The sequence below is a fragment of the Flavobacterium sp. LHD-85 genome (assembly GCF_030929595.1).
In the GTDB taxonomy this organism is placed as follows: Bacteria; Bacteroidota; Bacteroidia; order Flavobacteriales; family Flavobacteriaceae; genus Flavobacterium.
The window spans coordinates 1-57,671 of record NZ_JAVFVR010000012.1 but is presented as its reverse complement, the minus strand read 5'-3'; the positions used below and the strand labels follow the sequence as shown (position 1 = coordinate 57,671).

Annotated in this window: 56 protein-coding genes and 3 pseudogenes; 28 read left to right on the top strand and 31 right to left on the bottom strand. The window is 31.9% G+C overall.

The features are described from left to right. Nucleotides 1-2 precede the first annotated feature (2 nt). The 4 genes from RB618_RS18655 to RB618_RS18640 form a co-directional block, all read right to left on the bottom strand. A complete protein-coding gene (locus tag RB618_RS18655; RefSeq protein ID WP_308070145.1) occupies nucleotides 3-344 on the bottom strand; it encodes a hypothetical protein in 342 nt (113 codons plus the stop codon). Between the two features lie 21 nt (nucleotides 345-365). Continuing rightward, nucleotides 366-1,637, bottom strand: a complete 1,272-nt coding sequence (locus RB618_RS18650) for an MFS transporter (RefSeq protein WP_111377773.1) — start codon at nucleotides 1,635-1,637, stop codon at nucleotides 366-368. Beyond that, nucleotides 1,624-3,195: a family 10 glycosylhydrolase gene (locus tag RB618_RS18645; protein ID WP_308070144.1), complete on the bottom strand. Its 1,572-nt coding sequence runs from the start codon at nucleotides 3,193-3,195 to the stop codon at nucleotides 1,624-1,626. The genes RB618_RS18650 and RB618_RS18645 overlap by 14 nt, the downstream gene beginning before the upstream one ends. 177 nt (nucleotides 3,196-3,372) lie before the next feature. Further along, nucleotides 3,373-4,581, bottom strand: coding sequence for an anhydro-N-acetylmuramic acid kinase (locus RB618_RS18640; RefSeq protein WP_308070143.1), 1,209 nt, complete (start codon nucleotides 4,579-4,581; stop codon nucleotides 3,373-3,375). Nucleotides 4,582-4,838: 257 nt separating this feature from the next. Here RB618_RS18640 and RB618_RS18635 point away from each other — a divergent pair, with 257 nt between their 5' ends. From RB618_RS18635 to RB618_RS18625, 3 genes are all read left to right on the top strand, one after another. Continuing rightward, nucleotides 4,839-5,093 (top strand): hypothetical protein, encoded by a 255-nt coding sequence (locus tag RB618_RS18635; RefSeq protein ID WP_308070142.1) that lies wholly within the window; start codon nucleotides 4,839-4,841, stop codon nucleotides 5,091-5,093. Nucleotides 5,094-5,480: 387 nt separating this feature from the next. Next, nucleotides 5,481-8,276 carry a P-loop NTPase fold protein gene (locus tag RB618_RS18630; protein WP_308070141.1) on the top strand — a complete coding sequence of 932 codons (2,796 nt, stop codon included), beginning with the start codon at nucleotides 5,481-5,483 and terminating at the stop codon, nucleotides 8,274-8,276. Nucleotides 8,277-8,605: 329 nt separating this feature from the next. After that, nucleotides 8,606-9,037, top strand: coding sequence for a hypothetical protein (locus tag RB618_RS18625; RefSeq protein ID WP_308070140.1), 432 nt, complete (start codon nucleotides 8,606-8,608; stop codon nucleotides 9,035-9,037). A 113-nt stretch (nucleotides 9,038-9,150) separates the two neighbouring features. On the opposite strand, the gene RB618_RS18620 is transcribed toward RB618_RS18625, so the two are convergent. Further along, a complete protein-coding gene (locus RB618_RS18620) occupies nucleotides 9,151-9,807 on the bottom strand; it encodes a hypothetical protein (RefSeq protein WP_308070139.1) in 657 nt (218 codons plus the stop codon). A 470-nt stretch (nucleotides 9,808-10,277) separates the two neighbouring features. Between RB618_RS18620 and RB618_RS18615 the strand changes: the two genes are divergently transcribed. The 3 genes from RB618_RS18615 to RB618_RS18605 all read left to right on the top strand — a co-directional run bounded on the left by RB618_RS18615 (nucleotide 10,278) and on the right by RB618_RS18605 (nucleotide 17,215). Next, complete coding sequence (locus RB618_RS18615; RefSeq protein WP_308070138.1) at nucleotides 10,278-13,184, top strand: FAD-linked oxidase C-terminal domain-containing protein; 2,907 nt, start codon at nucleotides 10,278-10,280, stop codon at nucleotides 13,182-13,184. Between the two features lie 479 nt (nucleotides 13,185-13,663). Then, complete coding sequence (locus RB618_RS18610; RefSeq protein ID WP_308070137.1) at nucleotides 13,664-15,589, top strand: amino acid permease; 1,926 nt, start codon at nucleotides 13,664-13,666, stop codon at nucleotides 15,587-15,589. 531 nt (nucleotides 15,590-16,120) lie between these two features. After that, nucleotides 16,121-17,215 carry a DUF695 domain-containing protein gene (locus RB618_RS18605; protein ID WP_308070136.1) on the top strand — a complete coding sequence of 365 codons (1,095 nt, stop codon included), beginning with the start codon at nucleotides 16,121-16,123 and terminating at the stop codon, nucleotides 17,213-17,215. Between the two features lie 115 nt (nucleotides 17,216-17,330). Here RB618_RS18605 and RB618_RS18600 read toward each other — a convergent pair whose 3' ends face one another. After that, entirely contained in the window at nucleotides 17,331-18,554 is a 1,224-nt protein-coding gene (locus RB618_RS18600) for an aminotransferase class I/II-fold pyridoxal phosphate-dependent enzyme (RefSeq protein WP_308070135.1), read from the bottom strand. Nucleotides 18,555-18,980: 426 nt separating this feature from the next. Between RB618_RS18600 and RB618_RS18595 the strand changes: the two genes are divergently transcribed. The 5 genes from RB618_RS18595 (at nucleotide 18,981) to RB618_RS18575 (ending at nucleotide 22,730) form a co-directional block, all read left to right on the top strand. Then, nucleotides 18,981-19,439: an Lrp/AsnC family transcriptional regulator gene (locus RB618_RS18595; protein ID WP_012024199.1), complete on the top strand. Its 459-nt coding sequence runs from the start codon at nucleotides 18,981-18,983 to the stop codon at nucleotides 19,437-19,439. 282 nt (nucleotides 19,440-19,721) lie between these two features. Continuing rightward, complete coding sequence (locus RB618_RS18590; protein WP_308070134.1) at nucleotides 19,722-19,967, top strand: hypothetical protein; 246 nt, start codon at nucleotides 19,722-19,724, stop codon at nucleotides 19,965-19,967. Then, nucleotides 19,957-20,247: a type II toxin-antitoxin system RelE/ParE family toxin gene (locus tag RB618_RS18585; protein ID WP_308070133.1), complete on the top strand. Its 291-nt coding sequence runs from the start codon at nucleotides 19,957-19,959 to the stop codon at nucleotides 20,245-20,247. Before RB618_RS18590 ends, RB618_RS18585 begins: the two co-directional genes overlap by 11 nt. 392 nt (nucleotides 20,248-20,639) lie before the next feature. Continuing rightward, on the top strand, nucleotides 20,640-22,043 hold the full coding sequence (gene lpdA / locus RB618_RS18580) for a dihydrolipoyl dehydrogenase (protein WP_308070132.1): 1,404 nt from the start codon (nucleotides 20,640-20,642) through the stop codon (nucleotides 22,041-22,043). A 144-nt stretch (nucleotides 22,044-22,187) separates the two neighbouring features. Beyond that, nucleotides 22,188-22,730, top strand: coding sequence for a lipocalin family protein (locus tag RB618_RS18575; RefSeq protein ID WP_308070131.1), 543 nt, complete (start codon nucleotides 22,188-22,190; stop codon nucleotides 22,728-22,730). Between the two features lie 60 nt (nucleotides 22,731-22,790). On the opposite strand, the gene RB618_RS18570 is transcribed toward RB618_RS18575, so the two are convergent. Continuing rightward, nucleotides 22,791-23,165 (bottom strand): DoxX family membrane protein, encoded by a 375-nt coding sequence (locus tag RB618_RS18570; protein ID WP_111377787.1) that lies wholly within the window; start codon nucleotides 23,163-23,165, stop codon nucleotides 22,791-22,793. Nucleotides 23,166-23,465: 300 nt separating this feature from the next. On the opposite strand from RB618_RS18570, the gene RB618_RS18565 reads away from it, so the two are divergent. The 3 genes from RB618_RS18565 to RB618_RS18555 all read left to right on the top strand — a co-directional run bounded on the left by RB618_RS18565 (nucleotide 23,466) and on the right by RB618_RS18555 (nucleotide 28,376). Beyond that, nucleotides 23,466-24,752, top strand: a complete 1,287-nt coding sequence (locus RB618_RS18565) for an anthranilate synthase component I family protein (protein ID WP_308070130.1) — start codon at nucleotides 23,466-23,468, stop codon at nucleotides 24,750-24,752. A gap of 229 nt (nucleotides 24,753-24,981) precedes the next feature. Next, complete coding sequence (tilS, locus tag RB618_RS18560) at nucleotides 24,982-26,292, top strand: tRNA lysidine(34) synthetase TilS (protein ID WP_308070129.1); 1,311 nt, start codon at nucleotides 24,982-24,984, stop codon at nucleotides 26,290-26,292. Further along, nucleotides 26,292-28,376: a cytochrome c biogenesis protein CcdA gene (locus RB618_RS18555; protein WP_308070128.1), complete on the top strand. Its 2,085-nt coding sequence runs from the start codon at nucleotides 26,292-26,294 to the stop codon at nucleotides 28,374-28,376. Before tilS ends, RB618_RS18555 begins: the two co-directional genes overlap by 1 nt. 160 nt (nucleotides 28,377-28,536) lie before the next feature. Here RB618_RS18555 and RB618_RS18550 read toward each other — a convergent pair whose 3' ends face one another. Then, the gene (locus RB618_RS18550; protein WP_111377790.1) at nucleotides 28,537-29,853 is read right to left on the bottom strand and encodes an ammonium transporter; all 1,317 of its coding nucleotides are present in this window, start codon (nucleotides 29,851-29,853) and stop codon (nucleotides 28,537-28,539) included. Nucleotides 29,854-30,168: 315 nt separating this feature from the next. On the opposite strand from RB618_RS18550, the gene RB618_RS18545 reads away from it, so the two are divergent. From RB618_RS18545 to RB618_RS18535, 3 genes and pseudogenes are all read left to right on the top strand, one after another. Beyond that, nucleotides 30,169-31,143 carry a Gfo/Idh/MocA family oxidoreductase gene (locus tag RB618_RS18545; protein ID WP_308070127.1) on the top strand — a complete coding sequence of 325 codons (975 nt, stop codon included), beginning with the start codon at nucleotides 30,169-30,171 and terminating at the stop codon, nucleotides 31,141-31,143. Between the two features lie 81 nt (nucleotides 31,144-31,224). Next, nucleotides 31,225-31,884 (top strand): annotated as a pseudogene (locus RB618_RS18540) (magnesium chelatase domain-containing protein); the annotation flags it as partial. 37 nt (nucleotides 31,885-31,921) lie between these two features. Beyond that, complete coding sequence (locus RB618_RS18535; RefSeq protein ID WP_308070126.1) at nucleotides 31,922-33,694, top strand: recombinase family protein; 1,773 nt, start codon at nucleotides 31,922-31,924, stop codon at nucleotides 33,692-33,694. A 205-nt stretch (nucleotides 33,695-33,899) separates the two neighbouring features. On the opposite strand, the gene RB618_RS18530 is transcribed toward RB618_RS18535, so the two are convergent. Both RB618_RS18530 and RB618_RS18525 read right to left on the bottom strand, forming a co-directional pair. Continuing rightward, on the bottom strand, nucleotides 33,900-34,508 hold the full coding sequence (locus RB618_RS18530; RefSeq protein WP_308070125.1) for a hypothetical protein: 609 nt from the start codon (nucleotides 34,506-34,508) through the stop codon (nucleotides 33,900-33,902). 52 nt (nucleotides 34,509-34,560) lie between these two features. Beyond that, on the bottom strand, nucleotides 34,561-35,058 hold the full coding sequence (locus RB618_RS18525; protein ID WP_308070124.1) for a hypothetical protein: 498 nt from the start codon (nucleotides 35,056-35,058) through the stop codon (nucleotides 34,561-34,563). A gap of 108 nt (nucleotides 35,059-35,166) precedes the next feature. Here RB618_RS18525 and RB618_RS23730 point away from each other — a divergent pair, with 108 nt between their 5' ends. The 3 genes from RB618_RS23730 to RB618_RS18515 all read left to right on the top strand — a co-directional run bounded on the left by RB618_RS23730 (nucleotide 35,167) and on the right by RB618_RS18515 (nucleotide 37,453). Then, on the top strand, nucleotides 35,167-35,388 hold the full coding sequence (locus RB618_RS23730) for a helix-turn-helix domain-containing protein (protein ID WP_374121144.1): 222 nt from the start codon (nucleotides 35,167-35,169) through the stop codon (nucleotides 35,386-35,388). Between the two features lie 455 nt (nucleotides 35,389-35,843). After that, nucleotides 35,844-36,488, top strand: a complete 645-nt coding sequence (locus RB618_RS18520) for a hypothetical protein (RefSeq protein ID WP_308070123.1) — start codon at nucleotides 35,844-35,846, stop codon at nucleotides 36,486-36,488. Between the two features lie 287 nt (nucleotides 36,489-36,775). After that, nucleotides 36,776-37,453, top strand: coding sequence for a recombinase family protein (locus tag RB618_RS18515; RefSeq protein ID WP_308070122.1), 678 nt, complete (start codon nucleotides 36,776-36,778; stop codon nucleotides 37,451-37,453). On the opposite strand, the gene RB618_RS18510 is transcribed toward RB618_RS18515, so the two are convergent. Next, nucleotides 37,450-38,121, bottom strand: coding sequence for a hypothetical protein (locus tag RB618_RS18510; RefSeq protein WP_308070121.1), 672 nt, complete (start codon nucleotides 38,119-38,121; stop codon nucleotides 37,450-37,452). The two genes, RB618_RS18515 and RB618_RS18510, sit on opposite strands and share 4 nt — an antisense overlap. A 163-nt stretch (nucleotides 38,122-38,284) precedes the next feature. Between RB618_RS18510 and RB618_RS18505 the strand changes: the two genes are divergently transcribed. The 4 genes from RB618_RS18505 (at nucleotide 38,285) to RB618_RS18490 (ending at nucleotide 40,113) form a co-directional block, all read left to right on the top strand. Next, on the top strand, nucleotides 38,285-38,569 hold the full coding sequence (locus RB618_RS18505; protein ID WP_219071431.1) for a hypothetical protein: 285 nt from the start codon (nucleotides 38,285-38,287) through the stop codon (nucleotides 38,567-38,569). Nucleotides 38,570-38,668: 99 nt separating this feature from the next. Further along, nucleotides 38,669-39,538, top strand: a complete 870-nt coding sequence (locus tag RB618_RS18500; RefSeq protein ID WP_308070120.1) for a hypothetical protein — start codon at nucleotides 38,669-38,671, stop codon at nucleotides 39,536-39,538. A 1-nt stretch (nucleotide 39,539) separates the two neighbouring features. Continuing rightward, nucleotides 39,540-39,890 (top strand): hypothetical protein, encoded by a 351-nt coding sequence (locus RB618_RS18495; RefSeq protein WP_308070119.1) that lies wholly within the window; start codon nucleotides 39,540-39,542, stop codon nucleotides 39,888-39,890. Further along, nucleotides 39,868-40,113, top strand: coding sequence for a hypothetical protein (locus tag RB618_RS18490; RefSeq protein ID WP_219071434.1), 246 nt, complete (start codon nucleotides 39,868-39,870; stop codon nucleotides 40,111-40,113). Before RB618_RS18495 ends, RB618_RS18490 begins: the two co-directional genes overlap by 23 nt. 72 nt (nucleotides 40,114-40,185) lie before the next feature. Here the strand turns inward: RB618_RS18490 and RB618_RS18485 are convergent, their stop codons facing one another. After that, on the bottom strand, nucleotides 40,186-40,392 hold the full coding sequence (locus RB618_RS18485) for a hypothetical protein (RefSeq protein ID WP_219071435.1): 207 nt from the start codon (nucleotides 40,390-40,392) through the stop codon (nucleotides 40,186-40,188). A gap of 48 nt (nucleotides 40,393-40,440) precedes the next feature. After that, the gene (locus tag RB618_RS18480; RefSeq protein ID WP_308070118.1) at nucleotides 40,441-40,671 is read right to left on the bottom strand and encodes a hypothetical protein; all 231 of its coding nucleotides are present in this window, start codon (nucleotides 40,669-40,671) and stop codon (nucleotides 40,441-40,443) included. Nucleotides 40,672-40,823: 152 nt separating this feature from the next. Here RB618_RS18480 and RB618_RS18475 point away from each other — a divergent pair, with 152 nt between their 5' ends. Both RB618_RS18475 and RB618_RS18470 read left to right on the top strand, forming a co-directional pair. Then, entirely contained in the window at nucleotides 40,824-41,921 is a 1,098-nt protein-coding gene (locus RB618_RS18475) for an IS3 family transposase (RefSeq protein WP_308070117.1), read from the top strand. A 16-nt stretch (nucleotides 41,922-41,937) separates the two neighbouring features. Next, a complete protein-coding gene (locus RB618_RS18470; RefSeq protein WP_308070116.1) occupies nucleotides 41,938-43,101 on the top strand; it encodes an IS3 family transposase in 1,164 nt (387 codons plus the stop codon). 12 nt (nucleotides 43,102-43,113) lie between these two features. Here RB618_RS18470 and RB618_RS18465 read toward each other — a convergent pair whose 3' ends face one another. Further along, the gene (locus RB618_RS18465; protein WP_308070115.1) at nucleotides 43,114-43,407 is read right to left on the bottom strand and encodes a hypothetical protein; all 294 of its coding nucleotides are present in this window, start codon (nucleotides 43,405-43,407) and stop codon (nucleotides 43,114-43,116) included. A 204-nt stretch (nucleotides 43,408-43,611) separates the two neighbouring features. Between RB618_RS18465 and RB618_RS18460 the strand changes: the two genes are divergently transcribed. Beyond that, a complete protein-coding gene (locus tag RB618_RS18460) occupies nucleotides 43,612-44,790 on the top strand; it encodes a Swt1 family HEPN domain-containing protein (protein ID WP_308070114.1) in 1,179 nt (392 codons plus the stop codon). Between the two features lie 91 nt (nucleotides 44,791-44,881). Continuing rightward, nucleotides 44,882-45,766, top strand: a pseudogene (locus RB618_RS18455) (YifB family Mg chelatase-like AAA ATPase); the annotation flags it as partial. Nucleotides 45,767-45,834: 68 nt separating this feature from the next. Here the strand turns inward: RB618_RS18455 and RB618_RS18450 are convergent. The 17 genes and pseudogenes from RB618_RS18450 to RB618_RS18370 form a co-directional block, all read right to left on the bottom strand. Further along, a complete protein-coding gene (locus RB618_RS18450; RefSeq protein ID WP_308070113.1) occupies nucleotides 45,835-47,061 on the bottom strand; it encodes an outer membrane beta-barrel protein in 1,227 nt (408 codons plus the stop codon). A gap of 343 nt (nucleotides 47,062-47,404) precedes the next feature. Beyond that, nucleotides 47,405-48,274: an alpha/beta hydrolase-fold protein gene (locus tag RB618_RS18445; RefSeq protein WP_308070112.1), complete on the bottom strand. Its 870-nt coding sequence runs from the start codon at nucleotides 48,272-48,274 to the stop codon at nucleotides 47,405-47,407. 77 nt (nucleotides 48,275-48,351) lie between these two features. Next, nucleotides 48,352-48,789 (bottom strand): hypothetical protein, encoded by a 438-nt coding sequence (locus RB618_RS18440; protein WP_308070111.1) that lies wholly within the window; start codon nucleotides 48,787-48,789, stop codon nucleotides 48,352-48,354. Then, on the bottom strand, nucleotides 48,789-49,175 hold the full coding sequence (locus RB618_RS18435) for a hypothetical protein (protein WP_308070110.1): 387 nt from the start codon (nucleotides 49,173-49,175) through the stop codon (nucleotides 48,789-48,791). The genes RB618_RS18440 and RB618_RS18435 overlap by 1 nt, the downstream gene beginning before the upstream one ends. Nucleotides 49,176-49,277: 102 nt before the next feature. Beyond that, nucleotides 49,278-49,784: an SRPBCC domain-containing protein gene (locus RB618_RS18430; RefSeq protein WP_308070109.1), complete on the bottom strand. Its 507-nt coding sequence runs from the start codon at nucleotides 49,782-49,784 to the stop codon at nucleotides 49,278-49,280. Nucleotides 49,785-50,011: 227 nt separating this feature from the next. Next, nucleotides 50,012-50,509, bottom strand: coding sequence for an SRPBCC domain-containing protein (locus RB618_RS18425; protein ID WP_308070108.1), 498 nt, complete (start codon nucleotides 50,507-50,509; stop codon nucleotides 50,012-50,014). Further along, nucleotides 50,499-50,825, bottom strand: a complete 327-nt coding sequence (locus RB618_RS18420; protein WP_308070107.1) for a metalloregulator ArsR/SmtB family transcription factor — start codon at nucleotides 50,823-50,825, stop codon at nucleotides 50,499-50,501. Before RB618_RS18420 ends, RB618_RS18425 begins: the two co-directional genes overlap by 11 nt. 156 nt (nucleotides 50,826-50,981) lie before the next feature. Beyond that, nucleotides 50,982-52,169 (bottom strand): hypothetical protein, encoded by a 1,188-nt coding sequence (locus RB618_RS18415; RefSeq protein ID WP_308070106.1) that lies wholly within the window; start codon nucleotides 52,167-52,169, stop codon nucleotides 50,982-50,984. A 245-nt stretch (nucleotides 52,170-52,414) separates the two neighbouring features. Next, nucleotides 52,415-52,780: a hypothetical protein gene (locus tag RB618_RS18410; protein WP_308070105.1), complete on the bottom strand. Its 366-nt coding sequence runs from the start codon at nucleotides 52,778-52,780 to the stop codon at nucleotides 52,415-52,417. A gap of 94 nt (nucleotides 52,781-52,874) precedes the next feature. Continuing rightward, complete coding sequence (locus tag RB618_RS18405) at nucleotides 52,875-53,432, bottom strand: hypothetical protein (RefSeq protein ID WP_308070104.1); 558 nt, start codon at nucleotides 53,430-53,432, stop codon at nucleotides 52,875-52,877. A 234-nt stretch (nucleotides 53,433-53,666) separates the two neighbouring features. Beyond that, entirely contained in the window at nucleotides 53,667-54,032 is a 366-nt protein-coding gene (locus tag RB618_RS18400; protein WP_274255776.1) for a hypothetical protein, read from the bottom strand. 106 nt (nucleotides 54,033-54,138) lie between these two features. Then, nucleotides 54,139-54,606, bottom strand: a complete 468-nt coding sequence (locus tag RB618_RS18395) for a DinB family protein (RefSeq protein ID WP_308070103.1) — start codon at nucleotides 54,604-54,606, stop codon at nucleotides 54,139-54,141. A gap of 26 nt (nucleotides 54,607-54,632) precedes the next feature. Next, nucleotides 54,633-55,085: a hypothetical protein gene (locus RB618_RS18390; RefSeq protein WP_308070102.1), complete on the bottom strand. Its 453-nt coding sequence runs from the start codon at nucleotides 55,083-55,085 to the stop codon at nucleotides 54,633-54,635. Nucleotides 55,086-55,591: 506 nt separating this feature from the next. Continuing rightward, a pseudogene (locus RB618_RS18385) lies at nucleotides 55,592-55,991 on the bottom strand (helix-turn-helix domain-containing protein). A gap of 121 nt (nucleotides 55,992-56,112) precedes the next feature. Continuing rightward, nucleotides 56,113-56,742 (bottom strand): hypothetical protein, encoded by a 630-nt coding sequence (locus tag RB618_RS18380; protein ID WP_308070101.1) that lies wholly within the window; start codon nucleotides 56,740-56,742, stop codon nucleotides 56,113-56,115. 31 nt (nucleotides 56,743-56,773) lie between these two features. After that, a complete protein-coding gene (locus RB618_RS18375) occupies nucleotides 56,774-56,980 on the bottom strand; it encodes a hypothetical protein (RefSeq protein ID WP_308070100.1) in 207 nt (68 codons plus the stop codon). Nucleotides 56,981-57,012: 32 nt separating this feature from the next. After that, nucleotides 57,013-57,381 (bottom strand): hypothetical protein, encoded by a 369-nt coding sequence (locus tag RB618_RS18370; protein WP_308070099.1) that lies wholly within the window; start codon nucleotides 57,379-57,381, stop codon nucleotides 57,013-57,015. Nucleotides 57,382-57,671 lie beyond the last annotated feature (290 nt).

The following is a 57,671-nucleotide window of genomic DNA, read 5'->3' as shown; positions in this document are numbered from 1 at the left end:
TTTTATTTCAACTTTGCTTTCTTTTGTTTCGCCAATTGTTTTTTGGTTTCAAGAGCTTTTTCCAATCGGTTTTTAAAACGGAAAAGTTTTGGCAATCCTTCCAATCGGTCTTCGATTGTGATGATTTCATAAACCACAATTGCTTTTTCTAAAACCCGAATTTCATTTTCGAGGTCATTTTCGTTTTTGTAGATCGTTGCTAATCGATCGTACGGGTGATTTCCTTTAAAGCCTTCTGCAACATTTTCTTCATACAACTCAATCGCTTTGTCAAGATTTCCATTTTTTTCGAAGTCTGATCCTTTCAGATTTCGTTCGTTCTGCAAATTCTCATTGATTTCCATAGGTAAAGTTTGATTTGGGGTTTAAACTTCTTCTGATTTCTTCCCAAAATCTTTTGGGAAAGTTAAAAAACGTGATAAAATAAGACCTGGAATTGTAGCTATTAGAACCCAAATAAAGAAGTTTCCATAGCCTAAATATTGTTGAATGTAGCCACTTAACATTCCTGGCAGCATCATTCCCATTGCCATAAATCCTGTTGCCAATGCATAATGTGCAGTTTTTGATTCTCCTTCGGCAACATGAATTAAATACATCATAAATGCCGTAAAACCAAAACCATAGCCAAATTGTTCTAAAATAACGACGATATAAATGTAATAAATTGAGGTTGGGTGAAAAAATGCTAATAGAATAAAGCCAATAATTGGTAAATGCATGGCTAAAAACATTGGAAACATCCATTTGGTAAGGCCATGTCGTGAAATGGCAATTCCTCCCAGAATTCCTCCTAAAGTTAATGCGGCAACGCCAAATGTTCCGTAAATAATTCCAACGGCTTCGGTGTCTAATCCCATTCCTCCAAGTTCTTTAGAATCTAGTAAAAAAGGACTTAACATTTTTAGCAATTGCGATTCTCCTAATCTGAAAACTAAAACAAAGGCAAGAATTAATCCGATTTGTTTTTTCTTGAAGAAACTGATAAATATCGTTCCAAAGTTTTGATGTGATGTTTCTTTATTGCTCTCTACAACATTGATTTCATTTTTTGGTGTGAAAATGAAATTGTAAGCAGTAATAAACATCATCAATAAACCTACACAAATCATGGTATACGACCAAGCTTTGGTGTTGTCTCCAAATTTATGTTCCAAATATCCGGCAAAAAGTACTACCAAACCGTTTCCTGCAAGCATAGAAAGTCTGTAAAAAGTACTTCTGATACCGATAAAAAAAGATTGTTTGTCTTCTGGTAAAACCAATAAATAAAAGCCATCAGTTGCAATATCATTGGAAGCCGAAGCAAAAGCGGCAACCCAGAAAATGGATAAGGTCATGATGAAAAATCCGTTGAGTGGAATCGTGAAACCAACTAGCAGAAAAGCAATCGAAATGATTAATTGCATTAGCAGAAACCATTTTCTTTTGGTTCCGATCAATTCAATTAGCGGACTCCAAAGCGGTTTAATAACCCACGGCAGATAGAGCAAACTGGTGTAGACACCGATATCTTCGTTAGAAATTCCTAGATTTTTGTACATAATTACCGAAACCGAAATAATTATGGCATACGGTAATCCTGAAGCGAAGTTTAGAAGCGGAATCCAAAACCAAGGTTTGTTATCTGTTTTCATTAGGTTGATTTGGTGTATAGTTTTTAAATGGTTTTTTTAAGTCTATAGCAGTTGGTGTGCTTTCGTTAGCATAATAATCAATAAACGTTACAGCGCAGGCTTTGTAAAGATTTAGTTTTCCGGCCGCTATTGCGAAAGTAATTTTTCCGTCAACTTCTTTTACCGTTACTTTTTCGATAATTTTTGTAGCATCATTAATATCGATTTTCGAAATATGTTCGCCTCCATAAACCACCATATAACGAACCTTTGTATTTAGCGGACTTTGGAATGTGAAGTTATATTTTATGCTGTCTTTATTATATTCCAAAACTTTTGGAGTATCGATAATGACGTGTTTTAAATTTGGAACTGCCGCAGGAAGTGCAGGATATTTATATTGGTTTTCTTCTAAATGACGAACTACATCAAAGTTTTTCCCCATAAACCATTTTGAACTGAAATAGGCACTTCCAGAAACATTTTTAAAAGTTCGAAGAAGATCAATCTGATTTGGAATTTCGGTCATATAATTCCAGTTTTTATCACCATCAGCTCTAATTTTGTATGTAGCGTGACCGATATAAATAGCTGTATTATTGGAGTTTTCCGACCACCATTTTACCAATTTAGAATACGAAGCTCTTGTATTGTTCATACTCCAATACAATTGAGGCAGAATATAATCGATCCATTTTTGATCCATCCAAAGCATTGGATCTGCATACAAATCATCGTAATTTGATGTCGATGAAGTTTCAGAACCTCTTGGATCTTGATATTTGTTTCGCCAAACTCCAAACGGACTAATTCCGAATTGTACCCAAGGTTTACTTTCTTTTATTGTGTTTGAAATAGCGTGAACAAAATTGCTCACATTGGCACGGCGCCAATCTGCACGACTTAAACCTGCGCCATATTTTTGATAGGAAGCGTTATCATTAAAGACTTTTCCTGGAACAGCGTAAGGATAAAAATAATCGTCAAAATGAATTGCGTCAACATCATATTTATCAACCACTTCTTTAACGACTTTGGTTAAATGCGCCTGAACTTCTGGAAGCGCAGGATCATAATAGTATTTTCCGCCATATTCGATCATCCATTCCGGATGTTTAAAAAGATCGTGGTTTGGACTTAAAAGATTTTTATTCAAATCGAAAGTAGCACGATATGGATTTAGCCAAGCATGAAATTCAAATCCGCGGTTATGCGCCTGTTCAATCATCCAAGCCAAAGTATCGTAATACGGGTTTGGAGCCAAACCTTCTTTTCCCGTTAAAAATCGTGACCAAGGCGCAAATTCTGAAGGATAAATAGCATCGCCAACGCTTCTAATCTGAACAATTACCGCATTGTAATTCAGTTTTTTGTAAGCTTCTAAAATTTCAAGATAATCAGCTTTTTCTTTTTCTACGTTGTCTGTCGCTTTTTGTGGCCAGTCAATGTTTACGACTGTTGCAATCCAGACACCTCTAAATTCATTTTTAGGATGCAGTATTTTTTCCTGAGAAAAAGAATTCCATCCAAAGAAAAATAAAAATAGGAGAGTGTGTAGTAAGTGCTGATTTTTATGCATTTCAATCTTTTATTAACAAAAACCAAAAATAGTTTCTTTTGCCACGAATTCAATGAATTCTACTAATTTTTTATTTTAAATGTTTTTTTGCCACGAATTTCACAAATTACACTAATTTTTTATTCTTAAAGTATTAAAAAATAATTCGTGAAAATTCGTGTAATTAGTAGCGAACTTTTAATCAGGGAAAGAAATTTTCCCCATTGTTACTGATGGAATTCCTTTTTGTGAACCAAAATTGTAATTTCCGCCTGCAACCGTTTCATTAGCCAAAACGGCAAATAAAACCGCTTCTTTTGCATCGCCTGAAATTCCGAGAATGTCGCTTTTTTCAAATTTACAAGGTAATAATTCCTGTAACCAGCTTACCATTAACGGATTTCGAGCGCCACCTCCAGACATATAAACTGTAAACTCTTCGATTGGCGTTTTAGTATTTTCTACAACAAACAAAACCGCTTCGGCAATTGTTTCTGCGCTCAAACGTGTTAAAGTGGCCAGCAAATCTGGTGCCGAAATGTTCTCTAAATCTAATTTTACCAAAGCCGAATTCACAAAATCATGATTGAATAATTCCTGACCAATTGTTTTTGGGAAGCTTTGTTTAAAGAAAGGATCACTTTTTAATTCGCTTAAAAGCTCTTGATTTACAGTTCCCTTTTTAGCGATTTCGGCGTTTTTGTCGAAACTTTTTTCTGGGAAAAATTGTTTGGTGAAAATATCGATTAAAGTATTTGCAGTTCCCGTATCGGTTACAAAGACTTCCTCGGCATTTTGTGAAGCAGGCAAATAAGTGAAATTGGCGATTCCACCCATGTTGAGCATAATTCGGTTTTCACCTTTTTTGCTGAATAACAAATAATCGCCATAAACTGCCAAAGGCGCACCTTCGCCACCTGCAGCAACGTGTTTTTGTCTGAAATCTGAAAGTGTAATAATTCCTGTTTTTACCGCAATATGATCACCATCGCCAATTTGTAAAGTCGCATTTGGAAATTTTTCCTGCTGATGTAAAAACTTTGGTGCATGCAAAACCGTTTGTCCGTGCGAAGCAATCAGATCGACTTCACTTGCGGGAATATTCCATTTTGAAAGACAATCGTTTATCATTCCTGCGTGTAGGTTTGCAATCCATTCGTTTAATAAAACCAAATGCTGAAAATCTATTGTTTTTTGAGCAAATACTTTTCTGATTTCGGTTTTAATGTCTTCAGAATAAGAAATGGTTTCAAATTCTAGGATTTTCACATTCGTATTTTCGCCAGAACCTGAAACAGCGCATAAAGCAATATCAAGTCCGTCGAGAGAAGTTCCAGACATTAAACCCAATATTTTTCTAGTTTCTTTTTGAGCTATAGTATAGAGTGCGATTATATTTTTATTCATTTAAAATGAGGGTTTATAGTAGTCAGTTTATTGATAATGCTAAAATGGGATTATTTCGGGTATAAATGTAGAAAAAAAAGAAATTTTTGTTTTCAAACTACGGTTTTCCATAAAATAATAAAGTTTATAAAATTAATATTTGTCTTCGGTGTGGAATTGAATACCTAAAAAGTATTTTTATTTAAAATAGAAGAAATTTGAAACTTCAATCGCCAAGATTTTTCACTTGGATTGTTGAAATATTAAAACCAAAAAACATGAATCAAGTACTTTATTTCTTAAGTTATGATCTTATAAAAACTAAGGATTACCAAAAAATTTATGATGAGCTTACTAAGGTTAGAGCTAAAAGAGTTTTAGAATCTGTTTGGTGCTTTAAATATGAAGCTGGTAAATCTGGAGATTTAAGAGATCATTTTATCAAATTTATTGATGGGGATGACAGATTATTGGTAATCCAATCAAATGGTTGGGGGTCATGGAATTTATTATTTAATCCTAATAATCTTTAAAATTAGATTATTAAGCCAAGTATCTACTTGGCTTTTTTGTTGTATATAGTGAAAAAGAATAATGTTAAAAGTGTATCACCGCTAGCGCGAGCGTCCCGCTCGTGAACGTAAGCATCTCTCTTCCTAAAAAAATATAAGTATAATACTTTTTAGAAATTGCTTCTCTTGTTTTGTGCACGAGCGGGACGCTCGCGCCAGCAATGGGAAAAGTTGAAGATTTTTTGTTTGTAGTAAAAAAACGGAGATATCTACATGATGATTTTAATTGATATTTTGATTTTAGTATATTAGAATAGTTTTCAAATAGTAAGTAAAATTCTAAAAAAATAGTGCAGATTTGCAATTCTAATCTTTTAATGATTGGAAATTTAACTTCAAAGACATCACATGAGGATAATATTAAAACTTAAAACGTTCTTAGAAAACAAAATATCATTTCTTTTTTTATTAATAATGAATCTATTTGGTAAAATCTTATTCTTTCTAAAAAGCAATTTTAAGTTCTTTTTTTCTTGGTTAGTTTTGTTTACAATAGTTTTGATTTTTCAAAATAAAGTTGCAACTTTTTTAGGAGAAAATTCTATTATAGAACATGTTGATGTTAAAAAACAAAGTTTCAAATTAGCATTTGTAATATTAGTACTGATATTCTTGATTCGTTTTTTTTGGTTTATAATAAAAAACTATAGAATTTCTCAAAAACAGAACTATTTTATCTTTTTATTTAGTTCGATTTACTTCTTTCTTAGGAATGATGAAAATGACTCTTTGTATTTTTCATATTTAAGTAGAAAACATGATTTATATTATTCTGATATAATATTACTAATTGCAATTCTATCAATTTTGTTATTAGTTAGAAATATATTTTTAAAAAATTGGAAATTATATGATGATATAGTTATTTGGTTTGATAAATTGATTGAAAAAGATGAATATAGAAATACCTCTTTTTTAATAGAAGATACCCCTTTAAATAAAACAGATATTAATGATAACGAAAAAGTAATTGATGAGGTTGTAAATGCAGTAATAAATTTAAAACCATCAAATTCATTTATAATTGGAATAAACTCAATATGGGGAATTGGTAAAACAAGTTTTTTGAAACGACTTGAATATAAACTTACAATTCATAAGATAGAGAATGAAGGTAAACCAATTACTTTTTGGTTTAATGCATGGCAACATCAGGATGAAAAATCAATAATTAACAACTTTTTTAATCAATTGAAGAAAGAGCTATCAATCTTCTCTGGAAATTCAAAAAATTCTATTGATAATTATTTAATTGAAATGTTTGCTTTAGTAGACAATAAATATTTAAATTTCTTCAAATCAATAACAAATAATATCTTTTCTGAAGGTGATACAATAAAAGATTCCTACGATGAAATAAATAATATTATTGAAGAAATAAATAGAAGGATAATTGTATTTGTTGATGATATAGATCGATTGAATAAAACTGAAATTTTAGAAACATTAAGAATTTTAAGAAATATTGCAGATTTTAAAAACATAATATTTGTTTGTGGCTTTGATAGGGAATATGTCGTGAAGCAATCTCAAATAGATAATCATTATTTAGATAAAATTTTCAATTTAGAAATTAATTTAACTACACAAAACGAGAGAGGATTTATCTCTTTTCTTAATGAATTAATTAATGAACATTTTGGTAACATTAGCAATGAGGAAAAAACGTTGTTGATCGAATCTATTAATAAAATATTTTATGATCATAAAATTGAAGAAATTGATTTAGAGAAAATTATAAATTTATCATCAAATAAAAATGAAGAAGTAAAAAATACGATAGGAGAACAACTAGTTGCAATACCTTTAAGTCCTTCTTTTTTCTTTGAATCAAGGAGAGATGTTAAAAAGTTTTATAATGAATTATATATAAATATTCAGACTCTTAAGAGTATTTCAGATATTGATCTCGAACAATATGTTTTATTGAAATTATTGTTGTTCAAATATAAATGGATGCATAAGAACTTTGCATCTAAAAGAATATATTCTTGGCTTGGGAATACTCCTGTTTTAAAATTTGAGGATTTGAATTTAAATAAACTTCTACAATATGAAGGATTGGAATATCAAGATAAATTTATAATTTTTTCTACTTTAGTTAAGTTGTTTCCTGCAAACGGACTACATAACAATTCTCAAAAAATTAATCAGAAAAGATATTTTCCTATTTATTTTAGTAACAATGTGTTTAATGAATGTCTCTCTTACACCCAGTTATTAAATGCACTTAAAGACAATGAAGTTGAAGAGTTAATTAATAATATTATAAAAGATAGAGATAACGAAAAGTTGATAAAATATGATATTAAAACATTCTTATTAAAAGAAGAGAATATTTTCAGTACAATAGAATTCATGCAAGTGGTAGACTTAATTAAAAAAGGATATTTTGATTTGCTTGATGAATTAGAAATAAATAATTTTTTATATATAGGGTTTTTAAATTCTAAAGAAGATTATGTAAAAAATTTAGATTCAATTTTTACAAATTTTCACGATTCTTTTGGACTCTATTTGATTAATTTACATGAATATTATATAAAGATTCCTTCTACTTACGTAGATAGAAAAGATATAGAAAAATTTGAAATGTTAGATTTAGATAATGTTAAGAAGATTTCGTTAAGAATTTTTAGTAAAGAAATAGAAAATAAAGAAAATGACGTAGATAAGATACTTTCATTTCATAAAAACTTTTATGAAGTATACTTTACTGAGTTTAAGCGTGGCTTTTTTTACGAAGATTTTAAGATCATTCTTAAAAAAATCATTACAGATAATTTTGAAGCTATTTTCTTTAGATTCGATTCAGAGAAAACTTTTATGGATTTAGATGTCAACTTATTATATTCACTTTTCGAAGATGTAAAAGATAGAAATAAATTTATTGAAATATTAAATTATGAAATATCTGGAACATCATATAATGAGGCTGAAAGAGGAATTGCACATACTTATGAAGACAATGGATTTGATAATTTTATTGAATATTATGAAAAAATGATTACTTCCGTAAGTACCGAAAATTTAGATGCCTATAAAGATTTTCTAGATTGGTTGCATACATATAAAGATGGTCTTTATGTAAGAAAACCTAAGAAGGAAGAGGTTGAGAAATTTAAGAATAAAACCTCGACTTAAAAATCGAGGTTTTTTCATTTAAAAATCTCACACCACCTCCAAATAAGGATTCAAAGTCTCAGCCACTTCATTGAGCTACTAAAAGCTGTCTCTTAATTTGGTGATTTCGCTTTGAAATGTTTTATATTCGCTTAAAACACATAAAGCGAGAGTAAGATTTCCAGTCGGTTTGTCATTTCGACCGAAGGGAGAAATCGCACTCGTAACCACAAAGATTGTCGATTATGTTTGCGGAATTTCTAGTGTGATTTCTCCCTTCGGTCGAAATGACAAGATTGGGGAATCTCTTTGGGAAATAACATTTTTAGATTTAGATTTGACTACAAATTATGATCGAAAAAATCTTAACCGACTACATCACATTTATCAGAAGCTTTGAAGCTTTATTAAAAGATAAATACAAACAAGAAATAAATCCATGTTCATTTTCTAGTGACTTTTTTGAAAGAAAAGGAACAATTAATGGAATTGAATATTGGTTTCACGGAAGTGGTTGTACAGCTAAGAAAGACGGAGTTATTTATGAATATGATATCACAATAAACGAAATTAATTTTTCGCAATGGAAATTCTCAGAGTTTATTAGAACTCATCCAGAATATCAGAAACTAAATTATAGCGAAGATTATATCGAGTATGAACTTTATAAACTTATAAATAAAGGAATTTTAGAATGGTTGATTTTCGAAAGAATTGAAGGAAAAGCTTTTGGATGTGTTTTTAAATGTTATAGAGTTGTTCAGGAATCGTTTTTTCTTTAATAAACATTCTTATGAAACCAAGTGCCCTAGCCCTGATGGAAGCGGCATCCTTTTGTGGTGGGGTTCACCACAAAAGATATAGCGGACAGCAGGAATAGCTTCTGAAAAATATCTTATTTGATTGGCCAGCCAAATTTTAAAATATGTTGTATAAAGTCTTCAGCTTCTTTGTTGGTTTCGATTACATAATCATACAAAGAAAAATCAACACTGGGTTCTTTTGTAACGGTTGCAAATTTGATGTTTTCATTTGAAAATTCGATTGCTAATTTATGTTCGAAATTTTCTGGAAAACAATCAATTTCATAAATCTGAAATTCGTTGAAGGCTTCGTAAAAGGTTATTTGTGAGCCAAATATATTTTTTAAGTAATCCTTGAAGTTTTCTACATTTATTTCTCCTGTATTAGAACGATCTTTTGATGCATTTTCTTGTTTTTTGTCAAATACAAAATCAGAGAAAAGTAATGCCGATAAGATAATATTTAGACACCAGACAGAACAGATAAATGAAAATCCATAATAATAAAGGTCATAGTCTTTTTTTATATAGGTTATGCTAAAACCTGCGATGAAAATTAAAATGGTTATAAAACTTATGCTAGCAGTAGGTTTTAGATTAAAGCATAGTCTTAAAGTGATTAGCTGAATGGATAGATAGATAAGTAAAACTGCAAGAAAAGCAAAGACCTCAATTCCGAAACTGAATATGAGCAATGCGAAATAAAAGAGACAAAATGCTAATCCTATGAAAAAGAATATAATAGTCATAGCTAGAAAATTGCGAATGAATTTTCTATAAAAACAACAATGAAAAATGCCTAAAAAAACGCAATAAATTACATATGAATTAATAAATGACCTATTTGTTATTTTGTTCTCAAGATAAGAGGTTCCAAAAAATAAGAGCAGGTTTAGTAGAATTCCAAACAAAATAAAAAAAGAAATTCTTTTGAATAATTTGTCTGTTTGAATGTCGAAAAAATGATCTCCCATTTAGATGTTTTTGAATTTGAAGATAATATTACGAATAAAATAAATAAGTAAAAAAAACTTTGACATTCTAAATCTTTGAATATCTATTTCGACACAAATCCGCGCTATCGTTACTAGTGTCAATTGAATGTAAATCGAAAATTCCAACTCCAAAAACAATGACAAAAAAACCTTAGAACCTTAGCATCTTAGAACCACAGAACCTAAAAAAAATAAGTATTTTTGTGAAATCATATTCAGAAAAAATGTTACTACTTAAGGATTTAGAGCAATTAGCCAGCGAACTCGAAGGCACACTTTTATACGATGATCTTCATAAAACACTTTATTCGACAGATGCATCGGTGTATCGGATTCGGCCAAATGCGGTGGCTTTGCCTAAATCTACGGCGGATATTAGCAAGTTAATTCGCTTTGCAGCAGAATATAATATTTCTATTACGCCAAGAACGGCTGGAACTTCACTTGCAGGGCAAGCCGTTGGCGACGGACTTGTAGTTGATGTTTCGAAGCATTTTACCAAAATATTAGGTTATAACGCAGAGAAAAAAACGGTTACAGTTCAGCCAGGAGTAATTCGCGATGAATTGAATTTATTTTTAAAACCTCACGGCGTATTTTTTGCTCCAATTACATCAACTTCAAACCGCGCCATGATTGGCGGAATGGTGGGAAATAACTCCTCCGGAACCACTTCGATTCGTTATGGTGTTACGCGCGATAAAATTGCTGAGGTAAAAGCGATTTTGAGTGACGGAACTGAAGTGGCTTTTGGCGAATTGACATCAGCAGAATTTATAGAGAAAACCAAAGGCGATTCTTTAGAAAATAAAATCTACAAAAGCGTTTACGACGAACTTTCGGTAAAAGAAAATCAGGAAGAAATTATAAAGGAATTTCCAAAACCAGAAATTCACAGACGAAATACAGGTTACGCGGTTGATATTTTGCTAAAATCTGAATTATTTGGCGGAACTGAACCAACTATAAATCTTGGAAAACTGCTTTGCGGAAGCGAAGGAACCTTAGCTTTTACAACCGAAATCACTTTAAAAGTCGATGATTTACCACCACCTCACAGTATTATGGTGGTAGCGCATTATCACACGATTCAGGAATCGTTAGAATCTGTTGTCGTGGCGATGAAACATCATTTGTATACGTGCGAAATGATTGACGATACGATTTTGGATTGTACGAAAACGAATCGTGAACATATTAAAAACCGTTTCTTTTTGGTTGGGGAACCAAAAGCGATTATGCTTTTTGAAGTGGCTTCACATAATCTTGAAGATGCCGAAAATCAAGCAAACGCTTTAATTGCCGATTTAGAGAAACACAATTTTGGATATGCTAGCGTTAAGTTATTTGGAGCTGATATTGATAAAGCCAACGAACTTAGAAAAGCTGGTCTCGGACTTTTAGGAAGTATTGTAGGCGACGACAAAGCAGCAGATTCTATTGAAGATACAGCGGTAGAATTAAGCGATTTGCCAGCGTATATTGCAGAGTTTTCGGCAATGATGTTACGTCACGGACAAGAGGCGATTTATTATGCGCATGCGGGTGCAGGAGAACTGCATTTACGTCCGGTTTTGAATTTGAAGAAAACGGAAGATCTAAAATTATTTAGAACCATTGCGACCGAAGTAGCGCATTTGGTAAAAAAATATAGAGGTTCGCTAAGTGGTGAACACGGAGACGGAATTGTGCGCGGAGAGTTTATTCCGTTTATGATTGGTGATAAAAATTACGAGTTGCTGAAAAGAATCAAATTAGCATTTGATCCGAATTCGGTTTTAAATATCGGGAAGATTGTCAATGCCTTGAAAATGGACGAGAATCATCGTGTAGTTTCAGGAAGAGTTGAACCAGATATTAAAACGTTTCAAGATTTTTCAGATAGTTTGGGAATTTTGCGTGCAGCTGAAAAATGCAACGGTTCAGGCGATTGCCGAAAAATGCCATCGGCAGGCGGAGCGATGTGTCCAAGTTATCGTGCTACTAGAAACGAGAAAGAAACAACTCGTGCGAGAGCGAATGCTTTACGAGAATATTTAACGTATTCTGAAAAAGAGAATAAATTTGACCAGAAAGAATTATACGAAGTTTTTGAGTTGTGCGTAAGCTGTAAAGCGTGCGCAAGCGAATGTCCGAGTAATGTTGACGTTGCAACTCTTAAAGCAGAATTTTTATACCAATATCAAAAAGCAAACGGATTTTCGACTAGAAATAAGATTTTTGCCAACAACGCCAAATTGAATAAAATGGGAAGCAAATTCCCTGCGATTACGAATTTTATTTCGAATCAGTCTTTGGTGAAAAAAACAATGGGAATTGCGCCAGAAAGACAAGTTCCCTTATTAGCGAAAAAGACTTTTAGAAAATGGTATCAAAATCATAAACCTGCAACATCAGATTTTCCAAACGGAAGATTGTATTTGTTTGTCGATGAATTCACGAATTATTATGATGTAAATATCGGAATCGATGCTTTTGAATTATTGACGAAATTAGGCTATCAGGTTTTGGTTGTGGATCATGAAGAAAGTGGAAGAACCTATCTTTCAAAAGGATTTTTGGAAGAAGCGAAGAAAATTGCCAATCATAATGTCAGTGTTTTTAAAGATTTGGTTTTAGGAAATGCACCTTTAATAGGAATTGAACCTTCGGCGATTTTGACTTTTAGAGATGAATATCTTCGTTTGGCCGATGATAAAGAAGCTGCGGAGAAATTATCCAGAAATGCTTTTACAATTGAAGAATTCTTCAAAAAAGAAATCATAGACGGAAAAATAACTTCAGATTCATTTTCGGAAGAAACTAAAGAAATTAAAATCCACGGACATTGTCATCAGAAATCTTTAAGCTCTGTTGAAGCGACTTTTGCAATGCTAAATCTTCCTAAAAATAATACAGTTACGATTTACAATTCTGGCTGTTGCGGAATGGCGGGGTCTTTTGGTTATGAAAAAGAACATTATCAAGTGAGTATGCAAATGGGGGAGGATACGCTTTTCCCAAAAGTGCGAAACACGGCTGAAAACGTAAAAATCGCCGCCGCAGGAACGAGCTGTCGCCATCAAATTTATGACGGAACAAAACGCGAGGCGCAACACCCAGTTAGTATTTTGAGAAACTGTTTGCGTTGAGAAACGGCACGCTGATGAAACGGATTCACTTCGTGAAAACGCGGATTAATACTGATTTTTTATTTTAAGTTTGGCCAAAGATTATTAAGATTGGAATGATTTTATTTCACGCAGATTTTACAGATTTAAGCAGATGTGTAAAGATTATTTTTAAGAGAAATCTAATTAGATCTGCTCTAATCTGTAAAATCTGCATGAAATAAATATTTTAAAGAATCTGGGCTAATCTTTTATCCCGATAGCTATCAGGAGTGGCAAAAAAAATAATTCGAGAAAATTCGTGAATTGCGTCGCCAGTTCGTTATCGCTCGAGTCGTGGCGGAAAAAAAACTTTGCGACTTAGTGTCTTCGTGGCAGAAAAAAAACACCTGTAAAAACAAAATCGTTTTATATATTTGAAATCAAGATAATTTTTGCATTATTTGCAAAATAAAACAAAAAGAACTGAATTAAATTAATTTATAACAGCAAAACATTATATGGCATTTTCAAGTTTATTCCGAAAGAAAACAGTACAGGATATTCTGAAGCAGGTTGCACAGAACGAAACAGATGGTCATAATGCCTTGGGAAAACATTTGACAACTAGGGATTTAACGGCTTTTGGAATAGCGGCTATTGTTGGAGCGGGAATTTTTAGTACCATCGGAAAAGCCAGTGCAGATGGTGGTCCAGCTGTAATTTTCTTATTCTTGTTTACAGCTTTGGCGTGTAGTTTTGCTGCTTTTGCTTACGCTGAATTTGCTTCTATGGTTCCAGTTTCTGGAAGTGCTTACACGTATTCGTATGTAGCTTTTGGAGAATTAATTGCCTGGATAATTGGTTGGGCTTTAATCATGGAATATGCCGTTGGAAATATAACTGTAGCCATATCGTGGAGTGACTATTTTACGGGACTTCTCCAGAGTGGCGGAATTCATTTGCCGCAATGGATTCAGATGGATTACTTAACTGCTTCAAACGGATTTAAAGATGCTGAGGCCTTAATGAGAGGCGGAAAATCATTCGAAAACTTAAGTGTTGCTTTACAACAAGCGCATACGGCTTGGACAACAGCACCAACAATAGGATCTTTCCATTTTGTGACCGATATACCTGCTTTATTCATTATTATTTTGATTACGGCTTTGGTTTACAGAGGAATGAAAGAATCTCGAAACGCAAGTAATTTAATGGTTGTTGTAAAACTTTGCGTGGTTCTTTTAGTAATTGCAGTTGGTGTTTTCTATGTAGACACAGCCAATTGGGATCCGTTTGCGCCAAATGGTGTTAGCGGGGTTTTAAAAGGAGTTTCTGCCGTTTTCTTTGCTTACATTGGTTTTGATGCGATTTCGACAACTGCCGAAGAGTGTAAAAATCCACAAAGAGATTTACCACGTGGAATGATGTGGGCGATTATTATTTGTACAATTCTTTATATTGCTATCGCCTTGGTTTTAACGGGAATGGTAAAATATCACGAATTAAATGTTGGAGATCCTCTTGCATTTGTATTCGATAAATTAGACTTAAAATGGATGTCAGGAATTATTGCCGTTAGTGCAGTAGTGGCAATGGCGAGCGTTTTATTGGTTTTCCAAATGGGACAGCCTCGTATCTGGATGAGTATGAGCCGTGACGGTTTACTTCCAAAGAAATTTTCTACGGTTCACCCAAAATTTAAAACACCATCTTTCGCTACAATCGTAACAGGATTTGTAGTAGCAATTCCAGCGTTATTCTTAAACCTTACAATGGTAACCGATTTATGCAGTATCGGAACTTTATTTGCCTTTGTATTAGTTTGTGCAGGAGTTTTAGTTTTACAAAATAAACCTGAAATTCCGAGAGGAAAATTCAAAACGCCTTATATCAATTCAAAATTCATTATGCCAATATTAATGATTGCGGGCTTGTATTATGCTTTTGCTTTCAACAATAAAGCGACAATGGCGTTTATTAATAATGATCCACAGATTTACGATGCAACTTCAATTGTTACTTCTTTAGATAAATCAGAATCAGAACAGGTTTTTAAATACCTAGAAAGTATCGAAGTAAACAATAAAACTGCCGAAACCTCAGATTTAGAACATTTATTAGGACAATATCAAGAAGACGAAGTAAAATATGCTGAGGTAGTAAAAGGTCTTCCAATTGCAGATTCTGCGAAATATGAATCAGGATTTAGTTTATTCAAACACAAAATCCCAATGTGGATCTTCTTATTCGTTTTAGTTGGATTAGCGGTTTGGGCATTCAGAAAAAATCTATCGTTAATTCCGCTTTTAGGATTAATTTGCTGTCTGTATATGATGGCCGAATTAAGTGTTTGGAACTGGATTTATTTCACCATCTGGTTAATTATTGGATTGTTGATTTACTTTACATACAGTAGAAAAAACAGTAAGCTGAATACTATTTAGAGTTTTTTTTAAAGACTTAGACATTTATTTCTACACTTAATATTAAAATCATTTGAAAAATATCTCGAATAAAAAACTATTCTCAATATTTGTCGTCCTGTTAATATTAGATATAATTGGATTGATTTTCCAAACACAAAAAACTGGAGCTTATAATTTAAATGGTAGTTATAGTGAAGCTAATAGTGTTGGATTAATTGTAAGTGTTTTGTTCGGAATTGTAATTTCTTTTCCTTTACTTTTTGCTTTTATAGCTGCTGTAATTGCACTTTTTATGAATAAAGTGCTTTCATACAAAAAAAGATTTATTAGAATATTCTTGTTTATTTTAGTTATTTTCTATGCACTCTTTTTGGTTCGAATTTTGTTAAATTTTATTTGAGAAAAGTTGAAAATTATATATAAAAGCCGTTCTGAGTACTTCAGAACGGCTTTTTGCATTCTTGATATTTTATAGAAATATTCCTATGTTTTAAAAGCGCTTTTCCTTAAGTTTGTTTCTAGTGAAATTTTAAATTTAATTAGTAATACATGAGTTTTCTAGATAAAATATTGGGCAAAAAAGAAGCTCCAATACAATCTTATAATGATTTCTGGAATTGGTTTTCAGCAAATGAAAAAGCGTTTATTAAAACTGTTCAAAGCGGAGAAAATATACACCAAGATTTTTTTGATAAACTTGCCCCAAAACTGGATGAAGTGCACGAAGGAATTTATTTCCTTACGGGAATGTTTGACGATCAGACAGCCGAATTAGTTTTAACGCCAGACGGGGCAATTAGAAATATTTATGCAATTGAAGAATTAGTTGCTAATGCTCCTAAAATTGACGGTTGGAAATTTACAGCCCTAAAGCCGGCTTCAGATATCAACAATATAGGTATTACTTATCAGGATTTTGAGTTCAGTAAAGAAAATCTGAAATTTTATCCTCGCATTCATGAAAGTTATCCTGACGAAATAGATCTGGTAATTGTTTATGATCATTTTGTTGAAGAGAAAAAATCTAATATAGCCAACGGAGTCTATATTTTTCTGGATAATTATTTAGGCGAATTGCATTCTGTAACTTTAATTGATAATTTGGTTGTTACAGGTCCAGAAAATGTTTCTGAAGAATTAATTCCGATAGAAAAATTAAAGGACTATTTAATTTGGAGAGAAAAAGAGTTTGTTGAGAAATACGAAGGAACCAGACATAATACAGAGAATGACAGTTATGCCAATTTTGAAGGTAAAAAGCAAGATGGTTCAATCGTTTTGGCTCTAATTAATACCACAATTATTGAGTGGGATCAAAAAGCATCTCATCCTTGGGTTTTTATACTAGGAATTCCTTTTGATGATTGCGATAATGGTGGATTACCTGATGAGAAAACATACAAGCTGTTAGAGGAAATTGAGGAAGAAATTATCTATAGTCTTCCAGATTCTGAAGGTTATTTAAATATCGGAAGAGAAACAGCCAACAATAAAAGAGAAATCTTTTTTACTTGCAAAGACTTTCGAAAACCTGCCAAAATTGCTGACGAGTTAATTAAAAAATACAGCGGTGTTTTTGAAATAAGCTACGAACTCTATAAAGATAAATACTGGCAGTCATTTAGACATTTCGAGCCAAGATAAATTGCAAAAAGCCGTTCTGGATTATTCAGAACGGCTTTTTAACTTCCAAAAAAAATCCGCTTTGAGAAAGATCTCCAGCGGATTCAAAACAATCTAAAAAAAATGTGCAAATTTATTAATAGAGTAATGTTTCCTTTTTTAAGATTCCAAGCTCTTTCATACAAGCTTTCATCATTTCGTAAGTACGTTGAATGTCGTTGTCCAAACCAATAGAAAAACGAATCAAACCATCTGTTAATCCCATTTCTTTTTGTTCTTCTAACGGAATCTCACTTGAAGTTGAAGTTCCAGGCGCGCTGAATAATGTTTTATAAAAACCTAAACTTACTGCCAGATATCCAAGATTTCGTTCTTGCATTAACTCCATTAATTCATTGGCTTTTTCCAGAGAACCTACGTCAATTGTCAGCATTCCGCCAAAACCATATTCCGGATTAATCATCGTTTTATACAATTCATGACTCGGGTGGCTTTTTAATCCCGGATAAACCGTTTTTAAGCCGTCTTTTTCAAATTGATCAGCTAAGTAATGCGCATTATGGCTGTGCTGTTTGATTCTGATATGAAGTGTGCGAAGGTTTTTCATCACACTTGCCGAACGCAAGCTGTCCATTGTTGGTCCTAAAAGCATGCTCGCACCTGAATTTACATTCTTCAATGAATTAATAAATTCCTTAGAAGCGCAAGTCACACCTCCAACCGTATCACTGCTTCCGTTAATATATTTTGTCAAACTATGAATCACAATATCAGCACCCAATTTTGCAGGAGAAACAGATAATGGAGAAAAAGTATTATCGACAACCAATTTTAAATTGTGCTTTTTGGCAATTTCAGCCAAGCCAGCAATATTGGCAACTTCCAAAAGAGGATTACTAACCGTTTCGCAATACAGAACTTTAGTTTTAGGAGTAATCGCAGCTTCAACAACATTCAATTTTGTAATATCAACAAAGCTTGTTTCAATTCCGAATCTTGGTGTAAAGTTTTTCAAGAAAGCATAAGTTCCACCATAAATAGTTCGGCTCGAAACGATATGATCGCCGGCACCGCACAATTGCAATAGAGTAGGCGTGATCGCTCCCATTCCCGAAGCCGAAACATTTGCAGTTTCCGTTCCTTCCATAGCTGCCAAAGCCTGATCCAGATATAAATTACTTGGCGATGAATGGCGCGAATATAAATAACAGCCTTCCATGTTGCCTTCAAAAGTATCAAACATGGTTTTAGCTGAAAGAAAAGTATAAGTCGAAGAATCAGAAATCGACGGATTCACACCGCCAAATTCACCAAAATATTGCAAATCCTGAATTTTATCTGCTGGGTTGAAGTTTTTCATTATAGTTAGTTTCAAGTTTTTATTTGTTCCAAGTTGCTAAAATTGCAATTGTCATCCTGAGCGAAGTCGAAGGATAAGGAGCTATTTCCTGCTTTCCGTTTCAAGTCCTCATAAAAAATGCAAAGTTTCTAATGTTCTAAAAAGAGCTTCCGTTGGTCGCTTTTTTAGAACAAGAAACTTATGCCTTTTTTACTCCGGGCTTTCCACTTCAATCAGGGCTAGGACACTCGTTTTCAAAAGAAATTCTATCCAAAATAAGGTTTAATAAGAAAAATAATCAACTATAAAATATAAAATTAGATTTTAAAACTATTAAAATGTATTTGTTGTGATTTTTAATCTAAATTTGATTTAAAAAACACAGTTGAATAGATTTTCTTTCTTTTTAATAACCATCAACAATCAACCAAAAACAATCAACTAAAAATGACTTTAGACGCTACAGATAAAAAACTGCTGGTTTTACTTCAAACCGATAGTAAAAAAACAACCAAAGAATTATCCTTAAAACTTGATCTTTCGGTTACAGCAGTTTACGAACGAATTAAAAAGTTAGAACGCGAAGGCATAATAAAAAACTATGTAGCCTTAGTCGATAAATCTAAAATTGAAAAAGGATTTGTGGTTTTTTGCCATTTAAAACTGATTCAACACACAAAAGAATTTCTAACCAAATTTGAAAGCGAAGTCATAAAACTCAATGAAGTTCTAGAATGTCATCACGTAAGTGGCGATTATGATTATATTCTGAAAGTTTTGGTAAAAGATATGGAAGCGTATAGAGAGTTTTTAGTCACAAAATTGACTTCACTACAGCATATTGGAAGCACCCAAAGTATGTTTATGATTAGTGAAGTGAAGAATTCTACGGTGATTTCTTTCTAAGATGCGAAGGTTTTAAGGTTCTGAGATTCTAAGTTTTTTTTTTAATATCGCAAAGCAAAGACGCGGAGTCGCAAAGTTTTAATTGAATTGCCTCCAGTTTTAGCTGGAGGAATTAGGTTTTAGTCGCAAATGGGCTTTAGCCAAATCTTTGTCAGTTTGGCTAAAGGTTTTTCTGTAGAGACGCACTGCAGTGTGTCTAACATTACGTTAAATACATAAACGGAAAACATTAACAAAATTCAAAGCTAAAAAAACTTAAATTTGAGTTTAAATACAAACAAAATGGAAACGAAAGAATTAAGACGTAAGCTTATAAAAGATTTTGGCAAATTCATTGACGATGATTCTAAATTAGAAATTTTAGAAAGTGTTTTTGATGCCATCAAGCAGGACGAAAAAGGGTCAATCGTTCCAGATTCGCATTACAATAAAGTCGCTGAAGAAAGAGAAAAATATTTGTCAGGAGAAATTGAGGTAAGTACTTGGGAAGAAGCTGAACAACGACTGAATGCTAAATATGGTTTTTAAAATCAAAATTTTACCATTAGCGGAAAAAGAAATTGATGAATCTATTGAATTCTACGAAAGTAGAAACAAAGGTTTAGGAAAGCAATTTCTAACTTATTTAAAATCTTATCTTAAGGTTTTGAAGACAAATCCAGAATTATATGAAATTAAAAAACAGCCAGGTTATAGAGAAATGACTTTGGTTAAATTTCCTTTTGTTATCATTTATGAGATTATTGGCTCTGAAATAATTATTTACTCTGTATTTCATACTTCGAGAAATCCTGATAGAAAACCTTAAGGAAGCTGCTTAGGTTCTAAGTTTTTTAATCTCGCAAAGACGCGGAGTCGCAAAGTATTTAATTGAATTGCCTCCAGCTTTAGCTGGAGGTATTAGATGAAATTAAAAGGAGGCTTTAGCCAAATCTACTACAGTTTGGCTAAAGCCCTTTTAGTGTTGACAATATTTACCATCCAGCTAAAGCTGGACGCTATTCATTCAATATTGTTTGTAAAAAAAAACTTTGCGACTCTGCGTCTTTGCGAGATCAAAAAACAAAAAAACTTTGTGTCTTAGAGCCTTCGTGGCAGAAAACCTTCCTCCAAAATTTCACACAAAAAACATTGAAAATTAAACCTCAAACAGAACTTTATTGCTTAATTTTGTAACCGCTAAAATAAAAACAAAATACTATGAGTTCATTTGACGTAGTCATTATAGGTTCAGGTCCTGGAGGATATGTATCAGCAATTCGTTGCGCACAATTAGGTTTCAAAACTGCAATTGTAGAAAAATATAATTCATTAGGCGGAACTTGCCTTAACGTAGGTTGTATTCCTTCAAAAGCATTATTATCTTCTTCTCATCATTATTCAGAAATCGCTCATTTTGCAGATCACGGAATTGAAGTTTCTGGAGATGTAAAAATCAATTTAGAGAAAATGATCGCGCGCAAACAAGCTGTTGTAGATCAAACTGTAGGTGGAATTAACTACCTAATGGATAAAAATAAAATTACTGTTTTCAATGGTTTAGGTTCTTTCGTAGACGCAACTCACATTGCTGTTGCAAAAGCTGACGGAACTTCTGAAACTATCGAAGCAAAATATACTGTAATTGCTACAGGATCAAAACCATCTTCTTTACCATTCATCAAAATTGATAAAGAAAGAATCATCACTTCTACTGAAGCTTTGGCTTTAAAAGAAGTTCCAAAACACTTAGTAATTATTGGTGGTGGAGTTATCGGAATCGAGCTTGGACAAGTTTACCTTCGTTTAGGAGCTCAGGTTTCTGTAGTGGAATTCATGGACAGAATTATTCCAGGAATGGATGGTTCTCTTTCTAAAGAATTGACTAAAGTATTGAAAAAACAAGGAATGAAATTCTATGTTTCTCACAAAGTAAAATCAGTTGAAAGAAACGGTGACGCTGTTGTAGTTCAGGCTGAAAATGCAAAAGGAGAAACAATCACTCTTGAAGGAGATTATTCATTAGTTTCTGTTGGGCGTCGTCCTTACACAGACGGATTAAATGCTGACAAAGCTGGAGTAAAAATTTCAGATAGAGGACAGGTTGAAGTAAACGATCATTTGCAAACTAGTACTCCAAATATCTATGCAATTGGTGACGTTGTTCGTGGAGCAATGTTAGCGCACAAAGCGGAAGAAGAAGGAGTAATGGTTGCTGAAATCTTAGCTGGGCAAAAACCACATATCGATTATAATTTAATTCCTGGTGTAGTATACACTTGGCCAGAAGTTGCTGCAGTTGGTCAAACTGAAGAGCAATTGAAAGCTGCTGGAGTAAAATACAAATCTGGAAGTTTCCCATTCAAAGCGTTAGGACGTGCAAGAGCAAGTGCTGACTTAGACGGATTCGTAAAAATCTTAGCTGATGAGAAAACAGATGAGGTTTTAGGAGTTCACATGATTGGTGCTCGTACAGCAGATTTAATTGCTGAAGCAGTTACTGCAATGGAATTCAAAGCTTCTGCTGAAGATATTTCAAGAATGAGCCATGCGCATCCAACTTTCGCGGAAGCGGTAAAAGAAGCGGCATTAGCAGCGACAGAAAATAGAGCTTTACACGTATAATTTTTACGTTAAATCATATATACAAACCGTCAGAGCGATCTGACGGTTTTTTTATGCTTTGTATAATATAATAATCAAAAATAATTTTGTAAATTAGATGTGTATTTCAGGTGCTATCTTTATGATAATTAAAAAGATAGGATTATGAAAACGAAATATGTAGTACCGGTTTTGATCGGAGCAGGAATTGGACTCGCATTATATTCTTGCGGAGGCGGAATTCCCAAAAATGCAAAAGCTGTAACAAACTTTGACAGCGCAAAATATCTCGGAAAATGGTATGAAATTGCCAGATTAGATTACAAATGGGAAAGAGATCTGAACAATGTAACTGCCGAGTATTCTTTAAATGAAGATAAAACAATAAAAGTCAATAATAAGGGCTATAATGTCAAAAAAGACAAATGGGAACAAAGTGTCGGGAAAGCTAGATTTGTCAAAAAAGACAATATTGGTATGCTGAAAGTCTCATTTTTTGGTCCTTTTTATTCTGGTTACAATGTCGTTGCAATCGATCCTGATTACAAATACGCACTTGTGGCTGGAGAAAGCGTAAAATATATGTGGATACTTTCTAGAGAAAAAACAATTCCAGAAAGTGTAAAAGCAGATTTTCTTATCAAAGCTCAGGAAATTGGATATAAAGTAACCGATTTGGTTTGGGTAAAACACGATAAGGCAAATTAAAAATAAAAAGTCCGTCAGATATAATATTGACGGACTTTTTTATTTCGATTTGAAAAATGCTTATGCAGTAAAAACACTTTTATAGTTATCCCAGTATCTGTAAATCAAGAATAGGTTTCCTAGAAAAAGAAGAGCTGCAATTGGCAGACCATCTGGAGTAAGGAAATAATTGATGAACAAAATATTTACCGTAATCGGTAAGATCAAAATGTTTGCTAAAGTTACATAACGCCCAGATACAAATGCAATACCACACAATAACTCGATAGATTTTGCCATTGGCATTAAATACGTCGAAGCCATTAAACCTACATTAAATGCTTTAAAATTTCCTGTAGTTTCAGGCTCAGGCATTAGGTGGAAAAAATAACTGATAGAGGCGAACAGTAGCAAAAGGCCAATTAAAACGCGGACAATAATTGTGGCAATTTTCATAATACTTAGGATTTTTTAAGGTTAAAAAAATTAATTAAGTTATTGGAAGAAATGCAATCTAAAAGCCTAAAAAAGAATCATAAATTAATTTTTTTTGAGGTTCTTTTTTAAGGATTCTATAATCAAATCAATACTGTTTTTAGATTAATCTAATTGTATATCAAATATAACGAATTTTTTCTTATAAAATGAATGTCTTTTTAACAGTTTTGCGATGTAATTCAAATCATTTTGATTATTTTTTTGTTTTCTTCTAATGAAATAATTTTGTCGTAATTTTGACCTTTAAAATTACCATTTTTGAGAGTTTCCATCCGTAAAAATATTGCCAATCCTAAACTGTTTAAAGAACAGCTTTTAAGTTGGGCGCAGCAATTTCGCGAAGTCGTTTTTCTAGACAGTAATTCTTATCCGCAGCAGTATTCAAGTTTTGACTGCATATTGGCAGTAGATGCTTTTACCTCTTTAAAAACAGACTATTACAATGCTTTTGAAGATTTAAAACAATATCAGCAAAACACAAAAGACTGGCTTTTTGGATATCTTTCTTATGATTTAAAGAACGATATCGAGAACCTTCAATCCAATAATTTTGATGGTTTAAATTTTCCCGATTTGTTTTTCTTTCAGCCTAAAAAAGTTTTTATACTAAAAGGAAATGAACTCGAAATTCAGTATTTAATGCTTTGCGATGATGAGCTTCAAGAAGACTATGAAGAAATCGTAAAAGTTCAAACTGAAACATTTGTCACACTGAGCGGAGTCGAAGTGCAGCAGCGCATTTCGAAAGAATTATATGTTGAAAAAGTGAATCAAATGCTTCATCATATTCATATTGGTGATATGTACGAAGCGAATTTCTGTATGGAATTTTATGCTGAAAATGCCGTTATAAACCCGTTAGAAAAATTTCAGAAACTGAATGAAATTTCGCAAGCGCCTTTTTCGGTTTTCTTTAAAAATTACAAACACTATCTGCTTTCTGCTTCACCAGAACGCTATTTGAAAAAAGTAGGAGATAAGATTATTTCGCAGCCAATCAAAGGAACTTCTAAGCGTTTTACAGATCCGATTGAAGATGAAAAATCAAAAAATATTTTAGCCTCTGATGCCAAAGAACGCGCTGAAAATATCATGATAACCGATTTAGTTCGAAATGATTTATCGCATACATCGCAAAAAGGCTCGGTTGAGGTTGAAGAACTTTGCGGAATTTATTCGTTTCTCCAAGTGCATCAGATGATTTCGACGATCACTTCAAAATTAGATCCTAAATATTCGGCAGTAGATGTTTTGAAAACAACATTTCCAATGGGGAGCATGACTGGCGCACCAAAAATTTCAGTTATGGAAATCGTCGAAAAAATAGAAGAAACCAAAAGAGGTTTATATAGTGGTGCGGTTGGTTATTTTACTCCAGAAGGCAATTTTGATTTCAATGTCGTAATCAGAAGCATTTTATATAATCAGGAAAATAAATATGTTTCTTTTTCAGTTGGAAGTGCCATAACATCACTTTCAATTCCAGAAAAAGAATACGAAGAATGTTTATTGAAGGCAAAAGCAATGCATGAAGTTTTGCAGTAAAAAATGTTGCCACGAATTGCACGAATTTGCACGAATTTTTTTCCTCAATTCGATAGAAAAAATATAGCCACAGATTAAAGGGATTAAAATGATTAAAAAATCTGTGAGAATCTTTTTAATCTGTGGCAAAAAAATAATTCGTGGAAATTCGTGTAATTCGTGGCAGAAAAAAACAACGCTTAACATTTCGTTTAAAAATAGATCAAATTTAATTTTTTACTTTTATCAGATGTTTTCAAAATTTCAAAATCATATCGTTTCAAGATTTCCCTTTTTAGCCGAAAAAAAACTTTTCCTGGCTGTAAGTGGTGGATTAGACAGTATGGTTTTGCTGCATATAATGAATCAATTGCCTTATGAAATTGCGGTTTTGCATTGCAATTTCCAACTTCGCGGACTAGAAAGTTTTGGAGATCAGGAATTTATTCAGAACTATTGCGATCAGAATAATATCCCGATTTTTACCACTCATTTTGATACAGAAGCTTTTGCTAAAGATTATAAACTCTCTACGCAAGTTGCGGCGAGAGAATTGCGTTACAGTTGGTTCTATGAATTGTTGGAAGAAGAAAACTTCGATTATATTCTAACTGCACATCATGCCGATGATAATCTGGAAACTTTTATCATCAACTTAACTCGCGGAACAGGTCTAGAAGGCTTAACCGGAATTCCTGAGCAAAACGATAAAATTATTCGTCCGTTGCTTCCTTTTTCAAGAGAAGAAATTTTGAAATATGCAGAAGAAAATAAGATAGAATGGAGAGAAGACAGCAGCAATGCTTCGACAAAATATCTCAGAAATAAGATTCGTCATAATTTGGTTCCTGTTTTAAAAGAAATCAACCCGAATTTCTTAGATGTTTTTCAGAAAACGCAATCTTTTCTTCACGAGTCAAAAGAAATGGTTGAAGATGCATCGATTATGGTGTATCAGCAGGTGGCAAAAGAAGAAGGAGATGATATTCATTTCGATTTAAATAAGCTAAAAAAACTGCCAAATTATAAATCTTATTTGTATCAATGGCTGAAAGAATTTGGTTTTTCTGCCTGGAATGATATTTATGATTTGATAGAAAGCCAATCTGGAAAACAAGTTCTTTCAGAGGAATTTAGATTGCTGAAAAATAGAGAAACACTCATTTTAAGTCCGTTTTTTGAAACATCAGAAAAAGACGAATATGAAATTACTGAAAACGATACAGAAGTTAATTTTCCCTTAAAAATGAGTCTTTGTAACGTAGGTCACACAACATTCGGTTCAAATAAAGTTATATTTGTCGATTCTGATAAAATCCGCTATCCTTTGATTTTGCGTAAATGGAAAGAAGGCGATGTTTTTCAGCCTTTTGGAATGCATGGAAAATCGAAAAAAGTAAGCAAACTTTTTAAAGATGAAAAACTATCCTTGATCGAAAAGGAAAAAACTTGGATTTTATGCTCAGGCGATCAAATAGTCTGGGTAGTCGGAATGAGACAGGACGAACGTTTTAAAATAGAAAAGCCCACAAATAAAATACTAAAAATAGAATTACAATAATGAACTTTACTCAAGCCCATCAGTCGATATCTTCGAAAAGTATCTGGAATAAAATAACTGCTTTTTTACTCTTTTTCTTTTTTGCATTAGCAAGTAACGCTCAAATATTAGAACCAGTAAAATGGACTTCTAAAATAGAAAAAAAAGGAGATAAAGTTATTCTAATTTTTGATGGAACGATCGAAAAAGACTGGCATATGTATTCTCAGTTTACGCCAGATGGCGGTCCGCTTGCTTTGGAAATTTCGTTTAAAAACCAAAAAGGAAATTACGAGTTGGTTGGAAAAGCAAAAGAAGGTAAAACAAGAACAGCTTTTAACGATGTTTTTGGTGTAGATGAAACTTTCTTTGAAGGTAAAGCGCATATTGAACAAGAAATAAAAATCATTAACCCAAACTTAAAAACGGTTGATGTAGATTTTGATTTTCAGGTTTGTAAAGAAGTTTGCATCAATTCGAGCAAGAAATTCTCGATTGCTGTTCCTTCAACTTTTAAAATGGATGAAGTTCCAGTTGTAGCAGAGGCAAAATTGGACGAAACAAAAGTTGCTGGTTTGGCGGTTGATACCGTTAAAAAGGAAGAAGCTGTACAGCAAAAAGTAGAGAAAACAGCAGAAACGGCTAAAGAAGAAATCCCGGCGCCAGCTCCTGCAAGAAGTTTGTGGTCAATCTTTTTTATTGCCTTTTTATCAGGATTTGCAGCGTTGTTGACTCCTTGCGTTTTCCCAATGATTCCGATGACGGTAAGTTTCTTTACCAAACAAAGTAAAAGTCGTGCAAAAGGAATTCGAAATGCCATTATTTACGGATTTTCAATCATTGCAATTTATGTGATTTTAGGTCTTATTGTAACTAAGATATTTGGTGCAGATGCGTTAAATGCTTTATCTACAGATGTTTGGTTTAACTTAATTTTCTTTGTTATTCTAATCATTTTTGCTACTTCATTTTTGGGTGCTTTCGAAATCATGCTGCCAAATTCATGGGCCAATAAAGCAGATCAGCAGGCAGATAAAGGCGGTTTAATCGGAATATTGTTCATGGCTTTAGCCTTAGCAATTGTGTCGTTCTCTTGTACAGGGCCAATTGTTGGAACCTTATTGGTTGAAGCAGCTTCAAATGGAGGAATTGCTCCAATTGTTGGAATGTTAGGATTCTCTTTAGCATTAGCGCTTCCGTTTATGTTATTTGCAATGTTCCCAGGATGGTTAAACTCTTTGCCAAAATCTGGAGGATGGCTAAATACGGTGAAAGTAGTTTTAGGATTTTTAGAATTGGCTTTGGCTTTCAAATTCTTGTCAAATGCAGATTTAGTTTTGCAATTGCATTTCTTAGAAAGAGAAGTATTTATCGCTATTTGGATTGCTATTTTCGGAGCTTTGACTTTATATTTATTCGGAAAAATTACATTGCCTCACGATAGTCCGACAAATCATATTTCTGTTGGAAGATTGTATTTGGGATTATTGACATTTGTGTTTACAATGTATTTAATTCCTGGGCTTTGGGGAGCTCCTTTAAAATTAATCAGTGCATTTCCGCCGCCTCCGCAGTATAGCGAAAGTCCGTTTGGAGTAGGAGGAGGTTCAGGAAACGGAGCGGTTTCTGCAGAATCTATAAAAGGTATGCCAGAAGGTGCTGAATTAGGGCCACACGGAATTATGGTTTTCCATGATTACGAAGATGGATTAGCTTATGCAAAAGAAATCAATAAGCCAATTATGCTTGATTTTACTGGTTATGCTTGCGTGAACTGTAGAAAAATGGAAAACAATGTTTGGTCGGATCCTTCAGTTTTGCCAATTCTTAAAAATGATGTGGTTTTGATTTCGCTTTACGTTGATGATAAACGCGAATTACCTAAAGAAGAGCAGTTTACAACTGAAGCAGGAGATAAAATCATTACAGTTGGAGATAAATGGACCGATTTTATGATTTCTAAATATAAAACAAACACGCAGCCTTTGTATGTAATTACAGATTTAGAAGGGAATAATTTGAACAGCACAAAACCAACAATCAGTTACGTGAGTACGGAAGAATATCTGCATTGGCTGAAAGAAGGAATTTCGAATTTTAAATAAGAGAATAGAAGAAAGATTGTAGAAGCAAGATAAGAAAATCTAAAATCTACATTCTAAAATCTAAAATATAAAGGGGATTTAATTCAAAGCAAAAAGCACTCTAAGTCAAATTTAGAGTGCTTTTTTATTTATCAAGTAATGTGAGAAAGGGAATTTATTCTTATAAGAATTCTCCGTGTTGAGAGATGTCTAATCCTAATTCTTCTTTTTCTTCTGTAACTCTTAGCGGAGTAATTTTGTTTACGATGAAGAATAAAGCGTAAGAAGCAACAAAAGCAAAGATTGAAACCACAACAAGAGCAGTCAATTGGTTGATGAATAAAGTTGGAGTTCCGAAGATTAAACCTTGATTATCTCCAACCGCAGGGTTGATTGCTTTTGAAGCGAAAACACCAGTTAAAAGCATACCTACCATACCACCAACACCGTGACAAGCAAATACATCAAGAGCATCATCGATTTTTCCTTTAGGGAATTTGCTCACTACAATGTTACTTACAATTGCAGAGAATAAACCAATAAAGATGGCGTGAGGAATACTTACGAAACCAGCAGCAGGCGTAATAGCAACAAGACCTACAACAGCTCCGATACAAGCTCCAAGAGCAGATAATTTGTGTCCTAATATTTTATCAAGGAAAACCCAAGCCATTGCAGCAGCTGCCGCAGCAACAGTAGTTGTTCCTAAAGCTTGAGTAGCAAGACCATTTGCTCCTAATGCAGATCCAGCATTGAAACCAAACCATCCGAACCAAAGTAAACCAGTTCCTAATAATACATAAGTAATTCTAGCAGGATTCACTTTTTGAACTTTTCTTTTTCCTAAGAAGATAGCTCCAGCCAATGCCGCCCATCCAGCGCTCATGTGAACTACAGTTCCTCCAGCAAAATCAAGAACTCCCATTTTAAAGAAATATCCATCAGGATGCCAAGTCATGTGGCATAATGGAGCATATATAAGGATTATGAATAAAACCATGAATAACAAATAAGCCCAGAAACGAATACGTTCTGCAAAAGCACCTGTAATTAAAGCAGGTGTAATGATGGCAAATTTTGCTTGAAATAATGCGAATAACATAAAAGGAATCGTTGGGGCAAGGCTCCAAGCAGTGCTAGTTCCAACACCTTCAAAGAATAAATTAGAAGAAGGATTTCCAATGATTCCTCCAATTGTAGGACCAAAAGCCAATCCAAAAGCAACAACAACCCATAAAATTGTAACGATTACCATTGCCATAAAACTTTGAAGCATAGTACTAATTACGTTCTTCTTACCTACCATACCTCCGTAGAAAAATCCTAGTCCTGGTGTCATTAACAATACAAAAGCAGTTGCAACGATCATCCAGGCAGTATCTCCCGTATCAAACTTTACCGCTTCTGCAGGAATTGGGTTGTCTGCAATGATAAAGTTCGAAATAAAGGTTAGGACCAAAATCGTGATAAGAATCACACTTAAAATAATTTTTCGCATAGTTATTTAGTTTTAAATTTTTTATAAAAGTATAAAATGATTTAATACCCCATAAAAAAATAGGGTTTGATGTTTAATTTTTGTTAAATTTAAAATTTAACCCCTATGATTTTGCATGAATTTCTTAAAACAAACTTAAAATTTACAATTTGGCAACATTTTTTTTTCACTTAATGTCATTTTTGATAATTTTTGGGGTAATTGATTGCTATTTTTTGTAGGATAATAGATATTTGTTGTTTAAAAAACGTCTCTTGCATGTTGTGATGGAAATTTTTTAATCTTTTTAACAATTTTGATGATTATAATATAAGAATGGGAAATAGAAGTATAAAATGGGGAATAGTAGGATTGGGAAACATTGCATGTCAGTTTGCATCAGATTTATTATTGATTGAAAATGCTGAACTGACAGCAGTTGCCTCAAGAGATCTTGCTAAAGCTGAGGAATTTGGAGGGAAATTTAATGCTTCAAGAATATACAATTCTTATGATTTGCTTTTTGAAGATTCAGAAGTTGAGATTGTTTACATTGCAACTCCTCATAATTCGCACGCCGAATTATCTATAAAAGCTTTAGAAAAAGGGAAACATGTACTTTGCGAAAAGCCAATGTCTTTGTCTTATAAAGATGCTCAAAGAATGATAGAAGCGTCTAAAAAATATAATGTATTTTTTATGGAGGCATTCTGGACAAGATTTATCCCGTCAGTTCAAGATCTTCTTCAAAAAATTGGCAACGGAATAATAGGAGACGTAAATTATATAAAAGCCGATTTTGCCTTTCACGGAAGTGAAACAGAAAATAAAAGGTTGTTTGATAAAGAACTGGGCGGAGGAGCTTTATTTGATATTGGTGTTTATCCTTTATTTCTGTCTTATGTATTATTAGGAAAACCAAAAGAGATTGTAGCAAAAGCAATCAAGCATAAAAATGATGTCGATCTGCAGACATCGATGATTTTGCAATACGAAACAGCTCAATCTATTTTGCATGCTTCAATAGTTTCTGAATCTGATATGAAAGCCATTATTGCGGGAACAAAAGGTAGAGTAGAATTAAATGCTCCGTGGTTTGTTGCAGATGGTTATTCTCTATTTATAAATGAAGAAAAGGAAGCAACATTTACTTTACCAGCTTTAGGAAAAGGATATTCTCATGAAATAATAGAATGTCAAAAGTGTATTTTGAATAATGAAATTGAAAGTAAACTTTGGTCGCACCAGAATAGTTTGGAGTTGAGTAGGATAGTGGAGGAAATAAAGAATCAAATCCAATTACCTTTTTAGGACTTTATTATTTTGTAATAAAATATTTACATATTAATTATTTTTCATTAGTTTTAAAAACAATTAATGAAAGGATAATTTATGTTAGTAAAAGTTTACGGAAGTGCCGTTTTTGGAGTTGAGGCCACAACGATTACAGTTGAGGTTCATATGGATAAAGGGATTGGTTATCATTTGGTTGGACTTCCAGATAATGCTATAAAAGAAAGCAGTTTTAGAATTGCCGCTGCTTTAAAAAATAACGGATTTAATTTTCCCGGAAAGAAAATTACAGTCAATATGGCGCCAGCCGACCTTCGAAAAGAAGGTTCTTCATACGATTTGACATTAGCAATGGGAATTTTGGTTGGTTCAGATCAGATAAAAGCTCCAGAAATTGAACAGTATATTATTATGGGAGAACTTTCTCTCGATGGAAGTTTGCAACCCATTCGCGGAGCTTTGCCAATTGCTATAAAAGCGAAAGAAGAAGGTTATAAAGGATTTTTTCTTCCAATTCAGAATGTAAAAGAAGCGGCTATTGTAGCAGGTTTAGATGTGTATGGGGTTTCTAATCTTCAAGAAATAGTTGATTTTTTTAAAGGAAATGTAACTTTAGAACCTACAGTTATTGATACACGCGCAGAATTTTATAAAACATTAGATTTCCCCGAGCATGATTTTTCAGATGTTCGCGGACAAGAAAGCATTAAACGTTGTATGGAAATTGCAGCTGCAGGCGGACATAATATTATAATAATATAGTAATCAAATACCATTTTTCATTTATCTTTGCAAAATGAAGAAGGCAATTATATTAGTGAGAGTGAGTACATCTGAACAAGATTTTCAAGCTCAAATACAAGACCTAAAATATTATGGACACTCTTTAGGTTATAAAGAATTTCATATAATTGAAACTAAAGAAACTGCATTCGCTGATTTGAACCAAAAAATTGGGACCACTGAAATGTTCAATTACATTGAACGTAATCCTGAATACAATACTGTCCTGACAACTGAGATTTCTAGGCTTGCAAGAAGACAAAGCATTTTACATTCTATCAAAGAATGGTGTCTAAATCAACAGATTCAAATTTATATAAAAGATTTAGATTTCAAATTGCTTGATGAATCAGGAAAGATAACACAGCAGGCTGAAATGATTTTCACATTGTTTGGTTTGTTTGCTGAATCCGAAGTAAAACAAAAACTTGAAAGGTTTCAACGAAAAAGAAAGGAGTTGATGCAATTAGGTTTGTCAATCAGTGGCAAACTTTTGTTTGGATATAATAGAATGATGACCGAAAGTGAAAAGAATACGCTTGTAATAAATGAAAGTCAAGCTACCATAGTGAGAACAATCTTCAATTGGTATCTTAATGGCTTGGAAAATGTAAAAAATCCATCAATAAAAACAATATCACTTGAATGCATCAAGCGTGGTTTCCATTCTTATACTCATAGTAAAAGAAATGTTAACAAGTTGCTCAAAGAACAAGCATATACAGGTGAGAAAACAACGAACAATAAGCGTAAAAATCCAAAATTTGGTATTGTTTTAAACGAATCCGAATATCTTACATCAGCTAACAAGATTAGATATCCTGTTATTATTGAAGAGGAAATATTCAACAAAGTACAAGACAAACTAAAATCAAATATTACACAAGGTGATAAACAAACTAAACATATTACCTTGTTATCAAAGTTGATAAATTGCCCGTCCTGTGGTCGAAAGTTGCAAGGCAACTACAGAATTAATAAGGGAGAACAAAAAAACAGCTATCGTTGTACTAGCCGAGGTGATTCAAAACCTTGTTCAAGTACTAAATCATTAAGCATGAATCTTATTGACAGTGCTGTTTGGTCATTGATAAAAGCAGATTTGCCTGCTTTATCAAAAGTAATAAATGAAATCAATCCTGATAAATACTTATCTCAACTTGAAAATCATTTACAAAACTTTATTGCTAGAGAAAATGATATAAAAAATGGTATAAATGAAAATATTGAAATCCTTAAATCAGTTAGAAAGCTCAGAAGTTCCAACATACTTGAACTTATAGAAGCTACAGCTAAAAAAATTGAAAATCTTGAATCTGAACTGAATAAAATCCAACAAGAAAAATCTAAAATAGAATCCAATAAGTTATTGATATATGACAAGCAATCAAATGTTGAATCGGTAATCACTGATAATCTTCAAACAATAGAAGGTTCAAAAGAACTATTAAAAAAGTATATAAATAGTTTTATATACTCAATAAACATAATCGAGCACAATGTTAAGCATACTGTTCTTGAAATTGGCTTAAAAGATTACAGCTATTCAAGTGATATTCTCAAAATTTTTCCTATAGTTAAAGATGTAGAATATATCATACTCGACAAAACAGTGACCAGACAAATCAAAGGTGCTTATTACAGGTCAAATTTAAGTTCTTCGATATACACAAATCATTCCTCATTCAGTTTAGGTGAAGTAACTTCAATTATAAAAAATGAATTGAGAGAAAATAAGCTTGAAATAGGAACTGATTTGAAGTTTAATAAATTACAAAATTTATAGAAATATTAAAGATAATTGTGGTCCCAACTCTTAAATATTTTATGATACATTAATAGACTAATGAAATGAATTAATTGCTCTTTAGTTATATCACTAGATGAATATCATTTACACCAAAATTGAGGTAAGGAAAAGAAATACCTTTTCTCAACAGGTTTCTATTCAACAAGAAAAGCCACTTGAATAGAGTGGCTTTTGTCTAATGTTATTTTTTTGGAATAGCTGTAAATGTGCCTTTAGTAATGTTGAAAAATTTTTCTTTTATCTGAGTACCGTTGCAGAATCCAATATTAGAATATCCATTGCTATTGCTTAGGTTACTAATTGTAAATTCTCCTTTTATAGTTTCGCCATCAAAGCTGGTTATTTTAACTTTTCCGACTGTTTCATCACGAACAAATAAGCTGGCAGTTGTATAACATACAGTTGGGTCTTTTGCCAAAGGTAAACCCAAAACTAAAGCTACTTCAATATCAATATCGTATGTCTTATTTACCTGCAATGTCTTATCAGAAGTTATAATGTTAAAATCAGTATAGTGATAGTATTCGTCTGCTTCTCCTTTTATTGAAACGCTTGAGCTAATAGTGTATTTGCTGTCAGCAGTGTTTGTAACCTGTTTCTTTTCCCAAGTAGTTGGAAAAATATCATAATCATTTATTTTTTCATCATGAATTGATGCGTATTCCGTTTTATTATCTAATGTAAAACTGAATGAAGATTTAGTAGAGCTTTCAGAGTTCTCTTGTGATTCATCAGAAGAGCAGTTAACAGTTAAAATTCCGATTAATATTAAAAGTATATTTTTTTTCATTGTTTATATTATGATTAAGATTAAATTTATTGGTATTTATAGAATTGAATTATTAATATTCCCAACCCTTGTCCAGTTTGCCAGTATGAAATCCTTCGCTAGAATTGATTTCTTTAAAAATTAGAGCATTCCCTAACTTTTCGTTATGCTCAAACGTATATGTTCCGTAACTGCAATTTCCAAGTGACCTGATTTTTTTCGCATAAGAGCTTGAACTTTCCGCTTCTTCTTGAATACTGCCAATAGATAAAGTAACAGGAGGCTGTTCAGTCCAATCACTGGTTATGTTATCTGATGAACGTCCTGTATTTGACAGAATCATATTAGATTTCCAGCATCTTATTTGAGTATCTGTTATTTCGAACCTGTAGTATGTTATCAAACCGCCTCTGCTGACAATTTCATCGTGCCATTTTCCCTTGATAAAATTTTCAACACTTTCGATAGAATCAATGTTGCCTCCTTTCTTATAGCTTTTCAGTCCAAAAGCAAAAACTAGGAAAAGGAGAGAAAAAATAAAGAATGTAGTTGGGGTAAAGATTTTTTTCATTTGTTTTTTTGGTTTTAAGTTCATTTAAATTTTGTCAAACTTAACACTAAATGTTTAAATCGGCAAATATGCCGATGATTTAAATCTCCATTATTCGACTTTTGGATAATGTCAGAAGAATTTTTAATAAAACTAGGTCAGAACATTAACATAAGAGCTAAAGCAAAGTTCAAAACTAATTTGGAATTTGCGGATGCATGTGATATAGATGAGGCCAGTATCAGGAGGATTTTAAAAGGAAACCAAAATTTTTCAATTAAAATCTTTTTAAAAATCTGTAATGCACTAGATATTAAAATGTCGGAACTGCTTTCCGAACTCAATATGTAACGTTGATTCTACGGTACTCACAAGCACTTTTTATACCCATTTAAATGTACCAAACGGCTAGATTATGTACCTAGATTAGCCTGTTTTTGCTGATAAGGCCAAATTAAAAGCAAATTAAAATTATAGGCCCATCTTCCTCCCTTTACAGGCAATTACAATACTAAATTCTAGGATTTAAAGCCTCAAATTACCTACCCGTAATATAAATTGTGTACCTATTCCAAACTATACTATCGATGTCTTAAGCGAAAATTCTAATATTTTTTGAGACTTTCCAGACTAGTGTCTCATTTTGGAACGCTTATTCAGACATCTAAAAAAAAAAAAATGAAAAAAAAGTGCCAAAAAGCTACACTTTTCAAAGTTTGATAGTATTTATTGTAAAGATGCTTGACTAACTCTCTTGTATGGAGTTCCTGTATCTAACCAATAACAAGATACTAATCAATTAAGAAATGAAATATGAAACCCTAAAGAAATTTATCGTAAGTACAAAAGCAAGCAAAAGCACTATTTACAGATTCTATAAAAAGAATGAAGACCTATTTTTAGAAACGAAAAAACCAAACAGAGAAAGACTTTTCCCCGTTAACCATGCAAGATACTTCGACAGTGAAATCATGTTCGATGAGAACAAAGCTTTGAGACAGGAAAACCAATCCATGCGAAACCTCATAGATTGTCTGGCTGATAAAGAGAGTCTGCAACATACTTTTTGGCAGATGGATTGGAGTTTTTTCTTCACGGTAGCCTACAAAAAAGACCGTAACAAGACCAGCTGTTTCAAGCAGATGCACGGACTATATGATTATCTTAAACAAAAATACGGTTCATCAACAGAAATCCGACTCTTCTTTACAACTGAGCCATTCCAAAACCGAAAAGGCTGTCACAATCATTTTGTGGTCTACGTTGATGATAAAAAACTTCATAAGCAGATTGTAGCGGATATTCAAGACTACTTCAATTACGACAGAACCGATGTAAGTATTTATGACCGATACAAAGCAGGATTGTTTTACATGTCCAAAGGTGGTCTGAACGGAGAAGATTGGGATTTTATCAGTAACAGCGTAAACACTACAGGAAATGAGAATTAAGCTTAAACTTTCTCAGCTAAAGCAGGTATTGCAGACACAACCGCTCAAACTGCCTATAAGTTTTAAAAGAAAAAATTTTACTGATAAAGAATTTTCAGAGTTTTCACGATTCATACAATCCAAAGAACGAGGTTAAGCACTTCGTTTTTTTTTTCTATCATGACCCAAAAATCCGTGGCCCAGGAAATCCAGGATTTTTCTAGGTCAGTTAAAAAAAAACCTGGACTATTGCAGTGTAATAATTCATAAACGGTCGTTTAAGGATTATTACACCTTAAATTTTGACTATGAAAAAATTTGTATCTTATTATCGTGTTAGCCGAAAAGAACAGGGACTTAGTGGTTTAGGACTGTCTGCTCAGAAAAGCTCGGTTGTAAAATATGTAGAATCACAAAATGGTGTCATTATTAATGAGTTTACTGAAATTGAAACAGGAACCAATAAGCGTGAACGTATAGAAATCCATAAAGCAATTCAATTAGCTAAAAATGAAAATGCGGTTCTGATTATAGCCAAATTAGACCGTTTAGCTCGAAATGTAAATTTTGTGAGCTCACTAATGGATGCTGGCATTGAGTTTCTAGCTGTTGACATGCCATCAGCAAATAATTTTACTATCCATATTTTTTCGGCACTGGCAGAACAGGAAGCAAAACTTATTAGCTCAAGAACTAAACTTGCATTAGCAGAGTTAAAGAATAAAGGTGCATTGCTAGGAACACCAAAGAATCTTAATAATGAGGCAAGGGCCAAAGGTCTTAAGAAAATAAAAGAAAATGCCATTAATAACGATAGGAATAGACAAGCTCAGTTTGTTATTTTAAGCTGTAAAGAAAAAGGAATGAGTTACCGTGAAATAGCTACCTATTTAAACAAATTAAATTTCAAGACTAGATATGGCAATCAATTCTTTGCTACAACTGTTCTTCAATTATACAATAGAATACATACACAATTAGTTTAATTTTTTTTTAAATTGTTTTTTCTAATAATCTCATCAATATAATTAAGTGTCCTTTGTACTGTTTTACTACCATGACAATTTTCATATAAAATTGATGAACCACAAATGCAGTTACGAATACCTGACATAATGTACTCTCTATAATCGGCAATTAATGAGTACAAAGTTTTTACTCCTTCATTAAGTTCATGGGGAAAAATAACTAAATCTTTAATTTCTTTACTATCTCTCCCGTAATGTATAATCAACACATTTAAAATATCAAAAATCATAAAATAATCATCGATAGCTTGCTGTTTTCTATAATTGCAACGGATATTAGGAACATAAATTCCATCATCAACATCATCCATAATAAACAATAACTGAATAATATTTTCTGAATTTGGACAAGATATATCAATATATTCTCCCTCTGGGCTTTCCCAAATAGCATGTTTTTCGGCTTCAATGAAATAATCATTATCATAAACTGACCAACCATATCGAATTTTGCCTTTGGATAATTGTATTTTTTTATTAACGTTATTATAGCAATCACTTGGAACTGAAAATGATTCAGTTTTGATTGGAATAGTAATCAATTCATATTGCCTACCTTCAAACTTTTTTAATAATTGCAGTACAGGTTCTGTTATTTCTGTTGGGCTATAATAATTAAAAAACATAGTAATAATATTAAATTTCGACAAAACAAATCTAATAATTCCAACAAATTAAATATTAGATACTTATAAACATTTTGAACTATAAATAAGTTAGTAAAAGTTACAATTACAAATACAGCATGCTTTTTTTATTCATAAATTAGTAAAAGAAAAAAGATAAAAAATGGATAAAGAAGCAATTAAAAATGAGTTAGTCCGAGAAGGGGAATTGATAATAAATTCTACAAGAAACCCTGTAAAATCTAGCGTAGGAATTAGTAAACTAAAAGCTCTAGCAAATCATCTTGGCACTATAGAAGATTTTACAAAAAAAATAAATTCTAAGTTGAATGAAATTCTGAAAGAGCATAACATAACAGAATTTGAAAGTGAAGAAGAAAAAAATGAGCTTATTCAATACTTAAAACCAACAGTTACCGAGTTGATTAGAAAATATACTTTGGGTTAAAAACAAATTACTGTTAATAATTCCTTTAAAAATACTTAGTAAGGATAATCTTATTTGAAAATTTTTATTACTATTATTGTGAAAAAATATTAACAAAATATGAGTACACCAAACATTAATAGTAATATCGAAGTTTATAAAAGATTACTAAAAGCATTTTCTGTAGAATCTTTAAAAACAATTTTTAATCTTAGTGATTCAAAAGAGAGGCAAGCTGGATTATTAATCAATATTACTAATACACATAATGTTGCAACACTTAATAAAATTATTTTTGATAATTTTTCTTTATTAAAACAATATGTTTATGTTTACGAATTTAAAGGAGTTCTAACAGACACTTGGCTAGACAAGCATCCAGCTTTTATAAATAGCCAAAAAATAACAAATAGCCACTCTATTTTTAATTTGTTGGTTCCTATTGTATACGAGGGCTATAATAAAGCTAAGGGAACTATCGACAAATTTAATTTCTTAGTTCCTGTTCAAATACACAAGAGAAAAACTGTTCTTACCATTCATATCAATATTCTTGAAAGAGATATTTCTACCATTACAACAGATAAAATTATTGGTGCAACTCGTGATTTAAATGACGAAGCTATCTTAAAGACTATAGTTCCTTTCGCAAACCCTATAAATTTATTTAAGTATGATTTAAACAAAGGAATTAAATATCTATGGGATATTGATGAAATAGATGCATTAAAAGTCAAATTTAAAAAAAATGATTCGACATCTCACGAAGTAATGGATGCAGGTAAATTGATAAAAAAACAGATGCCAGTCCTTTATGCTGAATTAATTAAAACACCTATAAGACACACAATATTTCGTATATTGCAAAGGCAAAATCTTGTAAACCATTTTGCTATTGACCCATCACTTGGAATAATAAATTTTTCCGTATACCCTCCATTTTTTAACGGGACCAATGATTTAATTGATTTGATTTTAGTAAACAATTAATATGTTTAGAAAATTTTTTGATAAAAAAGCTTCTATTATTGAAGAAACTAATCCCGACAACATTTCTGTTGAAAATGTGAGAAGTTTTTTTAATATTTCTACCAGATTAGCTAGACTAATCTGCAAATTAGCTGTGCGTCAAGGAATATTTAAAAGAAAATTTGCCGTCGAATGTAAAAATGAATCTTGTGGTGTAATTAATGTTTATGACACCATAGAAGAAATTCCTGAGCATATAAATTGCTTAACTTGTGAAATAGAAGGTTTAAATGACTTTTCATTTAAAACTAGCGAGCTAAATATAGTTGAATATTATCAATACATTGAAGATGGCGACAAAAAGTCAAGTTAATATATATCAAGCATTAACCGACTTAGTTCTCAAGGCGGTCATCGTTATGGCAATTGTAATATGCTTTTTAATTGGTTTTGGTTTTTTAATATACCTGAACTACATAAACCGTCCTTGGCAAAATATGGCATTACTCGGTGCAGTTGATGCTATGCTTGCTTGGTCATTCCCTTATATTTTAAAACATTATTTTCCCAATAAAAATTCAAATAATAATCCATAACTTTATTAAACTCTTGCCTTATAATAAATTATAAAAAGTGTTATAGACTAATTCTAAAATTGAGTTTTATAATTAAAATTCATGGATATCAGGTATTAAGTCAACCAACCATTTTTTAAACTCTTCACCATTAAAATCATCTTCAAAATCAATCGTGTATGCTGTGCCGTCTTTTGTTTGGGTCGCAATATAATCTCCTTTCAAAGCATTAATTTTTCCATTGATTTGTGATTTTTTTACTAGATATTTATCAGGTAAAGTAAATGAATTTGTAGTCATATCTATTTAGTTAAAAGTTTTAAATTCTGATTTTATTATAGAATTATTTCACCCAAGAGGAATCCAATCTATAATTGTTCCGTCACACTCAGGAGCACTAGGGCAATAAATATATTCAATACCATCTTCTTTAAAAACTTTGTAATCACCTACTTTATATATTTTATTGCAGTGATAACATACTATTTCGCTTGTTAGTTCTGGTATACTTGGAGTACCTCCAAAAGGATAGTTTTCCTTGAGATATTTTTCTTTGTCGTTAATAAAAATTTCTTCCATTTTAACAATAATAATGTTTATCAAAACATCAAATTTAATTAATATAAGTTAAAAATAGGAAGTTAAACACCAATATTTCAACCTATTAAGCTTTATTCTTTTTATTATTTCTATTTTTAAATTCACGCAATATAGAACATAAAATAATACAAATGGGAGAACGCAGACTTTACGACCGCAACTTTAAAGAGAAAGCAGTCCAATTAGGGTATAAAATTGGTCTTACAAAAGGCGCACGAGAGCTTGGTATTAAACCTCCGCTTATGACTCGATGGAGACAAGAATTTCTTGAATTTGGAACAGCAAGTTTCTGTGGACGTGGCAACTGGAGATTAAATAAAGAACAAGCAGAATTTTCCAAACTAAAAAGGAAACTAAAAAATGAGCTTAAAGAATCAGAACTTAAGCTTGAAATTTTTAAAAGTGCTAGTAAATACATTTCTGAATCAAACCTTACCATCTATGACTTTATAAAAAAACATTCAGACAAATACACAATTACAAAAATGTGTAAAGTTTTGGGTACAGATAAAACTACATTTGACAAATGGAAAAGTCAGACAATTTCGCAAAGACAGCATAGGGTAAATTTGTTGCAAAAAGAGATAACTTCCATATTTTATGAATTCAGAGAGTTGTATGGAGGTGCAAAAATTACAGCAGAGTTGCAAAGTCGAGGGTTTAAAATAAAAACAGGTCAAGTGTGTATTCATATGAGAAAACTACGTCTTGTTAGTAAGATTAGAAGAAATTACCGACTTAAGACAAATTCACTTAATAGCCCCTATAAATTTCCAAATATTTTAAATCAGCAATTCATATTCGAAGAACCATGCAGGGCATGGATATCTGACATAGCCCGAATCCAAACATCCAACGGATTTTTGTTTGTAACAATTATTATGGATTTATATGACAGAAAAGTTATTGGATGGAACCTTAGTACTGGATTAACTATAAATGAAACAACAATGCCAGCATGGGAAATGGCTGTCAATAAAAGAAAACCAGAGAACGGACTAATATTTCATTCCAATAGAGGTATTCAATATGCTAACAAAATCTTCAGCCATAAATTAGACTCCTATAAGTTTATTAGAAGAAGTATGAGTCGAATAGGAAATCATTCTGACAATGCTGTGTCAGAAAGTTTTTTCAAATCTTTTAAATCTGAATTGGTTAATTTAAATATGCTTTTTACCAGAAAACAAATGCAAGAAAAAATATCTGAATATTTTGAAAACCTTTGACGATAAACTTCAGCCTATGAAAACATACGAACGTACTTTCAAAGTGAATGCAGTTAAATTAAGTTATGAGCGAGGTAAGGGACAACTTGCATGTCTTGCAAGAGAGTTGGGAATATCTCCAGATAATTTGTACAAATGGCGAAAAGACTTTGAAAAATTTGGAACAAGAAGTTTTCCAGGCCCTGGTCACCCAAATTTAACTGCGGAACAAGCTGTAATTACAGACCTTGAAAGAAAAATTAAAGATTCGAAAATTTCTCTTCAAATTTTAAAAAGAGGAACTAAATACGTTTCGCAAGGAAAAATACCGACTAAAAATTTCATTGAAAACAACAAATCTGAATTTACAATTGCTAAAATGTTAGCTGTTCTGGAAGTATCAGAAACAACATATTATAGAAGAAAAAAGCAAGAAGTTACAGATACAGAATCTCGAGTAATTTTATTGAAACAAGAAATTACATCTATATACTATGAATTTAAGCGAAGATATGGATGCTTCAAAATTACAAGAGAGCTTCAAAATAGAGGATTTAAAATAAAAAACTCTTCAGTAAAAAAGTACATGAGAATGTTGGGTCTACGTCGAAAAATTAAAAGAAAGTTTAAGGTCACTACTGATTCATTTCATAATCACTATATAGTTCCAAATGTTTTAAATAAAGAATTTACAGTAAGTGAGCCTTCAAAAGTTTGGGTTTCAGATATAACATATATACAAACAACCAAAGGCTTTTTGTATCTTACTATTGTAATGGATTTATTTGATAGGAAAATCATAGGATGGAATTTAAGTACGACAATGAGCACTAAAGCAACAACTTTACCCGCTTGGGAAATGGCTGTTAATAACAGAAAAATCAATAAAGAATTGATTTTCCATTCTGATAGAGGAGTTCAATATGCTAATAAACTTTTCACAAATAAATTGGATTCTTATAATCGTGTTATCCGAAGTATGAGCCGTAGAGAAAACCATACTGATAATGCTGTCTGTGAAAGTTTTTTTACTTTTTTTAAAGCGGAATTACTTACTGGAAATAAGTTACTTTCAAGAAAGCAAACCAGAGTCGAAGTATACGAATATATTGAAAATTGGTATAATAAAAAAAGAAGGCATTCGTTCCTAGGTTATAAAACAATTGAAGAGTTTAATAAATTAAAAACTGAAAATAAGTGATTAATCAGCATATTAATCTTTAGTTTCCTTCGGCAAATAAATTGTAGGTGTATTTTTTTCTTCATCAGATAAATTCAAATAGTAGTCCGTTATAAAAATCGAGATGCTTTTATCAAGGTCCATTTTATTCATACCCACAAATTCAATACATCTATATATTTCAAAATTGTGGTCAAATAAGACATATATATCATTATTGAAATTGGATTGAAATATTTCATAGCCCTCAATGATATTATATTTCGTTAATTGTGGTGGTTCTTCAGTGCGGATGCTTTTTAATTCAAAATTATGTATTGGTCTCATTTAGGCAAGAATTATCTGTTTATAGCTTTGTAAAGATAAAAAGAATAGTCTCTTGCTAAATAGATGTCGTTGACTTAATTTTCCAACTCATTTATGTCCCATAATTCACAGCTTTCTATTAATTACTATTGAAAATAAATCTTACATTAGCGAAAACATTTCATCTATTTCAAAGTAAAAAGTAGAAAATAAAAAAGTAAAATTATGAATTGGAAATCACCAAGCCATATAGAGGAGAATAAATACGAGTTGCCAGGAAACTGGTTAAAGATAGAGTATTTTGAAGCACTAAATATTCTCTTTAGATTTGAAAATTCCCTCCGAGTTTTTGTTTATATTATTCTGAAAAATGAATTAAAGGAAAAGTGGTGTGAGCTATCAATCACTAGTGATGATGAAGAAAAGTCAACTATTAATGCCATTGCTAAAAGAAGAATTTCTCAAGATAAGAATTACGCCTATTTGGGTTATGTTTTAAATAGTCAGTTACTGCATCTTACGAGTGGTGAATTAATCAGAATTATAACATCTGATAACTATTGGAAGTTTTTTAAAAATTACTTTTTAGGGACAAAAGAAATAATTAAAAACAAATTGGATGAAATTGGTAATGTTAGGAATGCGGTTGCACACTTTAGACCGATAAAGAAAGGTGATATTGAATTAATTAAGCAAAATTCAAATCATACTCTCTCCCAAATAGAAAAAACCATTCAAGATTTTATAAGTTGTCCTGATATTGTACCAACAAATACAACAGAGAATTGGTATAAAGAATTAAAAACGGTTGAAAATCTTGAATGTAGTGTTAATTTCAGACAAAGCAAAAATGAAGAATGGGTTAAATTGATTTTGACTTTTTATCCGCCAGTATTGCACCGAGAAGATTTTTATGGTAGTCAAGGTTTAAAAACGCTCAACATAAAAGTAACCCAGTTATTGATTAAATATAAAGCCTTTACAAATCAGACTATTTGCGTAAACGAATACGTTCCTAACATTAATAGCAAAGATGCTAACTCTATTAATCCATATAAGGAAATTAGATTTACATTTAGTCGAAAGAATTTAGAGAAAAATTATGCAGAAATTAAGTTACAGCTTGATGAAATCATATTACAAATTTCTAATGAAGTTGACCTTATAACAAACGATAATTTAGCTAGAGGTGCTATGATAGAAGTTGTTAACACATACGTTGAAAAAAATCACAGCAAGCTTTTTTCTTGGGATAATTCGCAATTTTTTACAGAATTAGATGAAAATTCACCTGTTGAATATTGGGGTCGATTAAATTATCCAACGTCTAGCTTTGTAACAGATACTGAACAATATCCCTGGATGCCTGTAACCATTTCAGAAGATAAAGATTTACCATTTTAAATTATAATAATTTTTAATTTAAAATCAGATATATCAATTAACACGCTTTAAAACAAGTATTTAAAAAGTGGTATTTCTTTACTATATTTTTATTCTAATTGGGCCACCAGGTGCAGGAAAAACAATGTTGGCAAAACGAGTTCCGAGTATTTTACCGCCCATGACTTTGCGTGAAGCATTGGAAACCACTAAAATTCATAGCGTTGCCGGAAAATTAAAAGAAGTTGGATTAATGAATCAAAGGCCTTTTAGAAGTCCACATCATACTATTTCTAATGTTGCTTTGGTCGGAGGAGGGAGTTATCCGCAGCCAGGAGAAATCTCGATGGCGCATAATGGTGTTTTGTTTTTGGATGAATTGCCAGAATTCAAACGTGATGTTTTAGAAGTAATGCGTCAGCCGTTAGAAGATCGCGAAGTAACTATTTCGAGAGCCAAATTTACCATAACATATCCCTCGTCTTTTATGTTGGTAGCAAGTATGAATCCAAGTCCTAGCGGATTCTTTAATGATCCAAGCATGCCGAATACTTCTTCGCCACACGAAATGCAGCGTTATATGAGTAAAATTTCTGGACCATTATTAGATCGAATTGATATTCATATAGAAGTTACTGCGGTTCCGTTTGAGAAATTATCAGATGAGCGAAAATCAGAAAGTAGTGTAGAAATCCGTAAACGAGTTACAGCAGCAAGAGAAATCCAAACCAAACGATTTGAAACAGTAGAAAATGTTCATTACAATGCGCAAATGAGCAGTAAACTAATTCGCGAATTTTGTGCTTTAGATGAACCGTCAAAAGAATTGCTAAAAACAGCGATGGAAAGGCTGAATCTTTCTGCAAGAGCTTATGATAGAATTCTGAAAGTTTCGAGAACCATAGCCGATTTAGATCATTCAGAAAAAATTGTTTCTTCTCATATTGCTGAAGCGATTCAATATAGAAGTTTGGATCGAGAAGGGTGGCTAGGGTGATTTTATTATAATTATATATGCTAATTGAGAATCTTATCAATTAGCATATATAATTAGCTAAATTAAAATTAAAAGAAAGAATATCCAACAATTAAAGAAGTGGTTTGGTAAGAAGAACCCCAATTTGGATTTTCAGCCAATAGACCTCTTGGAGTTTGATATCTTACTTCTGCACTAAATTTATCTAAGAATTTACACCCTAGACCAAACCCAAAATTGATGCCTGATTTTACATCCAGTTTATTTAGTTCAGAACCATCTTGTCTTGTAACGCTTACTTTAGAACTACTGCCAAAATCTACAACTAGAGATCCATTAGCAAATATTTGAACATTTTTATTAATGAAGAAATAACGTCTAACGCCTATTGGCAATTCGATCGATTTGTAATCTACTTTACCTGTCAGAGTTCCACCAACTACTTGAGAACTTTGTATCGTTTGCTCTCCTTTGTAATATTGATAGGTTGGCTCGACAATAATAGACCATCTGTTTTTATTAAATGGTAAAATGAATTCAGCTTCAATTCCTAAACTAAAGTTTGATTTTCCCCCAAAATCAAAATCCATTCCTTCAAAAACAGAGTTATCCATAGATAACGAACTATTATTATATCTAGGTCTAAGTGTAAGGTTGAACAAGTCTTTCTTTTCTTTTACTTCAAGGTCAACAAATTCAGAATTTGTGCATTTATTGTATTTTGTAAAAATACGCATTAGAGCATTCTTAGTATAGTTTAATGTCTCATATTCGTTTTGTTGAATATTATCACATTTCAAGTCAAGATAAAGCTGTTCTCTGAAGTAATTATTTTTAGCAATTTGGTCGTCATTTGCAAAATAAGTTTTGTAAACAAGTTGCTTTATTTCAGAATTGTTCATTTTGTAAAAGAACCGTCTTACAGTTCCATCATCATACAGATACAATGACGCATTTCCTTCCATTAGAACCTGCAGAAACAGATTTTCCTGTCGAAAAGTAGGATTTTTGTCTTTGTCCATAATTTGTAGATTTTTCGTAGAACGATCTATATTTACAATTGCTCGTATAAATTTGTTTTGACCAGAAATTCCGAACTCTTTTATGGTTTTATTATCTGCTTCAATAGCAGGTGAATCTTCAGACAGACGATATCTGAAATTTGCAGGAGTATTTTTCCAGTCTATATTTTCAATTAAGCATTCTGTTTTTTGATTGTTTTCTGAAATAAAATATCCTTTTTCGAAAGCTATTTGGGAGTAATTTTTAAAAGTAAAAAATAGAGTTAGGGCAATAAATAAAATTTGTTTTTTCATTAAATTAAGTAGGTTATATAGTTTAGTTTTATTTTGGTTTGATAACTAAAAAAGTTATCCTTTTTTTTAATGGAGTGGTAAAAATGGTTGCGTTTAGTTTAAATTATTTTTAATGGTCTTTTGATTTTTTTTTGCCAAATATACTGTGGTAAGAATCCATGATCTTTACGGGAAACCGTAATTTGTTTGTTTTTTTTAGAAAAATGTTTGCGGTTTTTTATTGTTCTTTGATTTATAAATGATTAAGGTTAGTCTTAAAACCAAAGAATCATAAAAGAAGAGACTCTTTTATGATTCTTTGGTTAAACGAACTGAGCCGTTTTTTTATAAGCCGAAATCATTTTTATCTTTTGGTTTGAGGATAAAAGAATTTAAAAGAATTGAAAACTGCTGTGTGCAGAATCGATCCGTGGTTTTCTTCGGGGAAATAATCAAAGTACGTTTTTACATTTTTGCTTTTAGATTCTTTTAATTTTTCAGACAATAAAATGGCGTCAACTTCCATAACATGCGGAATTGCTGTTGGAGCTAATCCTTCTTTGCCTACAGCAATATAAATTTCAGTTGGTTGTTTAAAATTTTCTTTCAGCATTTCAGAATCCAAATCAAGTATCGAACCATTGTTCCACCATAAACTCGGACTTACAATAACGTATTTATTAAAAAGAGTTGGTTTTTTAAGCAGGATTTCAGTTCCTAATAACCCGCCAAGAGATTGGCCAATGATGGTTTTAGAATCATTGGTTTTGTATTTTTTCTCAATAAAAGGCTGCAATTCTTTTTCAATAAAAGCAATAAACTGATCAGAATGCCCTGTTGTTGGAAAACGAGTTTTATCTTTTTCGATAGTGGTTGGAAAAGTAAAATCTCTCTTTCTATCAACAGTTGCAATTCCGACGACAATTGATTTTGGAACCTGATTGATCCACTCAAAACTATTAAATTGAACTAATCCAGAAATATGAATAAAATCTTCATCGGCAGAACCGTCCAATAAATAAATGACAGGATATTTTGTGTCTTCATCTGGATTATAACCTTCAGGAAGATAAATGTTCAGAATTCTTTTTTCGTTTAATTCTTTTGATTGAATTTCATCGATAACGCCTAAAACGAATGGTTTAGAAATTTCGTTAGTTTTGGTTTGTTTTTTTTGGCTGAATAGTAATGTGGAAGAAAAAAGCAAAAATGCGAGAGCAAAAAAATTGTTCATTATAAAATGATGTAAAATGTTTTTATAAAATTAGTTTTAATTAAGAGATTTCAAAACTATTTAATTGTAAAAAATCTTTACGATTCTATTTTTAAACACCATTCCATTGTTTTTAAATTATCAATTTCAATATCAGATAAATTTTTGGTTTTATATTCTGTAAATCCTTTTTTTAAAATTTGATTTCCATAATTTTTCTGCATCCAAAAAGGAAGTTCAAAAACACTTTTATTCCAGTTTTTTAAAGTGAAATCTAGAATTGAATCGACATTTTTATCTGTTTTGGGATTAATTTCTTGAAGAATTAGTCCTGCATATTTTTGGTCGCTGTAAATGGTGTCGCTACGATTCTCATTTCCAAAAACTTTCAAAACTCCTTCAATAATTATTTCGTTATTTACGTTTTTCAATACTTGAATTAATTGTCTAATTCTCAGATCTCCATTTTTTTTAGTTTTATCTACAGATTCAAAAATTTCATTTCTGAGATCTTCTGGGCTGGAGGGGAATTTCATTATTTATTCAAATTTTGTGGTATTGATTCTTGTTTCACTTCTTGTTCAGGCTTGTAATAACTGCTTCTATTTGTAGTAACAATTAAAACGCCAGCTTCGCCGTAATTACCATAAATACTGATTCCAGCTTTTTTTTCAAGAGCAATAATTTTTTTGATTTCAATTTTAGAAAGAACAAGTTTTTCTTTTTCAAGATCTTCAAAGCGGTGCGGAATTCCGTCAACCACCACAATCGGATGATCTGTGATTTTTCCAGCTTTGGCAAGATTTGAAATAGAATCGGAAAGATAGAGTTTGTCTTGCCCTTCGTCAGAAAGCTCGTATCTGTTTTGAGAAAAAACAGCGGCAGAAATGAACAAAAACAGAAAGGTAAAGAATTTCATCATTTGTGTATTTTTTAGTTTTTTAGATCAGAAAATTAATTTTCGAATCGAAAATACAAAAAAATCCTGCAAAAATGCAGGATTTAACAAATAGTAAGATTTTTTTTAATTCTTATTTTTTTCTACAAAAATAGCATCCAAACCTTCCATTGCAATGGTGAAACCTTCTTTGAATCCCATTTGAATAATCATTTCCAAGTCGGATAGTTTTTCGTGTTTGATGACAACATCTACAAAAGTAGAACCGTCTTTTTCAGTGAAAGTCACGTCCCAGTCAGAACGTGGGAATTCCTTGTTTAGGTTTCCTTCGCTGTCGCTAAAAGCATCTAAATACTTAAAATTAGTTTTAGGACTAATTGAAGTAAAATCGGCAATGGCCCAATGCTCTTCGCCTTCTGGTCCAAGCATGGCATACAATCTTCGTCCGCCTTCTTTAAACTCCATGTTTTTTGTTTTAGATTTCCATGGAGACGGCGCCCACCATAAATCTAAAATTTGAGCTTCTGTCCATGCAGACCAAACTTGAGATAAAGAGGCGTTAAATTCGCGTTTTACATTGACAGTTTTATTTTCCTTATCAACAGTAAAATTCATTAAAAGATTTGATTTCATTTTTTTTAGATTTTTAGTTAATAACCAGTCGGATAAAATTTAAAACACATAGAAACATAGATTTCTATTGTAAGAAAGGAAGTAAAAGAAACTAGTTCCCACACATAGCTTAACTATGTGCATTTAGATTAGTGAAATGCCTTTTCTAGATATTCTAGAGTTATGTTTCTATGTGATAAAAATCAGATCTAACATTTTTTTTAATAATTAATTCGGTTAAAAAGGCTTTACTTTTCCGCTAAGATTTTGTCCAAACCTTCCATAGCCGATGTAAATCCTTGTTTGAATCCCATTTCGATTATTTTTTCCAGTTCTTCAAAACTGTCTCGCGTAATCACAATATCTACAATAGTAGAATCTCCCTGTTCTGTAAATGAAACGTCCCAGAAAGAACTTCCAAAAGCTGAGTTTGGATTTCCGTCAGCATCGCAAAAAGTAGACGTGTATTTAAAATTTGTTTTAGGAGAAATCGAAGTATAATCAAAAGTACTCCAGCCTTGCGCGCCTTCAGGACCAACCATTGCATACAATCTTCGTCCGCCTTCTTTAAATTCCATGCTTTTTGTCTCAGACTTCAACGGAGCCGGCGCCCACCATAAATCTAGAATTGCAGCTTCCGTCCAAGCAGACCAAACATTTGACAACGGTGCATCAAATTCGCGTTTTACATTCACTCTTTTATTTTCCTTGTCTACAGAAAAATTCATTAATAAATCAGTCTTCATTTTCTTTAGATTTTAAGTTAAGTAATACTTGATCCAATTGACTAAAACGCTGTTCCCAAATTGCTTTAAATTGCTCCAGCCATTGATCAATTTCTTTCATTTTATCAATTTTGAGCTGATAATAAATTTCTCTGCCCAATTTCTTTTCTTCCAATAAATCACATTCATTCAATATTTTAATGTGTTTTGAAACTGCCTGTCTTGTAGTTTGAAACTGCTCTGCAATAGCATTTGGGGTCAATGCACTTGAAGAAATCAAAACTAATATTGCTCTTCTCGTCGGATCGGCAATAGCTTGAAAAATATCTCTTTTCATGTTTTTGGAATATTTATTGCGCAACTAATCAGTTGCAAATATACGCAACTTTTTGGTTGCGCAATATAAAAACGCGATTTTTTTTAATGAGAATATTGTAAACAAAAAAAAGACGCATCAAAAATGCGTCTTTTCTTCCATAAACGTGTTATATAATTACCGTCTAAATTTATTCTTTACAATGATATCTTTTAGCTTAGCTTTCAAGTCTTCGCCAGTATCGTAAACCATCTGCTCGTTGTTCGGGAAAGCAACGGCGCGTTTGTCAAAATATCCTAGATAGTTATCATCGCAAGCACCTCTGTTTCCTTTGTAAGTCGAATAAATATTCTCGAAAACATATTCGCTGCTTATCGGGAAAGTCTGCACCAGCTGATTGCTTTTTAAATCTACATAATCCACTTTTGCTGTTACGAGACAAGATTTAAACTGTCTGAATTCGTAAACCGTTGCACGAAGTGTTTTATAATTATCTACTTTAATTTCTTTACCTAAACTATCTTTTACAGGTCTTCCGCGGCTGTCCAAAAGTGTTTTTACACCATCTTTTACTTGTCTTTCTTTTACAAATTCTTTTTCTTTAATCTGTTCTGGCGAAATAGCGATTTGTCTAAAACTCAAAATCAGACTATAATCATAAGTCACATTTTTTTGTTTCGCACTATGGTAAACCGTCCATTTATCGTTTAATCCGTAAGTTTTAAAATCCAATAAATCTTCCTGAAGCATTTTCGGAATCACCATTTCGGTTTCATTTTTGGCGTAAACATCTACAAAATCAGTTCCTTTAAACTGAGCATCGTCCATCAGTTTTTTGGTGTTTTTATATCCGGGATTAATACTTTCCAAATAAGCAAAATCGTCGTACGCTTTTCTGAAATCCAATTTGTTATTCGATTTCAAAAGAGACGAAGCGTTTTCATATAAATATTTTGAAAGCGCATTTTTACTGTTTACAATCTCATTCGAATAATTATCAAATGGGAAATTTGCGTTTCGTCCCAATTTCAATAAAGGCAAAGGCAGAATTGGTCTAATTTTTTCCTGACGATTATTGAGTTGTACATAAGTATTGTAGATGCGTTCTGCATTTGCTGGGTTATTTTCTTTATTCAGCATTTCCAAGTTACGCAAATCGCGATCTTTAGCTTTTGCAAAAGCTTCTTCCAGCAGATAAACATAATCTTGTTTTCCTTTTGAATCTTTTTTGGTGCGAAGCGCTTCAACGGCACGATCAATGGCGCCATCGTAATTTCCGTCGCTAAGCATCGATTGTGTCGTTTTTACCCCGCAAGAAGAAAGGGTTAAAAACAATATAGAAACGAGAAGAGTAATTTTTTGCATAGTGTGTTTTTTGAAGTTGCAAATATATTTTATTTAACTTTCAACAACTATGCCTTTTTCTAATTTATTTAAGGAGCAGAAAAAGCTATTTTCATAAGAACGTTTACTCCCGCTGTCCGCTAAATTCCCGATCAAAAAAAACTACGGCTGAAATAGCCTTGTTTTTCTAAATCGGGAGATACCGCTTCCATCGGGGCTAGATTAGAACTTTTATTTTTCAGAAGAAATGAAAAAACAGCTCTAATTTATTCAGCCACCTTTTTATATTCAAAAGTACCAACTTCAGGATTAGTTATAACACGTTTCTGACTGTCAAAAGAATTTATAGAAAACTCAACTGGCAGAATAACAGAAATAATTGTCAATTTAGAATTGTCTTTAGATAATTTCCATTTTGCTTTATGCGATTCATCGCCAATAACACTTTCAAAGTCACCATTTTCTTTAAAAACCTGAAAAACCTGATCTGTTTTAAAGCGCTCTTGAATATTTTTTTCCTTACCATTTTTAGTCCATTTCACCAATTGCCATTTTCCGATAAGTTCTTTAGAAGTTTGCGCTGAAACAGATAAACCGATTAAAAAGACGAATGCTATAATTAATTTTTTCATTTTTTAAATGTTTAAGAATTAATTCTAATTTAATGATTTATAATGAATTGAAATAGGATTTTGTGTTAAGTCTCAAGAGATTAATCTTTAAAAATTATTCCTGCTGAATCCATTCGTATTTTCCATTTTTCAAATAAATAACACCACCTCCACAGCTTTCTTCGGCATGAATAAAGATTCCGTCATTTGGCAATTTTATTTTGTCTTCTTCTGCAACTTGTTCTTCGCCAATAATGTCACCGTCTTCATTTACGTTGTCAAAGTAAACTTCATTTTTTGGTGCTTTTTCAAAAATTCCAGCCCAATCAATTTCGTCAAAACCTCTTTCTAAAATATCATTTCCAAAACCTAAATAATCAGTTCTTTTTCCGTTTCCGAAAGTGATTTTTAGACCGCTTTTTTGGTTGTTTGTACTTCTAAAGATTTCTACAGTTTCGTCTAGATTATCTCCGTCAAGATCGCATAAAATTTTATTGGTTTTATGTTTTGTAGATAATACAATCGTATCAGTTTTTTGTGTTTCTGGCTCTTTTTTTTGAGTCACTTCCAAAGAATCTTTTGGCGCAATTTTAGAAGTTTCTAATTCGGTTTTTGTTTCTTTTTTACAAGAAATAGTAATCAATGATAAAAGGAGTAAAGTTCTAATTTTCATATTAGGCTTTGATATAATTTTAAAATGCTAATATAAAAAATACGTACGAAAATATATAGTTTTATGAATTATTGAGTATAATCCTTTTAAATCATTTTATGAATTGCCTTCAGTTTTAGCTAGAGGTAGAATATTGATATAAAAAAGGGCTTTAGCCAAAAAAAACGATTTGGCTAAAGCCCTTTTGAGACTTTTATGAATCTCCAGCTAAAGCTAGAGGCAATTGAAAATATATTATTTAGATTTTCTAATCTTCACTTGATATACAATCTCCCAAAAGATAATTGAGAAAACAGCGTTAGCAAAAATGGCAGTTTTAACCTGATAAGGATCGTAATTGACAAACAGATGCAAATTGGTAAACTGTAAAGCCAGAAACATAGCTAAAGCCGCAATTCCAACAGCGCAAAGTACATTAAGCAATGGTTTCCATTTTAAAGCTGTAAAAGCATAAATAAGATTTAAAATACCAAAACCAGCTCCTAAAGTGACAAATGCATCTCCTTTAAACTTTTCGTTTAATTCAAGCAAGAGCTGCGTAGAAGTAAGGTATAAGAAGAAAAGAATTGAATAGATCAGGATTCGTACTTGCGGTTTCATTTTGATATTTTTAGGATGATTTTTTTATACGCGAAGATACTACTAAATGATGAATGCCAGATGAAGTCTGTGAACTTCATAGATTAAGATTAACAAACTTTTTTGATTATTTAGTGTCAAGTTCAATTTTGAACTTTTCAATTTGCCTTCTATGACGTAAGATATGCACAATTGCATGTTCCATCATTTGTTCAATATCATAAACTTGTCCCCAAGAAGTGGTTATTTTCTTCTCGTTGTTGCATTCTTCCAATTGATTATCGCTAAAATTTTTAAGCACATTTTCAGTGAAAATAAAAAATGCAGTTAGATCATTTTGATATTCTGAAACAGTCTTTCTATATACAAGATCTGGGATGCTATTTTGCTCTCCCGACAATTTTTGAATGTACAAAGCATATGCGTATCCAGAACGAACTACATGCGCGAGTATCGATTGAACCGATACATCATTGATTGTTGTCGTAATTGCTGTGTCATTAAAAGATGAGATCGTTTTACTTAAATCTAAAATCGCTCTTTCGTATTCATCGAGTAAAGCTCCAATAGCACCTTTTCTGTATGTTTTGCTCATATTTTGCAATATTATCCAAGTTTATTTTATGGCAAAAGCGTTTCTATTTTGGCTTCCGATTTTTCCTTTAACGGACTATCGGCCTTCAAACTCCAAATGATTAGAAATTTTCCTTTTACAACATATTCTTCTGGATGCTCATCGGTTGGCTCGCCTGCTTTTCCCCAAAGTAAACCTTGCAAGAAACGGTCGCCTTTAAATACATGATCAAATTCAAAATACATAATAGAACCGCGATCTGCTTTGCTTTTAAAACTCTGAATAGCTTTACTTTTTATAGTCCCAACAATGTTGCTATACGTTTCAATATCATTATAAAAACTACAAGCTTGCGGTGTAATGCAGACATTACCGTCACTAACCATATAACCGCCTTTCGGAATTTCTTTTGGTTTTAGTTTTAAATCAGCAAGGGTTTGGCTGAATGAATTGGTTGTGATTAGTAGGAATAGTGTTGATAATAGGAGTGTAGGTTTCATTTGATTTTTGGGGTTTGATTTGATTTTTATGATGTTATAATTTGTTATCTAAATACATTAAAATAAGAAGGCATGTAGAAAAAAGAAAAACTTGAAATGCAACATTACTAATTTTATACAACATTCTGCTTCTTTTGGTTTCTTGTAGCCATTCAGTTGTATATTCTTCATTTTTTTTATTAAAAATTCGATCATTAAAATATTTAAAAACAAAAGAAAGAATAAGAAAAGAAATAAAAACAAATGAAGCACTAATTTTTAAGTTAGGTAGAAAAATTTTCTTAAGAATTAGTGAAATTAAAAATATTAATAATGATTCGTGTATTGAAATCGAAGTGGTGGCTTGCCAACTGTTTATTGACCTTGTGTTGATATAAAAGAATCTTCGGTAAATTTTTTTAATGTCCAAGAGAATTGTTTGTTTAATCAGAGTGAAGATTGTTAGTAAAAAAAAAAGCACAAAATAAGAAGATATTTGTGCTTTTATAAAATGCATTATTTAGGAATTATTTTCCTTTTAATAATTTTTCTAAATACTCCACTTTGTCTTTTTCAGCCTGAACCAAACGTTCGTAAAGTTCTACAACTTTGTCAAGTGGATTGAAAGTGCAAGAATTGTTAGTGTTTCCACTTCCTTACGCTCCGTTATTTGCACTATTGTCATAAAAGTTATTAAAGAAATTAAAAACTGATTCTTCAGAAAAATTTTCAATCACCTCTTTAGTTACGCCTAAAGCTTTTGCAATTTCAACAAGCTTATCTTAATCAACAGTTTCACTTGCCTCAATATTAGAAACGGTTTGCTGGCTTAATCCAATTGCAATTGCGTCCTGTTTCATACCTTTAAGTTCTCTGATTCGGCTTATGTTTCTGCCGATATGTTTTTGGTTTTGATGTCGTGCTCATAATTTCAAGGGTATTTAATTTTTTTTGAAAAAATCGGGGTTGGTGAAAAACATAGGCTTTTAGTAAATTACTATTTTGAATAAAACAAAAATATAATTTTCTTATAAATATTAATATGGTTTTAGCTAATAGTTTTTAGGTTACTAAATGAATTTTTTACATAGTTCCATATTATTCCAGCAGCTTCTGGAGGAATAACTAATGCCATAATTAAACTTGCAATTGTTCCAACAAATAATGATTTCCAATCAAATTTATTTAGTTCGTCAACCTTAGATGAAAGTATATCGAGTTTGTGTTCGATGATTTCTAACTTGTCTGGTGCTAAATTTAAAAGCTTAATTTTTGCTTTTAATTGTATAATGTTTTGTTTGGTTTCGAGTTTTTCCGTAACTGTAAATTCACCGTTTAATTCTTCAAATTCAATATCAAAAAAATTCGTGTTCTCAAACGACTCCCATCCTGTTGAAGAGTTCAGCTCACTTACGAGTTTTTGTGACCACGATTGAAAATTTTTTATTAAATCGTTCCAACTCATCGATCCAGAAACTGGATTTTTATTATCAACGCTAAAATATTCAATTAGATATACACTAGGCTTTTGCTTGACTATATTAAATGAGAAGTAATCATATTTGAATTTAATCTTAAATTGTTCATATTCTCCAGTTGCTTCAAAATCAAAAATATTTAGTTTTAAGCCTTTAAAAATATCAGATAGTTCTTTTTTTTCAACATTCGTTATTCTCATTTTGTACTAATTTATTGTATTTGTCCTTCAATTAATATTTATAAATGTCAGGGATAATTGTAGAGAGTTTTTCATTAAACTCTTTTCCATTTGCTTCATTTTCAAAATCTATAGAATATACGATACCATCTTTTGTTTGTATAGCAGTAAAATCTCCTTTTAAAGAATTTATTATTCCATGCAGTTGTGATTTTTTATGGACGTATTTGTCTGGTAAATTAAATGATATGTTTGTCATGATTGTTTAGAATTTTAATATTAATGTAATATTTAATAGCAATATTCGCTGACACATATTTTCCACTCAGTGTCATCTTGATCTTTTCCTTTTAAATCGGTATAGGTATTAGTGATGCAACTTTTTTCAACTTCAGAACCACATAAAGTGTATGATGTCAATTTTATTACGCTTGCCTTTTCGTTGCCCCAAAATATTACAGCATAAGTTGAATAAAAAGAATATTTGTAAGAGTTTGTTGCTTCATTTAATTCGGATCCAGTTAAAAATGTCACATCAACAACATACTTTTTTGACCATCCATCTTGAGTCATATATTTTACTGTACACGTTTGTACATATTTTGCTGAAGCAATTAATGTTGAAAAAAAGAATAATATAATTAATAATTTTCTGTTCATAATCTAAAGTTTAGATTTTATGTTTATCTATATGAAATATAAAAGTTTTTCAAATCTTAATTTTCAAATATAATATTTTATTTGTTAAATAAATTTTTGATTGAAACTGAGTATAAGTATATCTGAAAAATATTCTTTGAAGTATTTCTAGTGAGATTCTTCGTTCCTCGGAATTGTAAATGTTAGATAATTCGGTAACAAAATTTAACTTTAATAAATTTTGTTGCGATGAGAAATAACAGTCAGGATTCAACATTAGAGAGAAACTATTTAGAGAAGTATCGCTTTTT

Coding starts and splice junctions, on each gene's coding strand:
- RB618_RS18495 (WP_308070119.1), top strand. CDS start 39,540: ATGTTTAGAAAATTTTTTGATAAAAAAGCTTCTATTATTGAAGAAACT.
- RB618_RS18510 (WP_308070121.1), bottom strand. CDS start 38,121: ATGTTTTTTAATTATTATAGCCCAACAGAAATAACAGAACCTGTACTG.
- RB618_RS18425 (WP_308070108.1), bottom strand. CDS start 50,509: ATGAAGACTGATTTATTAATGAATTTTTCTGTAGACAAGGAAAATAAA.
- lpdA (WP_308070132.1), top strand. CDS start 20,640: ATGAGTTCATTTGACGTAGTCATTATAGGTTCAGGTCCTGGAGGATAT.
- RB618_RS18380 (WP_308070101.1), bottom strand. CDS start 56,742: ATGAGAATAACGAATGTTGAAAAAAAAGAACTATCTGATATTTTTAAA.
- RB618_RS18480 (WP_308070118.1), bottom strand. CDS start 40,671: ATGGAAGAAATTTTTATTAACGACAAAGAAAAATATCTCAAGGAAAAC.
- RB618_RS18445 (WP_308070112.1), bottom strand. CDS start 48,274: ATGAACAATTTTTTTGCTCTCGCATTTTTGCTTTTTTCTTCCACATTA.
- RB618_RS18415 (WP_308070106.1), bottom strand. CDS start 52,169: ATGCAAAAAATTACTCTTCTCGTTTCTATATTGTTTTTAACCCTTTCT.
- RB618_RS18485 (WP_219071435.1), bottom strand. CDS start 40,392: ATGACTACAAATTCATTTACTTTACCTGATAAATATCTAGTAAAAAAA.
- RB618_RS18630 (WP_308070141.1), top strand. CDS start 5,481: ATGAGGATAATATTAAAACTTAAAACGTTCTTAGAAAACAAAATATCA.
- tilS (WP_308070129.1), top strand. CDS start 24,982: ATGTTTTCAAAATTTCAAAATCATATCGTTTCAAGATTTCCCTTTTTA.
- RB618_RS18570 (WP_111377787.1), bottom strand. CDS start 23,165: ATGAAAATTGCCACAATTATTGTCCGCGTTTTAATTGGCCTTTTGCTA.
- RB618_RS18550 (WP_111377790.1), bottom strand. CDS start 29,853: ATGCGAAAAATTATTTTAAGTGTGATTCTTATCACGATTTTGGTCCTA.
- RB618_RS18530 (WP_308070125.1), bottom strand. CDS start 34,508: ATGAAAAAAAATATACTTTTAATATTAATCGGAATTTTAACTGTTAAC.
- RB618_RS18450 (WP_308070113.1), bottom strand. CDS start 47,061: ATGAAAAAACAAATTTTATTTATTGCCCTAACTCTATTTTTTACTTTT.
- RB618_RS18420 (WP_308070107.1), bottom strand. CDS start 50,825: ATGAAAAGAGATATTTTTCAAGCTATTGCCGATCCGACGAGAAGAGCA.
- RB618_RS18430 (WP_308070109.1), bottom strand. CDS start 49,784: ATGAAATCAAATCTTTTAATGAATTTTACTGTTGATAAGGAAAATAAA.
- RB618_RS18395 (WP_308070103.1), bottom strand. CDS start 54,606: ATGAGCAAAACATACAGAAAAGGTGCTATTGGAGCTTTACTCGATGAA.
- RB618_RS18620 (WP_308070139.1), bottom strand. CDS start 9,807: ATGACTATTATATTCTTTTTCATAGGATTAGCATTTTGTCTCTTTTAT.
- RB618_RS18535 (WP_308070126.1), top strand. CDS start 31,922: ATGAAGAAGGCAATTATATTAGTGAGAGTGAGTACATCTGAACAAGAT.
- RB618_RS18460 (WP_308070114.1), top strand. CDS start 43,612: ATGAATTGGAAATCACCAAGCCATATAGAGGAGAATAAATACGAGTTG.
- RB618_RS23730 (WP_374121144.1), top strand. CDS start 35,167: ATGTCAGAAGAATTTTTAATAAAACTAGGTCAGAACATTAACATAAGA.
- RB618_RS18375 (WP_308070100.1), bottom strand. CDS start 56,980: ATGACAAACATATCATTTAATTTACCAGACAAATACGTCCATAAAAAA.
- RB618_RS18515 (WP_308070122.1), top strand. CDS start 36,776: ATGAAAAAATTTGTATCTTATTATCGTGTTAGCCGAAAAGAACAGGGA.
- RB618_RS18625 (WP_308070140.1), top strand. CDS start 8,606: ATGATCGAAAAAATCTTAACCGACTACATCACATTTATCAGAAGCTTT.
- RB618_RS18465 (WP_308070115.1), bottom strand. CDS start 43,407: ATGAGACCAATACATAATTTTGAATTAAAAAGCATCCGCACTGAAGAA.
- RB618_RS18435 (WP_308070110.1), bottom strand. CDS start 49,175: ATGATGAAATTCTTTACCTTTCTGTTTTTGTTCATTTCTGCCGCTGTT.
- RB618_RS18475 (WP_308070117.1), top strand. CDS start 40,824: ATGGGAGAACGCAGACTTTACGACCGCAACTTTAAAGAGAAAGCAGTC.
- RB618_RS18600 (WP_308070135.1), bottom strand. CDS start 18,554: ATGAAAAACTTCAACCCAGCAGATAAAATTCAGGATTTGCAATATTTT.
- RB618_RS18490 (WP_219071434.1), top strand. CDS start 39,868: ATGGCGACAAAAAGTCAAGTTAATATATATCAAGCATTAACCGACTTA.
- RB618_RS18615 (WP_308070138.1), top strand. CDS start 10,278: ATGTTACTACTTAAGGATTTAGAGCAATTAGCCAGCGAACTCGAAGGC.
- RB618_RS18595 (WP_012024199.1), top strand. CDS start 18,981: ATGACTTTAGACGCTACAGATAAAAAACTGCTGGTTTTACTTCAAACC.
- RB618_RS18610 (WP_308070137.1), top strand. CDS start 13,664: ATGGCATTTTCAAGTTTATTCCGAAAGAAAACAGTACAGGATATTCTG.
- RB618_RS18655 (WP_308070145.1), bottom strand. CDS start 344: ATGGAAATCAATGAGAATTTGCAGAACGAACGAAATCTGAAAGGATCA.
- RB618_RS18650 (WP_111377773.1), bottom strand. CDS start 1,637: ATGAAAACAGATAACAAACCTTGGTTTTGGATTCCGCTTCTAAACTTC.
- RB618_RS18410 (WP_308070105.1), bottom strand. CDS start 52,780: ATGAAAAAATTAATTATAGCATTCGTCTTTTTAATCGGTTTATCTGTT.
- RB618_RS18400 (WP_274255776.1), bottom strand. CDS start 54,032: ATGAAACCGCAAGTACGAATCCTGATCTATTCAATTCTTTTCTTCTTA.
- RB618_RS18575 (WP_308070131.1), top strand. CDS start 22,188: ATGAAAACGAAATATGTAGTACCGGTTTTGATCGGAGCAGGAATTGGA.
- RB618_RS18635 (WP_308070142.1), top strand. CDS start 4,839: ATGAATCAAGTACTTTATTTCTTAAGTTATGATCTTATAAAAACTAAG.
- RB618_RS18545 (WP_308070127.1), top strand. CDS start 30,169: ATGGGAAATAGAAGTATAAAATGGGGAATAGTAGGATTGGGAAACATT.
- RB618_RS18640 (WP_308070143.1), bottom strand. CDS start 4,581: ATGAATAAAAATATAATCGCACTCTATACTATAGCTCAAAAAGAAACT.
- RB618_RS18405 (WP_308070104.1), bottom strand. CDS start 53,432: ATGAAAATTAGAACTTTACTCCTTTTATCATTGATTACTATTTCTTGT.
- RB618_RS18645 (WP_308070144.1), bottom strand. CDS start 3,195: ATGCATAAAAATCAGCACTTACTACACACTCTCCTATTTTTATTTTTC.
- RB618_RS18525 (WP_308070124.1), bottom strand. CDS start 35,058: ATGAAAAAAATCTTTACCCCAACTACATTCTTTATTTTTTCTCTCCTT.
- RB618_RS18585 (WP_308070133.1), top strand. CDS start 19,957: ATGGTTTTTAAAATCAAAATTTTACCATTAGCGGAAAAAGAAATTGAT.
- RB618_RS18390 (WP_308070102.1), bottom strand. CDS start 55,085: ATGAAACCTACACTCCTATTATCAACACTATTCCTACTAATCACAACC.
- RB618_RS18555 (WP_308070128.1), top strand. CDS start 26,292: ATGAACTTTACTCAAGCCCATCAGTCGATATCTTCGAAAAGTATCTGG.
- RB618_RS18520 (WP_308070123.1), top strand. CDS start 35,844: ATGAAATATGAAACCCTAAAGAAATTTATCGTAAGTACAAAAGCAAGC.
- RB618_RS18590 (WP_308070134.1), top strand. CDS start 19,722: ATGGAAACGAAAGAATTAAGACGTAAGCTTATAAAAGATTTTGGCAAA.
- RB618_RS18470 (WP_308070116.1), top strand. CDS start 41,938: ATGAAAACATACGAACGTACTTTCAAAGTGAATGCAGTTAAATTAAGT.
- RB618_RS18370 (WP_308070099.1), bottom strand. CDS start 57,381: ATGAACAGAAAATTATTAATTATATTATTCTTTTTTTCAACATTAATT.
- RB618_RS18440 (WP_308070111.1), bottom strand. CDS start 48,789: ATGAAATTCCCCTCCAGCCCAGAAGATCTCAGAAATGAAATTTTTGAA.
- RB618_RS18505 (WP_219071431.1), top strand. CDS start 38,285: ATGGATAAAGAAGCAATTAAAAATGAGTTAGTCCGAGAAGGGGAATTG.
- RB618_RS18500 (WP_308070120.1), top strand. CDS start 38,669: ATGAGTACACCAAACATTAATAGTAATATCGAAGTTTATAAAAGATTA.
- RB618_RS18605 (WP_308070136.1), top strand. CDS start 16,121: ATGAGTTTTCTAGATAAAATATTGGGCAAAAAAGAAGCTCCAATACAA.